The sequence below is a fragment of the Azospirillum oryzae genome, from assembly GCF_900177515.1.
Taxonomy (GTDB): domain Bacteria; phylum Pseudomonadota; class Alphaproteobacteria; order Azospirillales; family Azospirillaceae; genus Azospirillum; species Azospirillum oryzae_A.
Window position 1 is genome coordinate 1 of sequence record NZ_FXAK01000006.1, and the last position, 57,671, is coordinate 57,671.

The window sequence follows — 57,671 nt, forward strand, 5'->3', positions numbered from 1 at the left end:
TCTCCTCACACTCAGCAAACTTTCATTGTTCAATATCTTGCATAAATTCTAGGAGCCGAGGCATTAAAGCTTTTAGAGCAATACGGTCTCCAGCTGCTTGGTGGAGGGCGGCCCCCATCCTCATGCCCGCATACCGCATTAGAGCCCCGCTTATCTTCCTGGAAAGATTCCGCTCCGCGCCCCCAACGAATAGGTGAAACTTCCTTTTGTCTACCCCTATTTCGCGTTGCATAAGAGTAAAGGCCCTGCTTCTAGAGCGCAAGCTGGATGCTGGTTGCTCCCAAAGTATGCACTCAATCACCCCTCGGTTTACGCCAGGAGATTGGCGTGCAGTGGTTTTCGGATCGGTGTACAGCGCGCTAAACGACCGATCCGGCTCCTGCTCAGCGGAACGTGTCAACGCGAATGAGACAGCCAGGATTTGAGTTCAAGCTTGGGTCACTTGCGTGATCGGAGGCGCCAGCAAACTGGTCGCCGCGTCCGTCTGCTTGCAGGGATGCCGGCGAGCTCAGGTCGCACAAGGCCCTTCCGTCCCGCCCTGTGGGGCGGGTCCCTAAAAGAGCCTTGCCCGCCCCCTCGCACGCCGGCGTGTTGGATGGCAGGCCGGGACGGCGGGATGGCCGATCTCCAGCCGAACACCGGGATGACAGGATTGAGCATCAGCTCGCCTTCGGCTCGGCCGGCGGGTTGATCCACACGGCGGCTGGCGGTGCCGGCGCTTCAGGCGGCTTGCGGACGAAACGCTCGGGATGGCGGCGATGCCCCTCATCGAGCACCGCCTGCCGCGCGGCGCAGATTGCAGCGGTGTCGCCGTAGTGCACCTGGTGCGGAGTCATCAGCGCCAGCCCGGAATGCCGATGCTCGGTGTTGTACCAGCCGAAGAAGGCGCGGCAGAACGCCCGGGCATCCTGGATCGAGCGAAAGCGGTCCGGGAAGGTGTGATGGTACTTGAGCGTCTTGAACTGCGCCTCGGAGAACGGGTTGTCATTGGATTGTTGCGGTCGGCTGTGGCTGCGTGTCACGCCGAGATCAGCCAGAAGCTCAATCACCGCCTTGGCCTTCATCGCCGCCCCGCGGTCGGCGTGCAGCGTCAGCCGGTCGCGGGGGATGCCCTGCTTGCGCACCGTCTGGCGGATCAGCCGCTCGGCCAGTGCCGCGCTTTCGCGGTAGGCCACCGTCCAGCCCACCACGGCGCGGCTGTAGATGTCGAGGATGACGTAGAGGCACAACCAAGTGCCCTTGACCGGATCCTTCAGCTTGGTGATGTCCCAGCTCCACACCTAGTTGGGGCCGGTGGCGAGCAGTTCGGGCTTGCTGTAGGTCGGGTGCCGGCATTGTTGGCGGCGCTCACGCACTTCATCGTTGGCGGCGAGCAGGCGGTACATGGTGCGCACCGAGCACAGGTACTGCCCTTCATCGAGCAGGGTGGCGTAGACCTGGGCCGGGACGGCATCGACGAAGCGGTCGCCATGCAGCAGATCAAGCACGCGATCGCACTCACCGCCACTCAGCGCGCGTGGTGGAGGGGGCCGACGACTGGGAGGGCGTGGTGGACCGACCCAGCGCTGCCGATCGCGATGGCGATAGAAGCTGGCGCGCGGCATGCCAAGCGCCTGGCAGGCGGTGGAGACGTCCACCGCCGGAGCCGCCGTCTCAATGGCAGCCATCACCTGCGCTCGCCGCGATCCGTCGAGGCGGGCAAGGTCTCCAGCAATTGCGCCACTTTTTTTGGAGTTCGATGACCGCCTCGGCACGGGAGAGCTGATCACGCAGACGCGCGTTGTCCCGCTCCAGGCGCTCCATGTCGCTTTTCAGGGGATTGGCCGGCGGGGTCTTCGGCCCCGGCTTGGCCGGGGCGAGGCCGCGCAACTGTCCGGCATCGCGTTGGCGGCGCCAACGGGTGATATTCGAGGAATACAGCCCCTCACGGCGCAGGATGGCGCCAATCTCCTTGGGGCCGGCGCGGTCGATCTCCTCCAGCACGCGCAGCTTGTCGGCGACGCTGAAGGTGCGGCGCTGCGGGCGCTCGCTCACCTCCGGGTCGGGAGTGGACACGGTGGTGGAAACAGGGGGGAGTGTCAGTGTGCTCATCAGGTCCTCAACAGCGCCCTCTACCGATCATTTCAGCAGGCGGCTGTCTCACTTGACGTTGGCACAGAGGGGAGGATGCCAGCACCACGACAAGCGGTCCTGCGTTTACTCTTCCCTTCCGTCCTATGCCGGTTCGGTATGAGGCATCCACGCCGGCTTCTACCTCCGTCAAACCAATAACCGCCGATAATCGTCTCTTGTCGGCGATCGTCGGCTTGACGCCGCCAGCCCCCTCGGCGACCCTGTCGCCCCCGCTCCCCCCTGCTCGAGACGCCGCCCGTGCCGCTTCCCGCTCCGCTGCCCCCGGACACCGCCCCGGCACCGGCGATCGCCCTCGACGCCGATGCCGCTGAGCGGCTGCGCCGGCTGCGTGCCCAGGCGACCGCCGCCAACACCGCGCGGGCCCAGCGCAGCGACACCCGCTACCTCACCGCCTGGGCCGAGCGGCGGCTCGGCCTCGACCTGACCGACCCGGCGGCTCTGCCGCTGCCGCCGGAGGCAGTGGTGACCTTCGTCCTCGACCATGTCGACCTGACCGGCGACGGCATCAGCCTGCCGGTCACCGTCGACGCTGCCCTGGTCGCCGCCGGCGTGAAGCGCCGGCCCGGCCCGCTCGGCCTGGCCACCACCGAACGGCGGCTCGCCACCCTGGCGGCGCTCCACCGCGCCCGCGGCCTGCCCAGCCCGACCCTGCACCCCGGCGTGCGCGACCTGCTGCGCCAAGCCCGCCGCGCCCTGGCCGCGCGCGGCATCACCCCCCGGGCCAAGCGCGCCGCCACCCGCGACGAGGTGCTCGGGCCGATGCTCGACGCGCTGCCGGACGACGCCCGCGGCCTGCGCGACCGTGCGCTCCTCGCCGTCGCCTTCGCCAGCGGCGGCCGCCGGCGCTCCGAGCTGGTGGCGCTGCGCCTCGCCGACGTCACCGCGGCCGGGCGTGACTTCACCCTGCGGATCCGCCGCTCGAAGACCGACCAGCAGGGCGCGGGCACCGACGTGCCGGTGAAGCGCGCCGCCGCCGACGCGCTGCGCCGCTGGCTGCGGCTGCTCGCCGACCAGGGCATCACCGACGGGCCGCTGTTCCGCGAGCTGTCGCGGCGCGGCCGGGTGGTGCGGCGCCGGGGCGGGGAGGGCGGGGCCAAGCCGCTGGATGGGCGGGTGGTGGCCGAAGTGGTGAAGCGCGCCGCCCGGGCCGCCGGCCTGGATCCGGCCGCCTACGCCGCCCACTCGCTCCGCTCCGGCTTCCTCACCACCGGCGGGCGCGACGGCATCCCGCTCGACCTGCTGATGCAGCTCTCCGGCCACAAGAGCCACCGCATCGCCGCCCGCTACTTCCAGGCCGGCGCCGTGCACCAGAACCCGGCCGCCGACCTGCTGTAGAGGACAGCGCGATAGGTGTTCGCTGAACAACGCCAAGGATGAACTGAAGCGGAACGGTGGCTTGCCTCCTGGTCCCCAAGCCGACTTCCTACGAAACCGACGTTTGACCACTGGCTCGAAAACTGTCCGGAAATAACCATCCTCAATAGATTTCTGGACGTTTTGAATGCCGAACGGGATGACGGACATTAGGTTCCGCGTTGATATTCTCCGTCTGTTTTACCTTAGCGTTGTTTGGTGAACAACCATCGCGCTCTCCTCCAGGAGGCCCCTCAGCTCGCCGATGTGTGAACTTTACGCAGCTTTGGTTACCGCTCCCCATCAAGGGTATATGTTGATAAACATTCCCTCTATGGGTTATAAATCATTGCCATGGCACGGCGAAAGTTGAGCGTATATTCAGAATTTCAATGTTCCTTTTCACGCTCATCCGTCTCGCGCCCGATGAGAGGACTTTGGAAGGAGAGCAGAATGCCCGATGGATCCAGCAGCAAATTCGCGTTGTATTCCAACTCAACGGTCGAGACATGTAGCTGCAGCGGAATCAGAGAGACGATGGGTTACAAGTGCACCGCTAAATTCTGTTCATGCGAGAGCTTTGTCGTCAAAGACAAGAACAACGCTCAATGGTGCGAGAACTGCGGACACGCACGCTCTTTGCACAATGGATGATCCACTGATCTTCGGCCGCTCGCCGTAGCGGCCGGAGGCGCCTCACGGAAGCGGACCAGGGGGACCGGGCTCATTCCATTCATGGTCGCCCCGATGCAGCGCGCTGCCATGACTGATCGCAGTGGCGCAGGATCCACAGCGCAGGATCCAGAACGTTGCGAGGCTCGAACGCTCTGGTCATACGGTCGGGCGAACGTCCCAGAGCCGAAACCGAGAAATAGGCCACCGTGGTAAAGCGGCCTTCCACGCGTTGCACGAAGTTTGCTTGGCCCCATTTGATCAAACTTGCACGGATGACGCGGTTGCGCCGCTGTTCCACGGACTCGTCCGGCTGAGCCGCGGCTTTCTGCACGGCCGCTTCCCCGATCTGTGTGTCCAAATCGAAAGCGTCCACCTTGTTGATGACGACGGCGATGGGCGCCTTGACCCGGTCGCGCGCCCCAAGTCCGAACTGGGCCTCCAGAACATTGATCAGGCGGGTTAGGGTGTCCTCGATCGAAGCGGTGCTTGGGCGCAGGCCGGGGGTGCCCGCCAGTTGCGTGCGATACTGTTCCCGGACCGCCTGCAGCGAGAAGGGATCTATGATGAAGACGATCCCGGAAGGGTAGCCAAGGAACTTGTGGGCCGTCAGGTTGGCGGCGTCGAGGAAGGCCTCCCCTGCGGGATCATAGAGATACAGCGCCTGACGCTGCCCTGCCCCCTCCAGCAACAGATCGAAGGCCCGCGGCAGGACAGCCGACGTCTTGTCGGGAGGCTGTCCCGAATCCATGCGGCTGATTACCTGATTGTAGAGCCGCTCCGTGTTGGCGTCGAGGAAACGCCACGTCATGCTCGGCCCCAGGGAAACCGTCTCGCGCATCTTGCGGCACAGTTCGAACATGTAGACCGATTTGCCCACCGAGGGGCCCCCGACGATCGGGATGAAATGCTTCTTCGCTTCCATATGCTCGCGGGCCAGCAGCGCCCCGCATTCGGGGCACTTGGACTTCAGCCGCCCGCGGTTGAGGAGGACCGTCGCCGGCAAAGGCCGGCCGCATCGGCACCGATGTCTCATGATGCCGAATTCCGACGGAATGAGGCGAGGATGGGCCGCGCCGCAGCCGTCGCAAAGATATACCGGCAGGGGAAGCCGCGCGTGGCAGCTCGGACACACGAAGATGAAGCGGCGGACCAGCAGAACAGCCTGCTCCATCCCTCTGACTACCATGAACGCCAGATAGATCACCAGGAAGACCACGCCCAAGATCAGAATGTGGATCAAGGACAGCACGGCCGTGACGGCAAGCCCGAAAACGAAGATCGACAGCCCCGACGCCAGCCAGAACGCCAGGAGGAGCTTCTGCGGCCACTCATCCTCGGCGGCTTCCCCGCACCGTCGGAAGGAATCACGCGACGACAGGAGGGTGCGTTGCCACGCCTCCGCGATGGTGTCGCGAAGATCCTTATAGCCCTTGCCGAAGAAATAGCTTTTGACCGCAGGAGACGGCATCAGGAAAGCGCCTCAGGCCGCACGTTGTTGCGGAACGCCGTCCCGTAATTCACCGCCGCCTGACCGGCACCCCACAGGCTGCCGACTGACATCGCGACGGCGATCGCCGCCAGAACCGCCATGACGACGATGGTTCCGATGAAGAGAATGGCAATGATTTCGCCGCCGCTGTCGCTGTTGCCTGACATACCAGCCTCCGTACCGTATTGGATGAATCCCAAGCCGCCTTGCGCCTGTGTCGCCGCACCCTTCGATGCCGGCTATTTGGGCGGTATTATTCCAAGAGCGCGCCTCGCCGCCATCTTCAGAGAGTTCATTTTCCCACGCACGAGCCCACCCAGGCTGTTGTTGATGTCCTCAACGGCCTGACGCAGATCCGCCCTGCGCTGCTCGACCGCCCTGGACCGCCGGTGCCCCGCGGGACCGTCCAGCTGCCGCACTGCCATGTCGTGCCCAGCGGTGTCGAGCCGGACTAGGGCTGCGGCAAGCTCCCGGCACACCTTCGGCCACAGAAGGCACGTATCGGATCCGGCGATTCGGCCATCCTCGATCCACGCTGCCGCAATGTCGCCCAGCCGCCCCGGTGCGCGCCGCAGCCCGCCAATCCACTGGCCATAGGCCTGCATCAGGGCTGGGGCGCGGTCGGGAACGAACAGGATCCGCGCCACGGCCACATGGTCATGAGCCTCGTGGAACGCCGCGGAACCGAGCAGGACGGTGACGATGCGCTGGTAGTCACCGTCCACCGTCGCGGCGATGTCGCACATGGCGTCAGACACCGCGGCGGCAAGTGCGCCGGGGGTGCTGGCCGGGGCGGCCCGCGCCGCGTCCAGCAGCCGATGCAGCCGCAGCCAGTCGGGGCGTAGGGTGTGGCCGCACAGGGCGGCCTCTTCCACCAGCCACGACAGCTCTCGACCGTTCGAGGTATCAAGACGCAACTCGGCATTGAAGGCGTCCAGCGCCTGTGAACGCCACACCTCCGGCAGGTGGCGGAATTCCCGCCGTTTGAGCAGATCGATGGCCAGGGAGCGCAAGGCCGCCTTGTCCAGGCGCGGCGCCAGCCAAGCAAGAAGGTCGCGATGCAGATCTTCGTCGAACGGAGACCGCCGGGCCGACGCCAGCCGGTCGATGACCGCGTGGCGGTGGCTGAGATAGGCGTCGGCGGGTGCGCGGGCGCGTCCGATGAGTGCGCGCCACTCCGCCGAGATCAGTTGGTCCGGCAACCGGCTGCGGATGTCGTCGTCGTTCGCCGTCCTGGCCAGCCGGTCGACCAGCGCTTCCCCGACCGTCGGCAACAGCGTGTCGTCCAGATCCTGAGCGATCCGGCACACCGCCGAAACGGCGGCGGCGTCGTGAGCGTCGCGCAACAGCGCAGACAGCACGGCCGGCGCGGATCCCGGTTTGCCGACCACGGCGCTGACGAGTTGGACGTATTCCGGCTCGTCATGGGCCGGCGCCCGGCCCGTGGCGCCCAAGGACTGCGCGATCATGGCGATCGCCAGCATGGCCCCTTCCAGCCGGGTGTGCGGGATACGCTCGACCAGCGTGTCGATGAAGGCCGGCTGAAGGACGGCTTCGGCTTTCCGGCGCCCGGCGCCGTGCAGCTCGGCATCAAGGGTCCGTTCGGCGGTTTCCAACGCCGCCGCCCCTCCCTCACGCTCCATCGCGGCCAGGACCAGGGTGCGCCAGGCGTTGGCGAACGCATCCCCGCCGCCGGATGCACAGGCTGCCGCGAACTGCACCGCCAAAAGTTTGTCGTCGAACGATCCGCCGGCCGCCCAGGCGTTCAAGGAGGGGCCGAGATACCCGGCCATCCAATCCCAGTTTTCCGACTGCCGGTGCTGCAGGGCGAATCGAGCGAGCTCCGGAAGCCGCGGGTGCAGCGCCGCCGCGGCCTGGCCGAGGCTGAAGGAAAAGAGCGCTCCAATCGTACACAGCGCCGGCCCCGCCTCGGTCACGCCGAACGACGTGGCGAAAGCGTAAAAATCATCCAGCCGGTGGGCGTCGTCCAGCAGCAGCCCGACGACAAGATCGGCGTAGGCAGCGGCATTGCGCTCCTTTTCCCCGATCGGGTTCTCGCTGTGGAGGCCCCGAATCTCGTCGATCATGACATGCTCATAGCTCCGTTCGGTTTCGTCGAACGAGAAGTCGGTCCTTTCCACTGTGCCGGTGATGAGCGGGCTGCCCATTGCCTCGAACTCATAGCTGGAGAACGGCAGGGTCCAGGCAATGGTGTGGGGAAAGCACCGGTGAAGGCAGGCGATCCACTGCATCCTCTCCGTATCGCCGTCACGCAGGACCAGCGTTCTCCCGGTGTCCGCAGCAAGCAGGATCGCACGCACCATATGGCGCAGCCGTTCCGGCCGCCCCTTTCGGCTCTTGAGGAAGCGCCCGAGCTGCGCCGCGGTGAAGCCGCCTCTGGACCTTATCAGCACCGGCAGCAGGGGCTCCGGCGCCCTTGCGTCCTCGCCCGGATCGAGCGACCGCCTCCAGTGGGAATGATCGAAGAGATCCGCTGGCCATACCTCGTCGCCGGGCGCCGCCTCCACCACCAGGGTGTGGGCGAAGAGATTGCCGGACCGGCCCGAGTAATCCTCCCCCGCGTAGGACACTCGCGTCAGCCCAAACCGCCCGGAAGGCAGGGGATAGAAGCGGAACGCGACGGGGAAGACGGTATCGTAATCCATCACACCTTGTGGTTCGTTGTCGGTGAACGGGCGCCGGTACGCACTGCGTTCGACGATCACCCGCGCGTCGGCGGGATCGATGCCGGGGGAACTGGCGCGGATCTGGAACCCGGCCCCGCCGCCCAGCCCCAGCCGGGACGATGTGTAGTAGAGTTGAAGAGCCTCTCGCATACCGGTTTCACTCGCTTTTTTCGGCGGCTTTGACCAAGCCATGCCGATGGAGAAGCCAAAGAAATGGATCCTCGACCCGCCGGGGAACGACGTTCGCCACCGTGCCAGCCGTGCTTGGCGGGCTGCCCAGGGCGGAGATGCCAAAGAAATGGTGTGTGCTGAATTCGGTCCGCACCTGATGAAGCAGGTGTTCCGAGCTCCATTCCGCGATGAGGCTTTGAATCTCTCCGTTCATCGCCTCACAGTCCTTCACGTCGAACCCCGCACGCGGACGGGCGGACGCGCCGAACTGGCTGTGAGGGTCGAGCAGCGGCGCCACCGCGTCCATTTTCGACAGCACGATCGCCAGCGGAATTGCGATCTTGCGGTCCTGCCGCAGGCTGAGACCGAGCCGGATCAGCTTGGTGGTGCGTGACACGATGTCCGACGTCTCGGTATCGGCCGGCGGCATTGGTCCCGGCAGCCGGTCGCGCACATAGTTCAGCTGCAGCGGATCGAGCAGCAGGATGATCCCGTCCGACCGGTAGATGTAGCGGTTGACCGTGCTCATGGTGTCTTCCGCCTTCAGATCCTCGCCCGCGGTGTCGAAGAAGGCCAGCGTCAGCGCCTTCTTGATCACGTCCCGCCCCAACAGGGAGCGCCCGGTGAAGGCCGCGCTGAAGACGAGAGGGATGCGGTTCTTGGTGTTAGACACGGCCGATTGCGTCACGTCGAGCGTGCGGTGCTCATCGTAGAGCGGCTTGCGGAAGTCATCATTGTATCGTGATATCGTGTAATCATTGATCGGCTGAATCAATATATTCAGTCGCGGGCCGACGTGTTGCTTTAGGTGCTCAAGCAAAGATGTGATATAATGACTCTTTCCCGCGCCTTTCGCGCCGATAACGGCGAAGATATAGTTGCGATATTGACCAAAGGTGTGAGGCAGTTCCTGGTGGCAGTGTGGGCACAGGCGCTTCTGGCTGGCGGTGCCACAGGTGGGGCAGCTGCCGCGTTCTGCAAAATGGCGGGCGGGCGGGATCACCCGGCCCACCGGGCGTGTGTCCCTCCAGATCCGTTGCAAGGCCGGATCCGGCACCGGCGCGCAGGAGCTGGGAGGGCTGATGCACCGGAAGGGCGTTTCCTTCAGACGGAAGGTTTCGAAGCAGAACGGACAGATTTCATCCACAAAGGTGGAGCGCAGTTCCCCTTTCGCCGTGTGATGCCATGCCATTGCGTCGATGTTCCTTCCTAGTCGAACCGCATCTTGTGTTTGTCGCCATGGATGAGCCGAATCCGTTCGGCATGCGCCGTGTTCTCGAAGAACAGCCTGAGGTGCAAGCCTTGGCCCGCCGGCACCGGCACGGGGAGGAGAGCGGAACCGCTCTCCAGTTCCACATGGGGGATCGTGGCGATCACGACGCCGTCCCTGGCCGACAAGGGAAGGTTGTTGGGCTTGCCCATCAGGATCAGGCCGTCCAGCCGGCGACAGTCCGTGCTGGTCAGCTCAATCATCGGTTCGCGCCGCCAGGGGGTCAGGATGGAACGGCGGGAAACCACCTGATAGTGAACCTCCGCCTGATGCCCCATCATCTCCAGGCATTGGGCCGGGGGCGACCGGCTGGCCGATCCGGCGCCGACTACCCAGACCGCGATGTACAGCGGCTTCGGTTCCGGGATGCGCCGCTCCCAGCAGCCGTTGCGCTCGTATTCGGCGCGAGGGGAGACGACCATGGTGGCTCCGGTCTCATCCGGAGCCGCCGGGTAGCGGTCGTGGCGGTAGGCGATGGTCACGCGCTCCCCCCCGGTCGGCCAGTTCCACGTCAGAACAACTTTCTGGCCGAGACAGCGGCTCACCAGATTGGAGACGGGATCCAACATGCTGAGGAGTAGGCCGCTGCCGATGACCCCGGCGCTGCCGGCGACCGTGACCGGGACCACCATCGCCTCGGTCGTGGTCATGGTGACCTGGGCCTTGCCGGGAGCCAGGGCGGCGATCGGCCGGCCGAGCTTGCCGACGTGGACTGGATCCATGAATTGGCCGGGCGTCGCAGTGGTCTGCGGCGAGCAGAGGAAGAGCTGCACGGCCCCCTGGTCGGGCGGAGTCCAAGTCAGGGTGAAATGGCTTCCATCCCGCGACGCCCGCAGGTCGCGCACGGGCGGCGGCGGGGCGGTGGGCGTCACCGTGCGCACCAATCCGGGCGTGATGATTCTCGCCCCGTTCCGCGCGGGGTCGGGGAAGACTGCCTTGACATGGTAGGTCCAGGCCGTGCCGCTGGCCGCCCCGGTGTCGATGCAGCTGTTGCCGGATACCGGGAGCGGTGTTCCGGGGGCCCCGGCTCCCTTGGCCGCCCGCCGGACCTCGACCGCGACGGCGCCGGGCGGCGGTCTCCAGGACAAGGTGACCTGACCGTCGCCGGACTGCACCTGCAGCCCCTCGACCTCGGCGGTGACGAGATGCGGCCCCGAGATCGCCGGGGCCGGCGACCCCACCGGGCCGCGCAGGGTGACGACACCGTAGAACACGGGGATACCCACCGGGGGGGCGGTGTCGTCGAACACTGTCGTCCGGGTGGTGGCGAGTTCCCGACCGCTTTCCAGTCCGGTCGGCCGCGCCCCTTCCGTGCGCAGGACCCGGTAGGCGAGATCCGGTCGGGCCGCCGTCCAGGACAGCGTGACCCGCCCGTTCACGACGGTCGCCGTCAGGTCGCGGGGAGCCGGCGGCGGGCAGCGTTCCAGCCCGGCCGCAGCGTCGGCGTTGTCCGCTTGAACAGCGAGCGCGCGGGTGTAGGCCGCCAGCGCCTCCTCCGTCTTGCCGGCCGCCTGCAGGTCGTGTCCACGGCGGACCAGCTGCGCCGCGGTGGCCAGGCCCTCGCTGATCCGCTGCCCCAGTGAGTAGACCGCCAGGGCGTCGCGACCGAAATCCCGCGCGATCCCCTCCATCCGGCAGCGGGCTTCCAGAAGCTTGCCGGCGCCGACCAGAGCATCTAGGGCGCCGATCTGCTCGGTCAGCGCCCGTTCGAGCGCCTTCATTTGCTCCAGGGCGTCCGTGGCGTCCTTCCACCCGGGCCAGATGGCCAGGACCCGGGCGAAGACCCGCCGCGCCCCCTCGGCATCGCCCCCGGCGGCCAGCGCCCGGCCGTCACGCATGAGCGCGCGCACCAACGGCACGTCGCCCATGTGGCAGCCGCAGGATGGGCAGGCCGCGTCGCTGGACGCCACGGTCTTGCCACAACGCGGGCAATTCGATGCCAGCGGCTCGCCGCATCCCCGGCAGGTCGTGTCCGCCTTGGCGGAGACCTCGGTGCCGCAATAGCCGCAATGGCGGCGCGCCTCCCTCGTGCCCGTCAGCGCGCGCTGGACGCCCCAGCGCCGGTTGGCCGCGTAATCCCGGATGAACCGTTCGGCGTCCTCCGGGCGGACGCGCCGCTGCATCGCCTGACGCATCAGCACGTCCTGGCTGTGCTGGCTGAGGAAGCCGTCCCGGCCGGCCAGCTCCAGCGCCGGCTTCAGCTCCGCCATCACCTGGATGGCTAGGGTGGCGTCGTACTTCGCCTTTTCCTTCGCTCCGGCGAAGACGCGCTTGCACAGCCCGGTCAGTTCACTGCGCGCCGACGCGGTCGGGTCGGTCTTGCCCGTCCGCATCAGTTCGCCGTAGATCTCGTCGGTCCGCCGACAGAGCTCGTCCGGCGAACTGTGCGACGGCCGGTCGAGAAAAGCGTAAAGGTCGGCCAGCCCCAGATGATCGAGATTGATGCGGATGCTCTTCTCGACGGTCGGCTCCAGAAGCTCGGGCCTGGGGGCAGGACCGGCCGTTCCCGCCGGATCGCGCCGGCGCAACCCGGCGGCGTCGAAACGTTTGACGATCTCGTCCCGTGTCAGGGACCCGCCCAGCTGGCGTGTCACGAGATCGGCATCGGCATCGGTGTAGGTGCCGTCAGCCCGCAGGATTTCGATCTGTTCGTCGAGCCGCTTCATGTCGGCCCGGCGACGCTCCGTCAGGCGGCGCTTGCCTTCACGCGCTTCCTCGCGGCGGCTGTCGGGCTCCTTCAGGATGCGCTGGATGTCACCGATTTCGCTGAGGAGCTGGGCGGCCCGCCGTTTCTTCGACGGATCGCCGCTCAGCTTCAGCTTGGCCCATTTGCGCTTCTTCTCGGTGATCCTGGCCTCGATGGTCGCCCAATCGTCGATGGACGGGTCAAGCTCCAGGGCCAGATAGTAATTCTCGCGCTCCACCATCCGTCACGACCCCGTCATCGGCCGGCCCTCGGCTTTCCGAACAGGCCGAGCAGACCGCGCCCCGGCGACGCCGCGGCCGGTGCGGTGCCGCCGGCGGTCTCGGTGAGCGTTTGGGCGATGGTCGAATAGGTCTCGGCAAGGCCGTTCAGCGAGGTGAAGACGCTTCCCTCCTCGGAGGAGGCGATCGCTTCCAGGAACGCCTTGTCTGCCGCGCCGAAGCCGATGGCGATGATGTTGATGCCCTGATCGTGGCAAAGTCTGGCGGCGGAGATCGCCCGAGTCTGGTCCGACCATACGCCGTCGGCCAGGACCAGGGCGAAACGCGGACCCTTCTTGCTTGCGAGTTGGCTGCGCAGGTCGTCGAAGGGATGGGCGGAGTTGCCGTACCCCACCAAGCCGATGGAAAGGCTGTCGATGGCGACACGGATCCTGCGCGCGTTGCGGTCGGCGTCAAGAATCGTTTTGACGGAATTCGCGACGACCATCACGCCGATGGAGCAGTTCGTCAGATCGCAATTGTCTACGAAACCATGGGCGGCCTTCTTCGCAGTCTCCAGCGGCTGACCGCTCATGGATCCGGACAGGTCGAATACGAGGAAAACTGTGACCGGCTCCGGCTTGGGCGGTTTCGGAGGCGGACGCAGGAAACGGGCCGGAACATCCTCAGGCAGCGGTTCCACCCGCACCGGCAGCGCACCGCCGTTGCGCACGCCGGCCGACACCTCCACCGTCCCGCTGGTGTCGTAGGCGTAGGTGATGTCGATAGTCGCCATACCGCCGAGCTGATGGGGAACGGCGTCGATGACATACTGGCCGAGATAGGCAGAATCGGCCGGCGTCTCGGTCTCGCCCTGGGTCAGGAAGATCTCCAGCCGGTTGTCGGTGCCGCCCCTGGTGCGGAACTGGTAGGGGCGCGTCTGCACGCAGGGGGTCGCTTCGTTCTTCGGCAGGATGATCGTGTTGACGTAGGCCGACTGGTCCGGGTTAATAGCGATCATACCCAGGCTGTGGTTGGTCACATCGACCGTGCGGCGGGTACCGCCAAGCAGGAAGCGGCTCGGGCCCGTGGCCGTATGCTCGCCGGCCAGGACGGCCGCTCCTTGGGCCACTACCTCGTCAACGTTCACCCCGCTCATCGGCGGTTTGCCGAAGGTTCGGGTGATGAACTCGTGCACCATCGGCATCCGGGTCGAACCGCCAACGAGCAGGATTCCGTCCAGCGCCTCCGGCTTGACCGCCGCCGAATCGCACACCTTGCGCGTCAGGGATACGGTTCTTTCCATCAGGTCGGCCGTGATGCCGTCGAACGTCGCGCGCGTCAGTTCATAGATCGCCCGGTGCCCGTCGTGGGTGATGGCGAAGCGCGTGGAAAGGGATGCCGACAGCCGCTTCTTCGCCTCTTCGGCGCGGGCCAGAAGGTCCGTCAGGCTGACGGCGTCCTCGATCGGGTTGACCCCATGTTCCCGTTCGAACTGGTCGGCGACGTACTGGACGATCCGGTCGTCCCAGTCCTTGCCTCCCAACTCATGGTCGCCTTCGGAAGTCAGGATGCGAATCTCTTCGCGGTCGATCCGCATCAGCGTCAGGTCGAAGGTGCCGCCGCCCAGGTCATACACCAGGATCAGGCGGCCCGTATCCTCGTCCCCATGCCGCAGGCCATACGCAATGGCCGCGGCCGTCGGCTCGTTGACGAGCTGCAGAACCGAGAGACCGGCCTTTTCCGCCGCCTGGATGGTCGCCTCGCGCGCCGGGTTGCGGAAATAGGCGGGAACGGTGATCACGGCCTGGCGGACCGGCTCCCCCACGGCCAATTCGGCGTCCTGACGCACGCGGTCCAGGATCAGCGCGGACAGGTCGGTGGCCGTGTGATCGCGCCCGTTAGCGTGAAAGACGAAGTGCGGCTCGCCCATCTGGCGCTTGAAGAAGGCAGCAACGTTTTCCGCCCCGGCGGCCTGCAGTTCCTTGGCCTCGTCTCCGACCACGACCCGGTCGGGCTGGAAACATATGACCGACGGGGTGATCGACGCCCCGTCGGCATTCGCCAGGATGACGGGCCGCCCGCGCCCGTCCAGCCGCGCGATGGCGGAGTTGGTCGTTCCAAGATCAATGCCGACGGCGACGCTCATACTGGGCCCTTCCTTCAAGTCCACTCAGGAATGCCGACTCGACACAGGATGCGGTGAACAGGTGCCGGCCCATGCGCCTTCACACGGCAGGAGCAGGCACGGGCCGACGGTCATGACACCAGGACAGCCAGATTCCGGCTCTTGGATGCTTCGATCTCGTGGACGGTCATGATGCTGTCGGTCTTGAACTCCGCCTGGATCTCCTTTCCGGTGGTGCAATCCCGTCCATGCATCTTCAGCAGGCCGTCAGGGGCTAGTTCGAAGGTGACCTCGATCGGGGCGTTGCGGGGTAAGGGGTGGGCAAAGGTCAATTCGGCTATGCCGATCTCCGTGCAGTCGCCAATTTCCAGCAGCGGACCGCCAGGGCGCCGGTCGAGGTTTTCAAAGACCGCCAGCGACACCCCCTCCTGTTGATCGTCGGCGGTGCCGAACCGCTGGGAGATCGTGCGCGGAACCCTTTCATCGACGAAGACCAGGTTGCTGACCCCCTCCCGCATGGTGTCCGGATCAATCACCTTGATCCCGAAGCTCTTCGACGAGACATTGTGGACGACCGTGTTGACCAGCCGTTCGAGGTTGGGAAGCTTCAGCCCGTGGGCCTGTGCCACGCTGCGCTCCGCGGCAGCCAGGACCGGCGCTGCCACCATCTCCTTGTTCACCGCCTCCGGCGCCGGCAGCCCGGTCATCTCGGCGATGCGGATCAGGATTTCCTGATTGAGCTGGTGGCGATAGCCGTAAATGGCCGCCCCCTTCGCGACGATCTGGTTGGGATCCATCTGCTGGACGGCGCAGGAAAACTCCTGTGCCACGCGGTCGCGCACCTGCGGCATGTAGGTGGAGCCACCGACGAGGAGCACCAGATCGATGGCTCCCCGCCCTTTCTCCCGCGCCCGCTCCAGCACGTCGCGGGTCAACGCTACCGTGCGCTCCAGAAGATGTTCGGTGATGGACGCGAACGTCGCGCGGTTCAGCTCCACCAGGGCCGAATCGACACCGAACCGGATGCGCTTGTCCACCTTCTCGCGCTTGCTCAAGCTGATCTTGACGGCTTCGGCATCGAGCAGGAGTTCCTGGTAGGTCTGCTGATCGTTGAAGAGTTCGGAAGCGGCCGTCCCCGTCTGCTCCTCGAACTTTTGGGCGAAATAGGAGACGATGGCGTCATCCCAGTCCTTGCCGCCCAACTCCTTCTCGCCCCCGGTCGCCACCACTTCGATGGCGCCTTCGCGCACGACGATGACCGTGACGTCGAAGGTGCCACCGCCAAGATCGTAAACCAGAACGACCTGTTCCTTGTCGGTCGCCATGCCGTAGGCGATGGCTGCCGCCGTCGGCTCGGGAATGACGTAGTGCACGTTCAAGCCTGCGAGGATGCCAGCCTGGCGGGTCGCTTCCTTCTCCGTCGTGCCGAAATAGGCGGGACAAGTAATGATCACGTCGCACACCGGCTCGCCTGTCGCGATTTCAGCATCGGCGGCGAGCTTGCGCAGGATGAAGGACGAGATCTCCTGCGGGCGGTAGGTCTTGTTGTCGCAACTGAACTCCCAATGGGCGTCGCCCATGGAGCGCTTGATGGTTTGCACCACCCGGCTTTCGTGAACCTTGGCCACCTCCTTGGCGGCCTTGCCGACAACGACATTGTCGGCCGTTTCGAAATACACGACGGAAGGGGTCGTCGAATCGCCTTCCGAATTCTGAAGCACCGTCGGTTTGCCATGCTCATCTACCCATGCAATGCACGAATATGTAGTGCCAAGATCAATGCCATACACACGGGTCATGGCGCAGCTCCGGTTCAGGTGTTGGAAGGCGCAAGGGTGGGTTTAGCCGGCTCATACTTGAAGACGCGCACGAGTTCCTTCTGGAGGACCGTCTCACCATAGACGAAGCCGGGCCGCACGCGTTCGGCCACGACGGCATGCTGCCCTTCGTCCGGGGTGCTCACAAAGCCGACGGCCTGCTGCCTGCGGCCGTTGAAGTGGTCGGCCTGCTCCTGATCGGTGTAAGGCTCGACCCCGTTGTCGCGCAGGATCCTTTCCAGATCCTCGCGGAAATCCTCGAACATGCGGATCAGCCGATCCGGGGACAGCCTGTCGGGCGGCTCACCGCGCAGCGACTGGGCCAACCGCCCGGAATCGCCATGCAGACGGATGATGGCGCTGAAGATCGGGCGCAAGGCCTTCGCCACGATATCCGACCGGTATTCTTGCAGTTCATCATGCAGACGATCAATCTGGCTTTCGCGAAAATTGTCGCTCGTGAGCTTTTCTTCGACCAAACGCAATAGATGCGCCATTTCATCCTGAACAGTCTCGCAAACCGCGCGCGCGATCACCGATGCAGTGTCCTCCGCCTGTCCATTGCCGCCGATTTCGGTTGGATCGCCCGCCGAACTCGTGTTCTCCGCCGCGGCTTCCGCGTGTGGCGGCTGCGGGTCTACCGGATTATCCACCGCGCCGCCGCCTAGGATAGAGGCGTCCTTGACGAAATCACTCTTTTGTTCAGAGTCGGGAGGCGAAGAGTCCGCTTGTGTCTCGTTCATGGAAAACTCCAGGACGAATGCGAAAGATCTGGCAGAAAAATTTGACTGACACGGGAACATGTATGTCCTTTATGCCATCATAGATATGCAGGATCAAAATGTGCAACCGTTTTCTCAGCGAGCGCCTGCCCTTGCTATGTGGAATGCTGGGCTTGGCAGCAAAGGTGCCCCTCACGCCGATAGGCTTTGTTGGCGGTGACCTGGCGGAGTCTTGGACGCTGTTGCACCGATCTGTAAATCGGCAGGGGGGTCCACGCCGATCGGCACAGTAACCTGCTGAGGGCATGAGAACTCTTGGGGTCCCACCTGCGTGCTGTTTCACACTCCGGCTTCCTCACCACCGGCGGGCGCGACGGCATCCCGCTCGACCTGCTGATGCAGCTCTCCGGCCACAAGAGCCACCGCATCGCCGCCCGCTACTTCCAGACCGGCGCCGTGCACCAGAACTCCGCCGCCGACCTGCTGTAGGTCGAAGGGAACTCAACGACTGCGGCGCAGATTGCCAAAGATCACGGTCAAGAAAAAGGCCGCCACCAATTAGGTGCGGCCTTTCCGGTTTCGGTTCAGGGAGGATGAGAACCTGAGATGACCATAGGGCTCTCCGCGTTAAGGACCTGTGAACAGCACCACAGATCTGTCCTTCTACTCCCTTATCGCAAAACCTTGATCAGAACAGGGGGAGCTGGATGCGTCCACCATCGTCCGTATGAGCTTTGGCGGCGCGCACTGCGGCGTCCTGAGCGCCGCTCATCGTCCGGGCACTTCCGGAGCGGACCTGCTCCCCAGCAACGGTGACGGTCCAGCTCCACAGATCCGGCCCGCGCCAGACCACCGCCAGATCGCAGCCGAACATCCGCGTCACCGCGTGCCGCGTCGTCCAGGTCGTCGTTGTTGGCATGCCGGCACCTCCACAAGCTGCGGCTCGCTGTACCACAAGACGATGGCCATCAGCGAGTGGCAGACCGCGAGGCTCTCGACAGAGCAACGCGCTGTCAGGGAGATCCGGTCAGCGTCGAGACATTGACGACCAGAGCGACGATGGCGCCGACCGCAGCAACGGTGACGATCAGGGCGCCGCCGATCCACAGCTTCATCTCACGGAGGAAGTCGCGCATGGCGTTGTCCAGGTCCGCCTTGGTGGCGAGGTCGCCGGTCAGTTTGCTCAGCATCTTGATCATGCCTTTCCCCTTGGGGGCTTGCTGCAACCATCCAGTTTCAGTGTGTTGGCGACGGCGAGGGTGTTAATCATCCGTCTGGTCCTCCCTGCAGTCGTTGTCGTCCGTCATCGTTGATGGCTCTTTGCCCAGGAGAACCCGGTGGCGGCGAGCCGCGCCACCGGGTTGGTCCGGGAGGCGGCCGGCAAGGGTGAAGGCCACGATCACGACGGCACCGCACATTCAGGAAAGGACAGTTGATCGGTCATGTTCATGATCTCCGAGACGGAAACCGCCGCCGTTTTGGCGGCCTACCAGAGAGGTGGTGAGTGGGCAGCCGTTGCCGAATTGCGCCGGCTGTTTGCCGGCCTTCAGGACAACACAACGGCCCTTAAGGCGGTGCGGATGATCCTCTCCAGGTCGAGCGCGCAAGAGCGCTGATCCGCCTTTTCATGCGCCCTGGAGCGAGGGCATGAAAAGGCGGAGGTATGAACAACGACCAAGCTTGAGGCCGTCCCGCCCCTGGCCGTGAAGCGGCTTTTGGTGTCAGGTTCGCTCTAGCAAGGGCTCTGCTGGCGGTGTCAGAGAATGGCCCCAGCATGGGAATGCCGCTCCACAGCCCTAGGCTTAGTCCTTAGGAGGCGGGAGGAGCGGTTCAAATGGCGTATCCGGATGAGACGACAGTATTGACAAGAGCACTGGATCATTAGGATCAAGCTTGCGGCCGATCTTCTTTTCAAGCGCCTCAACTCTCTCGTTTGCCCGCCGCGCCAATTCACGATCCTCTTCGGTTAATCCCCATAATTTTGTCATGGCATCTATCTCCTTCTCTTGTAGATTTCTTCAGATGGGCAGACGTCTCTTGGCATCAGCGGCGCCAAGCACGTGATGCGAACACCGCGCTGTGTGTCACGGCCACCGTTCCCGCCCATCGCGTGATTCCACCAAACCGGTCCGGCCGGTCGGCCGCGATGGTCTGGTCCTGTTCAAGAGGACCGCTGCCGGGGTGAGCCAAGCTTCCGTCCGGAGCCGGGGCCGAACGGCAAGGGCTTCGCTGGACCGTAGACTGCGGCGGAGGCCGAGGGTCTGTGTGTCATGGCCTGCGGCCCAGATGGCGGCCAGGTGACCAGCAGGTGGCGCGCCGCATCGTCCGGGTCGTACGGGGTCGATGCCGTACCGGCCGGAAGCGCCGGAAACTGAGCGCCGCCACAACCGGCGCCGGTGCTGTTGCTGGACGGCACCCGGTGTTGTGCGCCGTGGTGCTGGTCCGGCATTGCAGCCGGCGTGAAAACCCCGTCGGCCGTCGCACTGCCAATCAGGTAGGTTCCGCTCTCCGTGTGATGGCGAAGCTGAACCGCAGTGGCATAGTCAAATGCGGCCTCCACGGCGGCTTGGATCGCATCGGCGTCGGTGCGGGCATCGGGCAAGTTGCGGGACGAGGGTGGCGGGTCGGCATACAGCAGGAAATAGCCGTAGGTGGGATCGTCGGGATCGACTGTCATCGGTGGCCTCGCGCACTGTGAAAGCGAGGCGAGTGTTGCACGTCATCGAGGGCCGTGAAGGAGCGTAAACCGGAGCCGCATGCGTTTTACGCATACCTCGCGTTTTCACCTCGTTGATGTCAGCCCCGCACTCCGCCGTGCCGCCTCTGCGGTCAGGACACCGCTTGCAGGCTGGCCCTTTGGGAAACGCGTGGCGCGCGGAAGGACGCAGATACCGCCCCGGTCATTCTCACATGCTCGGACCCTCCCAATCCTCTGCCTCGTGGTCGGGCATCGGCGACGACCCGAGGACCCCGACGATCTCTTCAATTTCGGCCAAGCGGCCGGCAATGCGAGCGGCCTCGCGGGCAGCCGGAACATGGAGGACCTGCTGAGCGGCGGCGCCGCAGAGCTCGGCCAGGGTCTGCATGAGCCGTTCAGAGTGGTTCGCCTCTTCTATGGCCCCGCTCAGGACTTCGACACGGCAAGCGGCATCGTTGTCGTAGTACTGGGTGTGGGCATCCAGGTAAATCGCAAGCGGGTTGCGCCATGCCTCGGGCGCTTTCGTACGCTGGACGAGATCGTTGGCACGGGCATTACGGGCCTCAAGCGAGAGGTTGCGGATCGGCGGGGTCGGCGCCGCGGCGGCAGGGGCCGGAGCGGCCTGACCGGACCGGCTGGGACCATGTGTCTGCAACGGCACCGCAAACCGCCCGGCCGTGGCAGCGGACTCACGAGCCATGCGGCGAGACTGGCTCTGGCGTTCCATCTCCTCCAGCTCACGCCTCCAGGCCTCCGCCGCCGCCTGCTCCTCAGCCGCTGCGGCCGCGGGATCAAGAGCGGCAAGCCGCGCCATGGCCTGCGGCAGCATCACGAACTCGATCTCGCCGGCACGCCCCCAATGGCCCTCCCGTTTCATCTCAATGAGCTCACGCGTCAGAGCCTGCACCGCCTCCAACGCCGTCTGCCGCTCGACGATGATCCGGGCCTGGTCTGCCGCGATCCTATCGAACTCGTTTGCCACCCGTTCGGTCCAGCCCCGCCGCAAGGTCGCAACATCGGCATCGCTCAGACCGTCGATGGTCCGCCGCTGATCAGCACTGATGTGGAAGGCCGCCCCTGCCTGCACCCGCTGGGTCAGCACCGTCAGCGCCTCCGCCTCCGCGCTTTGCTCAGCCCTGAGCCGCTGTCCCTGCGCCTCCAGCCGCGCCCCAAGCGGCACCAGCCGTGACGCCATGCTCCACACCCGCTCTCCGAGATGATTGGCAAGCGCCTGCCCCTGCCCAGCCAGCCGCGCGCCGGCCGCTGCCAGCCGATGCCGGTTCTCTGCCTGCTGCCGTTCGGCCCGGAGACGGGCGAGGTCCACCATTTCGGCCACCGGCTGGCCGGACGGCGACAACGCCGTTGCCGGCAGGGCTCCCGTCCATCCCGCCACCCAGCCCTCGACGGTGGCGCTGTCCAGATAATCGAGCGCGCTCACCTTCTCGACGTCGCGCGACCACGCCCGCGCCAGATGCGCATCGATGTCCCCGGCCGTCACCGGAGTCCGCCCCGCTTCGTCCACGCGGCCGGCGCGGATTTCCTCCTCCAGTGCTGTCCGGTCAACGACGACCGTTGTCCAACCGGTGCCACGCGACAGGGCCACCGTCGCCGCCTGCTTGGTCAGCCGGTCGGTGCCCAGCAGGATCGGCGCCTCGACCGTCACCCCTTGGGCCGCGGCGAGGGTGCTGGCATAGGCGTGGGTCAGCGGACAGAGCCCGTCCTTGTCGAGGTACTGCGTCACATTCACCGCGATGCGGCGGCCGGCTGTTTCCACGGTGACGACCGTCCCGGCGATCGCCAGCACCCGCCCCGTATCTCCATTCACCACCCCCAGCCGGTCGTCCCGGTGGCGGAACCGCAGCTCGTCCCCAACGGCAAAGGACAGCGTGACCCGCTGCCCAGGCCGACTTCCGCTGGCCGTGATGGTCAGCGCATCTTGTCCCAGCGCGCCTTGCGTGCGCAGCTGCGCCCGAACGGCGGCGCTGATCGCGCGGACATCATGCCAGGTTTCGGCGATGGCGATGGTTGACCGCCGCTCTGCCCTCGCCTGCATCAGACGGTCGGCCACAGCGGCGACGGTGGCATCCGGACCGCTGGCTTCGACGATGTGGCCACGCTGCCGGTGCGCCGCAACGGCTGCCGCCGCATCCCCTTCCAGCACCGCGCGGACCGCAGCGCGCGCCGCGGCATCACTCTGCCGGACGATTTTGTCGACGATGACCGGCTCCACCTCCCGGGTCAGCAGCCGCATGCCCGGTCCGGCCCCGATCGGCTGCAGCTGCCGGCGGTCGCCAACCCCGACCACCCGGCAGCCGGTGGCGCGCTGCAACTCCATCAGCGTCCGGGCTTGCCGGGCTGACCATTGCCCCAGTTCGTCCACCGCCAGCACGGTGCGTGCGTCAATGGCCAAGGCCCCCGTCCGCCACCGCGAGAGCAGCGCGGCGGCCGCCAAACTCTCATCCGCACCGATGTCCGCGCCAAGGCTTCGGGCCTGCCGCCAAGCAACCGCGCAGGCGAGGATCTGGGTGGCGCCGGACATCCGGTAGCCAGTCACCACTGGCTTGAGCAGCGTCGATTTGCCGACGCCCGGCGCCCCCTCGACCAGCACCAGCCCGCCCGTGGCGCTCATGGCATGATGCGCCGCCCCGGCCTGTTCATTGGACAACGGAATATCGGAGTGTTGGATCAGCCACCGCGCCATGCCGTCGATCACCGCCAGCCCCGAACCCTGGGCCGCCTGCCGGGCAAGAGCGCGCACCGCCACCTCGTCTTCGACTGCCTCCCGAGTGCTGTAAACGACCCGTCCGCGCTCATCCTCGCCGGGAAGACGGACCACCACGCCTTCCGCCTGCAGGCGGGTCACAAGGCCGCCGATGTCGCGCGCGGGGAACGCGCCGGCCGCTGCCTCGGCGGCCACCTGCCAGAGCTTTTGTTCGGTGAAGACGCTGTCTTGCTCGACCGTCTCCCGCACCCTGGCTTTCAGCCTCTCCCAGGTTTGGTTTCGACGGTCCGCGGGGTTCCCGGAGGCGCGACCGGTCAGGGCTTGCGCCTGTTCGCCTCCCCATCCCTGCGCTGCCGCCTCGGCCAGCCACCGGGCTTCCCGCCCCTCGGCGTATCCCTTCTTGCCCCGGGTTGCCACAGCCAACCCCGCCGCTCTGGCGGCATCGCTGCCGGTGCTGAAGCCCAGCGCCGCAGCCTCAGCCGTGATGGCACGGCGGCGCTTCGACCAAGCCTGACACAACGCGTCCGGAACACCCTGGATGCGGATGAATTCCAGGCGGGTGCCATGGTGCTCGATCCCCACCCCGAGCCTCTTCTGAAGTTGTTCGGCCAAGGCTGCGCGATACAGCGCCCCCGCCGCCATCTTCCACTGGTACAGCTTCTCGTTGGCGACACTGCCCCAGCTGCCATCCTGGCGCTGGGCGACATTCAGGATGACCGCGTGCGTGTGCAAGTCGGGGTCGCCAGCCCGCGTGTCGCCATGCTGAAACAGCGCACCGAACAGGGCCACCGGCTCGCGGGTGGTGCCGTTCCTGCCCCGCCGGGTTTCGGCAGCACGCTCCTGCATCAGCACCAGGGCCGCACGCACCGCCTCCTCCTGGGCCGCCTCGATCTCCGCCCGCATCGCCGCTGGGGCTACCGCCCACAGCGCACTGACGCTCTTGTCGGCGCTGAAGGTGAGGTCGTATCCGCCGCGCCGATTGTCGGCGCCCGCGTTCCGCACCAGAGCCCGGTCATCGCGTGGGCTGAAGCCTGCGTGCAACGTCTTGAAAGCGAAGGGATCGACGGCAGCGCCGTTCCGGTAGCCGAAGTGGCCGGGGAGGTTCCACCAGACACCGGTCGGCTCGGTGCCGCCGAGATAATACTCGGCCTGCGCCTCCATATAGTAGCCCGCTCCGGCACTCATCCCGACCGACAACATTGTCTGGCTCCTGTGCATTAAAAATGCGTCAGGTGTGGACCCTTCTCTGCCGATCCGTTTCGGCCCCACATTTCTACCATGCGACATGCCCCTCGTACAGTCTCGCTTAGGCTTGTTCCGTGGCTTGCTGCGCCAAGCAGAGCGCCTTACACTGCCTCCCGTCAAGTTTCCGCTGGAGAGATGCAGAATGGCGAAGAACGGCACCTATTCTCCTGACATCATTGCGACGCTGCGCGCTGCGCTCGATGCCGCTGCGCCGCCACTGCTGACGAAGCAGGAGGTGGTACGCGAGTTGCGCAATACCGTTCGTGCGGCGCGGGGCCGTGGCTGTTCTGATCAGCAGATCCTCGACATCTTTGCCGCCCAAGGCATCACGATGACGCCGTCAACCCTGCGCTCCTATCTGGCGGACAAACCCGCGAGGGTGAAGCCTCCCCGCAAGGCCTCCGCCTTGGCTGCCGCTCAGGAGCTCAAGGCTGCGGTACCGTCAGAGGATGCGATCCGGTCAGCGGTTCCGGCGGACACCGTATCGCTCGAAGCGGTGGAGTGAAGCAGCAGACTGCTGCAGACGCTGGGGTGGAGCCGCTGATCCAACGGCTTCCCCCGCTGCGACGGACAGGATGGATGAGGAGGGATCGATGAGCGTGACGTTGCGGTTCCGCGAGGACGGCGCGGCCTTCGAGCGCGCCAAGTGCGTCGCGGATGCCCTCGGGCTATCGATGGAAGAGTACCTGTTCGCCTGTGTCGCCGAGGGGCACAAGGTTCTGCGCGCACGCTGCGCGGCGGCACGGCCTGAGCTGGAAGAGCCGGCCTTCATCCGCCGCGGTTATCCAGCCGCCCCGCCGTGGGCGGGAATGGAGTAGACGGACGGTTGGATATAGGAGGCAGCTCCGGTCCATTGAGGGACAAGCCAAGCGAACGATACGAGGCTCGCGTGCCGGAATGGAGGCGATAAAATTTCCTGTACCTCGATGCCTCCCGCTGACTCGCGCGGACAGGGTCGGCCACTCAGACGCTGAGCTAGATGCGACATCCGTGGCCGCTCTCGGCGGCACGCTGGGTGGAAACCAGTGTCCGCCGGATGGAGGATGAACGCGCACTCCTCATCCTCTTCGCGGGGGATGCCAGCAGCAGCCGGACTGACGATCGCCGCCAAATGGTGAGGAGCACGTCGAGCCACTGTGAGCGGAACAGTGCCGGTGACCGGGGGGATGATCTTCGAGTCATGATCCGGTCTCGGCGTTGAGCTCCATCATGGGCTGTGCTCTGGATAGATCGGCTGATAGCGCTCGCCGGGCGTCTTCCAGGAGAGGAAGATATCCAACGGGTCTTGTGTGCCAAGAAACGCCCGGGCAAGCGCAAGCCGCTCCATCAGCGGTGCGCGCACCTCTGCCGGCAAGCCGGAGAGACGGGCCTCGACTCCGGTGAGAAACCGCTCGACCTCCGTGACATGCGACCATTGCCCGATGATCTGCACGAGGTGCTCCTGGCTCTCGCGCATGGACTGCTCCACGCAGCGCCGGTCCTCCTGCTTCCGCCGCCTCTCTTCGGCGGCACGCCATTCCTGACGGGCGATCTCCGCCTGCTGGTCGGCTTCCTCCAGCTTGCCCACCAGGTCAGTGGCAGCGTCTTCGATGGCCCGCACGATCGACGGCACCAGGGAGCGGAGAGACTGCTGCGCCGTCTCCTGCCAGTCGGTCGCCCAGCTGACGCGGCCGTATGGACAATAGGCAATGAGACGAAGGCGGCCACAGGCCAGCTCCCGGGTCGTCGTCCAGCTATGATCAGCGGCAAAGCGGGAGGATTTGGGCGGCGTGTGGTCGGCCTCCCGGATGTAGGTGCCGCCGACATAGCGCAGCAGGGTGTCCTCGGACATCTCGACGATCGACAACCCGATCGCCACGCTGCCGATATAGACGACCGTCGGCCGATGGGGAGACCACAGCGTGCCATAATAATAACGAGCCTGCTGTTTGGTGCGCACCTCACGCACATCGATGTCACCGCGCCGCAGATGCTCGTCCGCGGGCGCCAGCACCACGCGATGGCCGACCGACTCCAGCGCGGTGAAAAGGTCGTTGGCAAAACCCAGTGCTCTGTCGAGGCCGGCCTTCGATGCCGTGATATCGACCAGCAGCCGTTTGGAGGGTTTGAGATAGCTGCGGTCATCCACATGCCGGCTGGCGTTGAAATGCTCTCTGGCCCCCAGCAGCAGAGCGTGGCTGCGGGTCTTGGAGACACGGACTGGGACCTCCGATCGGCGGGCCGGCGGCTGCCGCGGCTTGGGCGGAGCCTGCGCTGTTCCATCCTTGGACCAGGACAGCTGATTGCCGGGCCGGGCCTCTGGCAACGGCTCCGGAGCCGGCGCCTTCCCGACCGCCAGCTTGGCCCAATATCCGCGCTCGGGCCGTGGCACGTTCAGGAGAGCACAAACCCTGGCCATGTAGGTCCCGGAAACGGCGAACTGCTCGGCCACCTGGGTCATCGGCTTCGACCACACCAAGCGATACAGCTCATCCCTCGAGATCATGACGCCCTCCCCTCATCGTGCCGGCGATGCTCTCAGGCAGGATGGACGACCGACATCCATCCTCACGCCGACCGGCGGATCCTTGAGATGCGGATGCACGCCGCCGCGTCCAAGCGGACACGACCCGTGTGGCGATCGGAGATCTGGATGATACGCGTCGACCCGTGGTTGGCCACGGCAGTGATCTCCAGCGTGTCGCCATGGCCGGGCAGGAGGTGATGCGGAGGCCCTGGCAGCCGAGCGGGATGATGCCGGCGGCGGCACGTTGGCACACCCTGGCGTCGGCGCTCGCCGGCTGCCTCCCTGAGAAAGAATTTCAGCACGCCGCCACCCGCCTGACCGGGTCACGCTAGAGGCGCTGACGGTCAGCAAGCGTGCCGACATCCTCGCAGGGCAGTTCGAGGAAGGGTCAGGATGGCGGGAACTGTCCGATCCGGCACCTCCGGTCTGCATCCCACCAGCCCCGGCCATCGTCCCGGCGGAAATGCCTGTGTGTCCCCCTCTGGTCAGGGCTTCCTGCCGGTCCGCCGCGGCGCGATCACGGCACCGATCCGGCTACGTGAGGTCCGCCCCACCCCGCTGTCTTCGGCAAAGTCGCGCCAGCGGTCCACCGCGCCGCGCACCTGATCGATGATGCCGGTGACGTCGGCCGGCGGAATGGAGAACTCTGCCGCCATCGCCCGCAGCTGCCGCTCGCCGGGATCCCGCCCTTCGCCCAGGATGGCGGTGGAATGCTCGCCTCCGGGGCCGTCCGCATAGGTCAGGTCGTAGGCCGGCGCCAAGGACCAGCTGCCCGTCCGGTCCATCAGATAGGCGAACTGGCGGCCGTGATCATCCCGATTGTGGGCGAACACGTTGAAGGTGGCGCGCCGGAACATCTCGACCACCTGCCGGTGATCCTTGGTGAGCTGGAAGGTGAGGATCATCAGCGTCTTGTAGTCCAGGCTCGGCTGCCGGAAGTCGGCGTGGAGGTGGCCGCAGGCGGAGTGAAGGTGCAGCCGGCCAGCCGGACCGACACGGTCGAACCGCTGCGCTGCGAAGTAGGCGGGCGTCTTCGGACTTCCGCTCGGCAGCAGGCGGGTGGACGGCAGGGTCAAACCGGCGGCGCGCGCCATCCCGGCATAGGCCTGCTCGATCGGACCGATGTCCGCCGGATCGTCCCTGCCGCGGAACTTCACCAGCCAGTGCGACCAGCCCTCCGGCGCCACCAGGGCGCCATGGATCAGATCGCCGCTCTGATCGTCGCGGCAAACCACCGCCTTCGGCCGGGCGCCGCCGGGCGAGCCGCCCACCCGCAGCAAGGTGGGGAAGAGCGCCTCGGGCGCCCCTTTGAGCACCTGGCGGCTCTGTGCGGCGATCTGGTCGAGATCGATGGCGCCGGTGTCCACGGGCTCCTCAGTCTCCGGCCGGTAGACCAGGGCCCCCATCGCCCATTCTCCCATGCAGGCCAGCATGTCGAGGGGCGTCAGCGACAGGGGATTGATCTTGCTGGCGGCGGCCCGGCGATGAATCAGCAACCGCCCCCACCCGTCGGGCAGGCTGTCGTCGAACACGCCGTGGAGGCCGGAGAACGGCGCGTCCGGTCCTTGCAGAACGCCTGGGCGTGGGCTCCGCAGAAACCAGGACAGCATCCGGCCAGAGGCGAGGAAGGCGCCGTCAAACTCGACATAGGTTTTCCCGTCGCGGCTGGCGAGGCGGCCGACGAGCTCCTCGTCCCCCTCTCCCCAACGCAGCGACACCGCCAGAACGCCGACATGCTTCATCGGACCACCGTCCGGCGCTTGCCCCGCTGGCGCTTTGGACGGTCGATCACCTCATCAAGGCTGCGGAATTCCGGTTCCGGAAACAGCGCGCCGAACGCCTCGATCGCGTCGAGCACGACGGCGACACGGATCAGCGCATCGAACGCCAGTTTGCCGCTGGCTTCGAACCGCCGCAGCGTCCAGATGTTCACCCCGCTGCGGTCAGCGACCTCCTGCTGGGTGAGCCCAAGGGCGACCCGCCGGGCGCGGGCGCGGGCGGCCACACTCCGCGCCACATCCCCAGGGGCCATGAGGCTGAGTGGGATCATCAGGCAACTTATTCCAAAGATTTTGCTTTAAGTTGGATTATGATCCAATCTATGGTCGGACACAAGGCAACGTCCGCTCAAACGTACCTGCGGCGACGCGTGCCAACGTTCCTCCTGGAGGGGCCGCTGTGCTGGCCTCGGACCAGTCCGGCCAGCATCCCCAGGATCTGCTCTTCAGATCCGGATGCGCTCGACCTCATCCAGGCTGACCCGATCGCCGCAGCGGTCGTAGAGCTGAGTGGTGCGGGTAGAGGCGTGGTTGGCCATCGCTGCGGCAGTTTCCAGCGTGCCGCCGTTGGCCAGGTAGGCGGTGATGCCTGTGGCAGCCGAGCGGGATGGCAAAGCCGGCAGTCGCGGCCCGTCGCTGCACCATGGCGTGGGCGCTTGCTTGCGGCAACGGCCAAGTGGACAGCCAGCCGGTGCCGCGGCCGATCGTGCGAAACAGCGATCCCTTGGGGTCGTCGCGCAAACCGCTGCCGTCCAGGTATGCCTTCAGAGACGGGGATCTGAGTAGCAACGGAACAGAAAGTCCGATTGGACCGGGATGGCTGTATGGAAACCTCGCTGTTGAGGTTTCCATACAGCCAATCATCAATCATCCTAGCGTTCGTCGTCTAACACTATATCGACTGTGAAACTCTGGACTACATCTAAGCCGCCGCTATCTAGATCTTCATAATTCAAGCAACCCTCCGGGTATTCGGATACTTCAATCCTTACGGTGCGGATTTCACCCCAGATTTCTACTTCTACTTCCGCCACATGGAAAATTTCTGCACCCATTTCCCTGTCTTCGTCGATGACATCGCTTTGGAAGTCCAGCTCGCTTGCTTTGATAGTTAATTGCTCTCCCGTTTCCCGGTCTTGCAAGATCAGTTCCCCTTTAACAACAACACTCATGTCCCGCGCCTTTCCTGTAGATTACAAGCGCCAATGCACACGCCACCGTAGTTGGCCGGCGCGAGGCTGCTGGCCGTATGTGGTACCCCGATTAGATTTTCCTAGCTGGACACTGCGTCCTGGGGGCGTAACCGGAAAGCCCTGTCGGATTGGTCGGCTGCACGGAAACCATGGAAGAAAGGTTTTCCGTGCAGTCCTTCCACTCGAATGGGAATTTCTGTTCCGCTGCTACTCATCCCTCTAGATCCGGATACGCTCGACCTCGTCCTGGCTGACTCGGTCCCCGCGGCGGTCGTAGAGCTGGGTGGTGCGGGTGGAGGCGTGGTTGGCCATCGCTGCGGCGGTTTCCAGCGTGCCGCCGTTGGCCAGGTAGGCGGTGATGCCGGTAGCGCGGAAGCTGTGGCAGCCGAGTGGGGTGGCGATGCCGGCGGCAGCGGCCCGCCGGCGCACCATGGCGTGGGCGCTCGCCTGCGGCAGCGGCCGGTCGGACAGCCGGCCGGTACCGCGGCCGATCGTGCGGAACAGCAGCCCTTTGGGGTCGTCCCGCAAGCCGGTGCCGTCCAGGTAGGCCACCAGATAGTCTTCGAGCGTGTGGTGGCAGGGCAGCGCATGGGCCTTGCCCCCCTTCTCGCGCAGCCGCACCCACAGCCGGCGGTTCTGGGGATAGACGTCCTCCACCCGCATCGCCAGAGCGGCGCCGACGCGGGCGAAGCTGTAGACCATCAGCCCGATCAGCGCGCGGTCGCGCAGGCCGATCACGGTCCTCCCATCGATGCTGTCGAGCAGCGCCCGCGCCTCGGCCGGATCCAGCACCGGGGTTTTGCCGACCCGCACGACATGCCGGGGCCCCCGCACCGAGGCGGCTGGGTTTATCGCCACCACCTGCCCGATCACCAGCCAGTCAAACAGATGCCGTACCGCCGCCAAGCGCTGCTTGGCCGTCGGGGCCGTGTGGCTGCGCATCAGCCCCTCGATCCAGGTCGCGACGTGCAACGGCTGCACCGCGGTAAGCGACGGCACCCCGGCGGCCTCGCACCAGGCCAGGAACTCGCCGGCGGCCCACACGTAAGCCCGCCGGGTGTGGGGATTGCGGATCTCGGCCGCGAAGAACTCCAGAAACCGGACACTCGCCCGCTCACCGGCGGCGGCGACCAAGGAAGGCAAAACCAGCGAGGAGACAGGAACGAGTGTCGTCATGGGGCAATCAGTCCGGCAGGGAGCGTCACAGGTGACGGTCGCGCTTCGAAGGCACAGAACGCGCAATGCTGTCGGCAGCACTGATTTCGTGCGAAGGTGCGAACGTATTGTACATCCTTCACCACCGGGGGGACCCTGGTCCATGGATCAGCGCTCCAGACCGTCCACACCGCTTGCCACGCTCACGAAAGCGCTTGCGCAGATCTCACGGGCCCGGAGCACAGACGACGTCGTCGCGACCATCCGTGCCTGCGCCCGGTCTCTGATCGGCTGCGAAGGCATCTCCGTCGTCCTGAAAGAGGGCAGCCTCTGCCATTATGTGGAGGAGGACGCGATTGGGCCGCTCTGGAAGGGGCAGAAATTTCCCGCCTCCGCCTGCATCAGCGGATGGACGATGATCCATCGGAAAACGGCTATCATCCCTGATGTCACGGTGGATGATCGCATCCCGCGCGAGATCTACAGCAATACCTTCGTGCGCGCGGTCGCAATGGCGCCGGTCCGTATCGACAATCCCATCGCGGCGATTGGGGCTTACTGGTCACAGCCCTACACGCCGGACGCTTGGGAAGTGGAGACGCTCGAAGCGCTCGCGGACGCTGCCGCGACGGCCTTGGAGACCTCCGAGGTGATCGCGGCGCTGAAGACCGAACAGGTCCGTCTGCCTGGATCGGAAGGAACAAGCACTGCAGAAGACCTCTCCGAGGCAATCGGAGCAGTCGCCGGCATTGCAGCCGTACCGACCATTCTCGATGTCGTGCTGCGCATGACGGGCATGGGCTTCGCGGCCGTCGCCCGTGTGACGGAAACGCGGTGGGTCGCCTGCCAAGTGCTCGATCCGGTGGGTTTTGGCCTGAAGCCAGGCGATGAGTTGCCGATCGAGAGCACGCTCTGCAACGAGATCAGAAGCCATCGCCAGACCATCGTCTTCGACGACGCCGTGGAGGACGCGCAATATTGTGACCACCATACCCCGCGAATCTACGGGTTGAGGAGCTACATTTCCGAGCCAATCATCCTGGCGGACGGCGCGTTCTGGGGCACGCTCTGCGCCATCGATCCGACCCCTGCCAAGGTCAACAACCCGGAGGTGCTGGGTGCCTTCAGGCTGTTCGCCGAACTGATCGCCCATCATCTCGACGCAGGGGTTCGCCTCAGAGCGACGACCGCTTCGCTCGAGCGGGAGCGGGAACTTGCAGAATTGCGCGAGCAGTTCATTGCGGTGCTGGGGCACGACCTGCGCAATCCCATTGCAGCGCTGGAGGCCGGAACCACCCGCCTGCTGAAGGAGGGCTGGACCAGCCGAAGCCCGCTGGTGCTCAAGCTGATGAAGGCGAGCCTCTCGCGGATGACCGGCCTGGTCGAAAACGTTATGGATTTGGCGCGGGCGCGGATGGGTGGCGGAATCACCCTTGTGGTGACGGCGGATGATCTCACGACGACGCTCCAGCATGCCGTCGATGAAATGCGGATCGCGCATCCGGGCCGCGAGATCGCGGCGGCCTTCGACCTGCCTGCGATCATCCCTGTCGATCATCTTCGCCTCGCCCAGATGCTGTCCAACCTGCTGTCGAACGCCATCACCCATGGCTCCGAAAGGATGCCGGTCAGCATCACGGCGACCGTCATCGAGGACGAGCTGAACATTTGCGTGGTCAATGGAGGGCGCCCCATTCCGCCCCAGCAGTTCGATAAGCTCTTCCTGCCGTTCAAGCGGGGCGAAGGGAGGGCCGGGAGCCAGGGGTTGGGCTTGGGGCTCTACATCGCGTCGCAGATTGCCCAAGCCCACGACGGCAGGATTGACGTGCGCTCCGACACCAATGAGACGAGCTTCACGTTCAGGATGCCGTTGAAAAGCTAGAGGGGGGATGTCCGACGGGCGGTGTTTACCGTAAGGCAGTCCGCCGGTTCAGCCCGACGTCAGCCGACGGAATCAACATGCCGGCGTCGACGGGGGCACGACACGAAAGTGCGCGGATTGCTCGGGATGTGTGATCGACCTAACCGCAAAACCTGGATGCCATCCCTGTGGCCTACAGCAAAGGTCAGCCTCTGTTCCTGCTGCAAGGTCGTCTATGGTCACGGACCAAAAACCACACTCCGGAGCCATCGTGTTTCGCGCCAAGATGCTCGGCACCTCCGTGCGTGCGCGCATTGTGCTTCTGGTGTTGGCCTGTCTCGTGCCCATGATCGTCTTCTGCACGGGCTTGAGCCTGCATTTCGTCCGCGTCCAGAACGACCACCTCGAAGAGCAGGTGACCGAAAATGTTTTCGCGCTGTCCCAGAACGTCGACCGCTACATCAGCGAGGCCCAGGTTGCGTTGGAGCTCCTGGCGACCTCGCCGGCGCTGCGCGCGGGCGACCTCGAAACTTTTCACGCACAGACCGTCGAGGCCGCCAAGATTAGGGGCACGGGCATCGTGCTGCTCGACACCACAGGGCAGCAGCTCACCAGCACCAACCGCCCTTTTGGCGCCCCCCTGCCGCGTAGGACCGAACTGGAGACCCTAAACCGGGTGATCGCCACCGCCCGTCCGCAGATTTCCGATCTCATCACCGCCGCTATCCTGAAGCGCCCCATCCTGTCGGTCGAGGTGCCGGTCCTGGTCGACGGCCAAGTGCGTTATATCCTTGCCATGGGCATCACGCCGGATGCCATCAGCGGCATCGTCCGGTCTCAACGCCGGCCCGACGAGTGGATCGCCGCCGTTTTCGACCGCAAGGCGATCACCGTCGGGCGATCCCACGATCCCGAGGCGTTGGTCGGTCAGCCGGCGATTCCGAGCTTCCTCAAGGTTCTGGAGCAGGCCAGCAACGGGGCTGGCTACCAGATGATCAGCCGGCAAGGGCGCCCGATCAGTGTGTCGTACATGCGCTCACCGGTCACCGGGTGGGTCTCCGTGATCGCCGTGCCGCAGGAGGTGCTGGAAGCCCCGGTTCTCCAGCAGACCGCCCTACTCACCGGGTTGGCGATCGTCACCATCGCGCTTGGGGTGGCGTTGGCCGGAAGCGTTGCCCGCAGCATCACACGGCCTCTGCTGAGATTGGCCGAGCAGGCGTCCCATTCGGCGCCGACCTTCAACTGGATGCCCTACGGCATCGCCGAATTCAACACGCTTGCCGATGCCCTGGCGACCCGCGAGGAGCAGCGCGACGCCGCCATGGCCGATCTGCGCGCGAGCGAGGCCCGGTTCCGCCAACTGGCCGACAACGCCCCGGTGATGGTGTGGGTCACCGGACCGGACGGACGGTGCAGCTATCTGTCCCGCTCCTGGTGCGAGTTCACCGGTCAGAGCGAGGAAAACGGGCTCGGCTTCGGCTGGCTCGATGCGCTGCATCCGGAGGACCGCGCCCACAGCGAAGAAATCTTCAGGCTTGCCAACGCACAACAGTCGATGTTTCGGGTCGAATACCGCCTGCGGCGTGTCGACGGCGGATACAGCTGGGTGATCGATGCCTCGACCCCTTGGTTCAGCGACGACGGCCGGTTTCTCGGCTTCATTGGTTCCGTGCTCGACATCACCGAGATGCGCGAGATCCGGTCAACGCTCGAGGCACGGGTCGCGGAGGAGGTCTCCGTGCGTCTGAAAGCCGAGGAGCATCTGCGTCAGGCGTAGAAGATGGATGCCCTGGGCAAGCTTACCGGCGGCGTGGCCCACGACTTCAACAACCTTCTCCAGGCGCTATCGGGTTGCCTGCACATGGTGGAGCGGCGGGCACAGGACCCGGCCATCAACGAGTTGCTCGCTGCCGGTTGGCAGACCATCGGCCGTGGGGCCAAGCTCGTGCAACAGCTGATGGCCTTCGCGCGTCGCGAGGCGGTGCAGTCGCGCACTTTGAACCTGGCCGATCAATTCATCCTGATGAACGACATGATGTCCCAGGCGTTGCGGGGACGAGCGCATTTAAACCTGGAACTCTCCCAAGGGCTGTGGTCCGTGGAGGTCGAGCCCACACAGTTCGAGATGGCTGTGGTTAATCTTCTGATCAACGCGCGCGACGCGATGCCGTCGGACGGCTGCGTCACCGTACGGGCGGAAAATGTCAGGCTATCCTCCGATGCCGCAAATGGGTTGAGTGGAGACTTCGTGCGGTTGTCCGTCACCGACACGGGCAACGGGATGCCGCCCGATGTGCTAGCGCACGCATTCGACCCCTTTTTCACGACCAAGGAGGTCGGCAAGGGCACGGGGTTGGGGCTGGCGCAGGTCTACGGCTTTACCCGGCAGGCTGGTGGCAGTGCCTGGATCGACAGCAAGGAGGGCAAGGGGACCACGGTGCATATCCTCCTTCCTGCCTCCTCCGCCACCGCTCAGCCAACCATCGAACGGTTCGGCGGGGACGCGTCCTGTAGACAGCCCGGCGCACGAATTCTGGTGGTCGAGGATGATCCGATCATCGCGATCACGGTGGCCGCGGCCCTGGAAGACGCAGGATTCGTTGTGCAGCACGTATCCACGGCGGACGAGGCGCTACCAATTGTGCAAGCCGGAGATCTCGACCTGCTGTTCAGCGACATCGTTATGCCGGGCACCATGAACGGGTTGGATCTGGTGAAGGAAGTGCAGCGGCTGTGGCCGACCCTGCCGATCCTTCTCGCCACCGGCTACAGTGACGACATCGCGAGCGTCTCCGGACTCCAGGTCCTGAGTAAGCCCTACCGCATCGACCTGCTGGTCGGCCGGGTCAACGCCCTTCTGGCTGGAAGCCAGACGGTTGAGCAAGCGTCGCTCACCGCGTAGTGTCCCACCTCCCCCTTCTCCTTATCTGTGATAAAGGACATTATCACAGATAAGGAGAAGGGGGGTGGAGCAGGAGCTTGGCTGCAGCTGGAGGAACGATAACTCACTAAATATGATAAGAACGCAGTAGGATCGCATTTTCCGCTTGCGGCACCCGCCGTTGGAGATTATGTTGACCATGCAGCACGATCGCATGGTGAGACGCAATGGCCTCCACTTCTCAGCCTCCCTTTCCCGCCACCGAACTCCTGGATGAACTCCGAACCATCCTGCTGTTCACCGCCGATTTCCTGGCCATGACGCGCAGCGCCGAAGCGGCAGCCACCTTCATCGGCTTCGACTCTGAGCAATACCATTCCGAACCCCTTAGCCGTGTGGCTCTGGACTCCTTCCGCATCGCGCCCACGATGACGGTCATCTACGATTATGCCTTCCAGGTCGGTGAAGCTCGCCACTTCAACGAAGACCTGCTGCAGGATGCCAATATTTTCATAGAGGGTGTTCCCCGTGTTGGTGGACAGGATCATCAAGGAGGGGAAACCCACCCCTACATGACCGAGGACGGAACGTGCCGGCGCGCCATCACCACCGCCAACGCCCGTTGGAAGCTGGAAAGCCCGACTCCCTCTGAGCTCTCAGTGCGTGAGTTGGCCTTGCTCGCCAACATGACCGAAGGCGCAGTCCGCAATGCGCTCGCTGCCGCCGGCATCAAGGCCAAGGGCAGCCGGACCTTTGTCGATGTCGCCTTTGCCCGAGAATGGTTGGCCGGTCGCCGGAGCTTCGTTCCGACCACGTGTTGGGAATACACCCCCGACGCCGCCCAGCTGGACATCCGCACCGCCCGGACTGTCTCTGATCTCAGCCTCGCCCTCACCCGGCGTGCCGAACAGAAGGGCCTGTCGGTCGCCGCTCTGGCCACCGCCTCCACCGTGGTTCCGGAACGGACCGCCGCTTGGCTCACTGGCACCCCCGATTTGGATATTGCGACTGCCGTGGCTCTGGCCACGGCCCTCGACCTGGATCCGGCATTGGTCGCCGGCCGCACGGTCGAACTGCTTCTGCGCCAATCCTCCTGATCTCCCAAGAGGCCCGTATCATGCTTGAGGTCCACGACTTCACCCGCCATGCGCGGGAGCGCGCCACTGCACGCGCGTTTCCGCCGCTGGTGGCCGAACTCATCCTCGACTATGGCGAGTCCCGCGACGCCGGTGATGGCGCCCGCACCTACGCCCTGACCCGCGCCAGCATGCGCACCTTGCGCCACCGCGCCGGCCCGACCCTCGTCAAGGCGCTGGAGCCCTATCGCAGCCGCAACGCCTACGTCATCGCCGCCGCCGGCCGGGTCATCACCTGCGCTTACGCCCCCAAGCCTCTGTTCCGCTAGGAGCCGTCATGGATACCCCCCTGTTTGCTCGCTTCGCCCCCCTCCTCCGCGACCTCAGCGACGACGCGCTCGAGGCGGAGATCCGACAGCCGCAGCGTCTGCTCCTCGACAGCCGCCTCCAGGGCGGCAAGCGCATTGACGTCGCCTACGCCCCGTTCGAGCACGTCACCCCGGGCGCCCGGATCGTTCTGGTTGGGTTGACGCCAGGGCGTCAGCAGATGGGCAATGCCCTGCGCGAAGCCCGTCGCGCCCTCCGCCAGGGCCTGAGTGCCCCCGAGGCTCTCGCCGCCGCCAAGGTCTTCGCCAGCTTCTCCGGCCCAATGCGCAGCAACCTGGTTGCCCTGCTCGATGGCATCGGGGTTCATCGCCTGCTCGGGCTCGCCTCCACCACCTCCTTGTGGGGCGCGGACGCTGGTTTGGTCCACTTCACCTCGGCGCTGCGCAATCCGGTGTTCGTCGACGGCGCCAACTACAGCGGCGCGCCGTCGATGCTGACCACGCCCCTCCTGCGCGAGCAGCTGCAGGCTGGCTTGGCCGCTGAGCTGGCGGCGCTGCCCAAAGCCCTGGTGGTGCCGCTCGGGCCCAAGGTGGCCGAGGCGGTGGAGGCCCTCGCCCGCCAGGGCGTGCTCGATCCTGCCCGCGTCCTCGCCGGCCTGCCCCACCCGAGCGGCGCCAACGCCGAGCGCATCGCCTTCTTCCTCGGCCGCAAGCCGCAGGCGGCATTGTCGGTCAAGGTCGATGCCGACAAGATCCTTCAGGCCCGCACGATCCTCACCGCCAAGGTGGCCGCGCTTGGCTGAACCACTCCAGGGCGAACTGGATGCTTGATGCGGAGCGCCGGACCAGCATCATGCTGCTGGTCCTTCGGCTTCAAAGTTACGACGTCATAGATCATCGTGTACGAGGAGGGCAGCTGATCAGGCGGGATGGGCAGCGCGCACGAGCTTCACCAAGTCCAATTCGCCCTCGGCACCCCAGCCGGCCGTGCCAGCCTTCACCTCCGGCCGGAATGCCTCGTACAGCCGGAACGCCTGCCGGGCGAGGTCCGCTGCTGGCAAGGACTGGGCCAGCCCTGTCAGGGCTTGGCGCACCTCCTCCAGATCCGCTCCGAACTTGCTGTCCAGGTACCGCTCCACGCTCGCCGGCGTGATCGGTTTGCCCTGGCGCACCGCGCGCAGGCCGTCCTGGGTGTGCACGGCGGGGATCGATCGCCCCATGAGATTGATATGGATCTCCTCGCCCGGCTGGAGCGCCTTGCGCTGATCGCTCACCGTCTCTGGTGTCGGCTCATAGATCCCCAGCCGGACGCCTTTGGCCTGCGCTGTGAGACCCGATAAAGCCTTGCCCAGGGTGAGGGCCTCATCGCGGTCCAGGCCCAACCGTTCCGCCACCACGGCGGCCCACAGCGTCAGCACCGGCGCCCGGTTGATCATGATCTTGCGGTGCGAGGACGGCATCGTCTCACCTTGGCGTTGATCCCCTCCCCTGAACGGGGCCTCAGACCAGTAGTTCCTCTGAGGAGGGGGTCAGACCGGACCGAGGCGGCCAGCAAGAGGTAGGGAAACCTGTGTGGACTGCTGCATGGTAGATCCGGCAGGATTCGAACCGCGATCCTCTGCTTCCAAAGCATATGCGCTGCTAGACTGCGCTACGCTCCATCACAGGGTCCCGGATGAACTATCGCAGGGCGAACTGGATACTCAATGCGGAACGCCGGAACGGCATCGGCTCCGCTGATAAATCAGTCTTCCAAATTGGACAGCATATGTTCGATCTCAGTGCGTCGCTCCCGGATGCGGCGCTCCTCCACCTTTAGCTTTGCTAGTTCCTTCTCCAGCGCCTTTCGGCTGGGTGAGCTGGTCGGCCGCGACGCTTGCACGCGCAGTTGCCGGCGGAACGCGACGACGTCTTCGCGCCGCACGGTAGGATTGACCAACCCGGCGGCCACAGCCTGCTGCTGTTCCTCCGGTTTCAAGGTCACGACCTCGTAGACCGTCGCGTATGAAGGGGGCAGCTGATCGGCGGGGAAGGGCAGCGCGCCAGTGTCGACCGCCTCCGCCACCTTCATCAGCATGTTGGCCGTGCGGTGGCTGAACGGCATGTCCCGCTCCACCATCTCGCCGAACTCGCCATGCTCCAGGCGCGCTTTCGCTTCAATCAAGTGGCGGCCGACGTCGAGGAAGGCGTCGTTCGCCCGTTTCCACAGGCGCCCGATTTCCTCTATAAATTCGCGACGCGTTTCTAATTTGATCCGGGCAGACAACAGAAGATCGCCGCGGGTGTCCCGGTGGCGCTCTGCCGGCACCAAGCCATCGTCGCCGAATGCTGAGCCCAGCTTCTTGCGGGCCGGCTTTGCCGTCGGAGTCACAGGCCGATCCTCCGCCGGACTTCCTGCCACAGCGCGGCGACCTCATCCGCCCCGCGTCCGCCGACCTCCGTCACGCCATAGCCATTAGCCATCGCGCGCACCACGTCGACGCTGTCGGGGATCGCCGCCGCCGCCACATCGCCGGAGCGGATCAGCCGGAGGCGAGCTCCGTCGGTCTCTTTTACCCGCGGCTTCACCCGGTTGAGGCAGTAGATCGCCGGCCGATCAAGAGCCTGGACGGCGCGCATGATCGTTTCGACCGAGCGTACATCGTCAGGCAGCGCCTGGGTGGGGATCACCACCAATTCCGACGCCAGCACCAAGGCCTTGAAGCCCTCCGGGTCCTTCTCGATTGCAGTGGGGGTGTCGACCAGGACGAGCTGTGCGCCGGCCGCATCAGCCCGTCGCGCCGCGGCGGAGGTTTCGGCGGTGAACCCTGGAACTGGCACAGCGTCGGCATCAGCCCGCACACGGGCCCATTCGGCGGAAGTCCCCTGCGCATCAGTGTCGATGACCGCCACCGGTACCCCGTCACCAGCAGCAGCAGCAGCGAGGTTGCGTGTCAGCGTGCTCTTTCCGCTGCCGCCCTTTGGCGAGACAACAGCGATGATCTTCATGACACGGCCCCAGCCAGCCGCTTCGTGACCGGCGGCCGGCTGGGGTGCAGCATGATGCAACCAGATTCCACTCCGACCCGGGCGTCCGGATAAGCGGCTAGAGCCATGCGCAGCGCCTCGGTGAACGGCTGCTTGAAAGTGCGCAGAGAAGCGCAGCCGGCGCCGAACTGCGCGTACAGTGCCTGCCAGGAGACGGGTGTTGGCTTGCTGAGGCTATGCAGGCGGTAGGCGAGCCACACATAGATGTCGATCGACAGGGATTTGTTGCCGATGGTCCGCAGCGCGGCTTCCGAGACCGGCACCGGGTGTTCAATCAGGGAGTGATAGAACGCCTCGTTGAGCTTGACCGTCTCACGCCACAGCATTGGTTGAGCGTCGTCGTTCAGGGCACCGGTCAGTTCAATCGCGCTGTCAACGAATGCGCCATTATCACGTTGGCGAGCGCCGCCCTGATCGCTGAAGAAGGTCAGGCGGCAGGCAGAGATTCGCTTGGCCTGTTCGGTCACGGCCTTGTAGGTCGCGCCACCTATGGCACCGATCCCCATGGCGGTCATCCATGCCTTCATGGATCGCCCGAGTTCCACCTCCCGCGATCCTGTCCGGAGGGCTTGGGTCTGGAGGTAGATTAGGATCATGCGCGCTTTGGAGCCGTAGGGCACGCCGATCAGCTCGCCTTTCTCCGTGCAACCAGATTCCACCAGCAGCGTGACGCGGTGCCCCTCCCTGCGCCACAGCCGTTCTGGTGTGTTCTTGTGAGGCAGGGAGGTCAGGGCAAAGCCCGCATGGCAAATGCCCAGGCTTTCACCTTCATCAGCGAGGACGGCGGCAGCGATCTCCAGTTCTTGCCGTTCCAGTTTGGTGTCGGCAAGGTTGCGTGCACGTTCCAGCCCATGGGCTGTGATGAGATGGTGGATGTTCCCCATAGCACGCATTCGGCAGATGCCAATGGCTCCGGTCAAGGGTGGAATCTGGTTGCGGGGCTATTCGAAAGCTATTTGAATTATATCTATTTGCTTAGCAACCAGATTCCACTGAATAAGCTGATTCGCGCCAACCAGACTCCACTCTCTCGCAACCAGATTCCTGTGAATAAGTTGGTTTGGTTGGAGACGTTTAGCTCTATAGGCAGGGGCATGAAGTGCGAATCGGACAGACTGCTGCAGCTTGGTGGGGGCTTACCTAGGTTTCCCATTACATTGCTACTCACCCCCTTAGCCCAGCGGTGCCGCAGTGGGGCGGCAGCGGGCCGGCGACCGGCAGTTCCCGGGCCAACGCCTTGTAGCGGGCGAGCTTGGGGTCGCCGGCGATGTAGACCGGAATGCAGCCGCCAAAGCCGAAGTCGGCGCGGATGAGGGTGAGCAGGCGGTCGAGGTCGCGGTAAGTGCGGTCGCCGCGGTCGTTCCAGGTGCGCAGGGGCAGGAAATCGCGCCGCCAGCTCGCCCGCAGATAGGCCAGGTGCTCGACGGCGGCGCCGACGCATTTGGAGACGATGAGAACGTTACGGATGCGGCCGCCCTCCAGGAGGGCTTGCCTGATCTCGCCTTCCTGCAGCCCGCTTGCCAAGCCCCGCCCCCGCCGTTCCGCTCAATCGCCGATATGCAGGGCGGTCCAGTCCGGCCAACAGCCACCGGCCGGCGCCGGGGTCCGTCCCGCCTGCCGCCGCTTTTTTAACAGCCCAAGCGCAGCCGGAGCGAGTAGGCATTGCGGATAGGCGCCCGGTCATTCCGTAGGCTTCCCTGAGGGCAGCGCGATAGGTGTCAGCTAAACAACGTCGCCATTATCAACTAAAGACAGCTACGGCGGAGCGGATGCTGATCCCGACGTCCTTGGTCCGCCGGAGTTGGCGCCCGACAGCATAACGGAAGACGGCCGGAAGCTGGAGAGCTGGAGGAACACGGGACCAGAGAGGTTCGATCTCCACCCGCCTCTCGCGGGTCCAGTGTTCCGAGCAACCTGCCTCCCCCGCGCGACCACCAGCCATCCGCCCCCGTCAAGCCCTGGGCAACCTTGTCGCGCCCGCCCAACCCGTGCCGAGAAATCGTTTCCGTCATCGCTGATAGGGATGACAACGCGCCGCCCCCCTGCTCGGGGAAGCAAGCTATTCCGGAGCGGACGTGCTCCCCCTGTGGAAGAGGACAACGGTCCCGCACCGGTCAGGCTGCTTTTGCCAACAGCCACTCCTTCAGCTTTGACCACCGGCGCCCTTCCTGGTGTGATCGTACGGCCATTCCAAGCGCCTTCCGCTGTCCCACAATGACGACCAGCCTCTTCCCGCGGGTGACGCCGGTGTAGACGAGATTGCGCCTGAGCATCGTCCAATGTTGCATCGCCAGCGGGATGACAACGGCCGGGTATTCCGAGCCCTGGCTCTTGTGGATCGTCGTCGCATAGGCCAGCGACACCCGGTCAAGTTCACCGAAGTCGTAAGCGACCTCACGGCCGTCGAAGTCGATCAACAGTTCGCTGTTCTCGGGATCGATTGCGGTGATGACGCCCAGGTCGCCGTTGTAGACCTCCTTCTCGTAGTCGTTCTCGGTCTGCATCACCTTGTCGCCGAAGCAGTAGGTCCAGCCGAAGCGCTCCACCCGGACATCGCCAGGCGGATTCAGCACCGCCTGGAGTTCCACGTTCAACGATCGGGCGCCGAGGCCCCCACGGTTCATTGGACAAAGTACCTGGACATCGCGCACGGGGTCTAAGCCGAAGCGCTTCGGGATCCGATTCCTGACGACCTCAATGAGCTTGCGGACACCATCCTCGGGCTCCGCCGCCTCGACGAAGTAGAAGTCCGAGCCCTCTATGGGTGTCAGATCCGGCATCTGGCCCTGGTTGATGCGGTGGGCATTGACGATGATGCGGCTGGCCGCCGCCTGTCGGAAGACCTCGGTCAGGCGCACCACGGGCACGGCGCCGGATGCGATCACGTCGGCCAGCACCTGCCCCGGCCCCACCGACGGCAACTGGTCGACATCGCCGACCAGGATCAGGGCCGACCTGTCGGGGGTCGCCTTCAATAACGCGTTCATCAGCGGCACATCGACCATGGACGTCTCGTCGACGACGAGCAGGTCGCACTCCAGTCGGTTCTCCTCGCTGTGCTTGAAGCCTACGGCGGCTGGGTCGAAGGCAAGCATTCGGTGGATGGTCCTGGCCTCCATTCCGGTGCTCTCCGAGAGCCGCTTGGCCGCCCGGCCGGTCGGGGCGCACAGCAGGATGCGGATGTGCTTGGCGGCCAGGATCTTCAGGATGGAGTTGACCAGGGTCGTCTTGCCGACGCCTGGGCCGCCGGTGATGACCATGACCTTGGATGCCAAGGCAAGCCGGACAGCCTCCCGCTGGCTCGGCGCCAGCGTCAGTCCTGTCTTCCCTGCCACCCATTCCAGCGCCTTGTCCATGTCGATGGCGGGCCAGGGCAGCGTCCCGCCCGCAAGGCCCCGCAGCCGGGCAGCGATGGCTTGCTCGGCCCGGTACAGCCCAGCCAGGAAGACGCAGTCCCTGCCCTCCAGTTGGTCGGCGATGACGGCGCCGTCGCGAAGCTCGTCCGTCAGCGCCTCGGCCACCAAGTCGGTGCCGACCTCCAGGAGGTCGCTGGCCAGCTTCTCCAGGTCCTCCATAGGCAGGCCGCAGTGCCCCTCGTCCATCGCCTCGGCCAGGGCATAGCCGATGCCCGCCCGGACGCGGACCATGGCCGTCTTCTCGATGCCCAGCTTGGCCGCGATGGCATCAGCGGTCTTGAAGCCGATGCCACGGATGTCCCGGGCCAGCCGGTATGGGTTCTCGGTGATGAGTTGGATGGCCTCCTGCCCGTAGGTCTTGTAGATGCGGACCGCCCTGGAGGTGCCGACGCCGTTGGCGTGCAGGAACAGCATGATCTCCCTGATCGCCCGCTGGTCGGCCCATCCCTTGATGATGCGGTCGGCCCGCCTGGGCCCAATGCCGGTGACCTCGCGCAGGCGACCGGGTTCGGCCTCGATGATGTCGAACACCGCCTCACCGAACGCCTTCACCAGTTTCCTGGCGTAGACCGGGCCGATGCCCTTGATCATGCCGGAGCCCAGGTACTTCTCGATGCCCTCCAGCGTCGTCGGCTGGGACGCCTTCAGGAAGGTGGCCTTGAACTGGAGGCCGTGGGTGCGATCGTTGACCCAGCTGCCGCTTGCCTGGATCCACTCACCGGATGAGATCATGGCGGCGTGAGCGACGACGACAACCAAGTCGCGGTGCCCGCGGACCTTTACCCGAAGCACGCAGAAGCCGGTCTCGGCGCTGTGGAAAGTCACGCGCTCCACCAGCCCGGCCAGGGACTCCGTCGATGACACGATGGCTTGCCCGCTCATGCCGGGATTGTGCAGGATTCCCGAACGCCGGGCCAGCCGCATTCGCGGTCGACGGCCAACTGCAGCCATACAGATCAACGAGCTATATCATTGATCAGCTGATAGAATTTCCTGTGTAGGGTGGCCCTGCGTCGACGCTGATGGAGAACCATCCACCAAGCTTCTTCCTTCGATGAACCAACAAGATGTCGGAGTACAGATGCTGGTTGATATTGGGCGCCGATCCACCGTCCCGAGTGCCATTCGGGCTTTCAGGGGGTCGCCCACCTCAGCCCGGATTTTGGTGATGTCAACGGTCCAGCCACCGCTGCCCTTGACCACTGGGGCGCCGCTGAAATGTAGAGAGCTGTCGGATTGGCGGTCGGGAGCATTGACCAGAGCAGCCCCCTTCAGCATAACCAACCCGTAAAGAGCATTATGAGACTGTAATGAGTGAAGCAGAGACAGTCCTGGCTGAAGTCGTCAGGGTCCGGAAGGCTCCTGTTGGTAGGAAGCTTCTGGCGTTGGTTGACGTCGTCATTGTCATCCACGGCGTCGAGTTCAAGGTTCGAGGCCTCCGCGTATCGAGAGAGATCATGGATGGCAATCATGCCACCTCTGTCACCTCGCCCCTTCATCGGGACATTGATGGACAGTGGAGCCCGACGGTTACCTTTCCCGAGGAGCTTCATCAGCCGCTCACCGACATTGTCTTGGCGGCTTGCATTGACGCGGGTGTTTGTCGGGAAGCCTGACCTGCGAGCAGTCGAGATCATAGAGCACCGCCACGACCATCGACGGTGTGATAGACTCTGGCGATGCCAAGTCAGGAAAGCGCAAATGCCTAATGGCTGAGGAACGGCACTGGGTCATCCAAGCCGTCCCTTTGTTTTCTCCAAGACACCCGATAGGTTGAATGTCAGCACTCATCCCCCGCAGTGGCCAAGCGTCTCAACCCAGGGTCAGCACGGCACGGTCTGCCGGTGCCGGTGGAGTCCGTCCTGCGCCGGTCCGGGTCACTGGATCGGCAGTCCAGAAGCAGGCCCAGTGGCTTGGCCGGGCCGCCGATGCCGAACGCATCGGAGATGGCGTGGAGGCGGAACTGTGCCGGCAGTATGCCGAGCATTGGTTCCGCGTCTCACGCGGACAGGACTGAGGGAGAGGATCCGGTGAGCGACACCACCCTGACGTCGCGGGAACGGACTTTGATCCGCAACGAATTCATGGTGCGCTTTGCCCAGGCCCCTCGGCTGGAAAACGGCATCCTGGTGAAGCGGTGGGCGACCGGGCTGAACAAGGGACAGCCCAAGCCCGGAGCGGTCATCCAGGGGATGCTGGACCGTGGACTGCTGGAGTTGCGGGATGACGGTGCCCACTGGCTGCGGGCCCGTTTCACCGAGGCCGGCCTCGCTGCCTTACGGCACATGGCCGAGGATCCACGCGCACTGCCACCGGGCGAATACCAGCATGTCCTTGAGGACCTCGGAGGCGCTCAGCTAGCGGATCACAACAGCCCGCCGCCGGCCCTCTCTGGCTCGAGACCTGTCGCATGAGGCAGAGAAGAAAGCACGACAGAGCTCACGCTTTTTGCACTTTCGGCCTAGGTTCCACTCAGTCGAACAGGCCGCCAGAGACGCTGGCCCACAGTTCCACGTCGGCGACGTAGGACAGCGCCATGTCCGCCGACTTGTGGCGGGTTTGCTTCATGGTAGCCGCCAGAGGGTGCTGTTTCTGGGCGTCAGCGGTGGCCAAGCCGTGGCGCAGGCTGTGGCCGGTATAGCCGGTGGCGTCACGCCCAGGGCGCTCTGCACGATACGGGCGACGGTGCGGTCGGAAAGCCGGTGCAGGCCGGCGCGCAGGTCTTCGTTTCGCGTTGCCTGCATATAGAGCGGACCGGGATCGTCGCCAGCGACCGCGAGCCAACGGAGCACGGCGGCGCATGAGCACATCGCCGCGTGGCGGGCGGCCACCAGCGGCACCACAGCGCCGCGGTCAGCCTGATTGGTCGTCGAGCGCCGCAGTCCCGCGCGGCTCATGTCGACGTCGGCGATCACGGAGCGGCGCGCCGTGCAGGCGGATACGCCAACTTTCATCGCGAGAGAAAAGGTTCCGATACTCTCCTGCACCTCCCCTTCTGAGGCGAGACACCACATCTGGCTTGTCTGGATATCACTTAAAGTGAGCGAATTGGCAAGGTCGCTCAATCAGTGATTATCCCGAGGGGGCTTTGCTCGGACGGGCTCCTTCATTGCAACTTCAAGTCACTTTATCTTGAAATTGTCACAAGAGGTAGTGGACATGGCAAATGTCCTGGGAGGAAGCGGGGCCGATACCCTCACTGGTACGGCTGATCGTGACTACATTGCTGGCGGCGCCGGCAACGACCTCATCGACGTCGGCATTGGCAATGATTATGCGGTCGGCGGTACCGGGTCTGACACCTTCGTTTTCCGAGCGAACGAAGGCTGGGACGTCATTGCGGATTTTTCCGCAGGCGCTGGGGGCGACGTTCTGGACCTCCGTGCCATCACCTCCTTCACCAGCTTCCAGTCCTTTTTGGCGGCGTCTACGCAACAGGGGGCCGACACCGTCGTTACCCTCAGCCCAACCAGCGCGGTGAAACTCGCCGGCGTGCAGCGCAGTGCGTTGACCCAGGCCAACATTCTGCTGAACGGCTCCAGTACCGGCGGCACAGGAGGGGAATCCGGCGGCGGCACGGTGAGCATCAGCCCGCCGACGGTGACGCTCGCGGAAGGCAACGGTGGCGGCAGCACCGCCTACCAGTTCACCGTCACGCGTAGCGGCGACCTCTCGGCTTCCTCAACGGTGACGTGGGCGGTGGCCGGCAGCGGCACGGCGGCGGCGGACGCGGCGGACTTCGCCGGCAATGCGCTGCCGCAGGGCACGCTGAGCTTTGCCGCCGGCCAAGCCACCGCCACCATTTCCCTGCCTGTCTTGGCCGATGCGCTCCAGGAAAGCGATGAAGGCTTTACGGTGACGCTGTCCAATCCGAGCTCCGGCTGGACGGTGGCGACGTCCAGTGCCATTGGCGTGATCACCAATGATGACAGCGCCAGCGGCGGTACGGGCGGCACCCCCGGCGGCATGTCCGGTCAGCTGTTCACCGGCACTGACGCCCGCGACGCCATCATCGGCACGGCGAACAACGACACGATCGATGCGCGCGGTGGCAACGACTACATGAGCGGCGGCGCCGGCTCGGACACCTTCGTGTTCCGCTCCAACGAAGGCTGGGACTACATCAGCGGCTTCGCTGTGGGTGCCGGAGGCGACGTTCTGGACCTGCGCGCCATCGCCTCCTTCACCAGCTTTCAGTCCTTCCTGGCGGCAACCACCCAGGAGGGCGCCGACACCGTTGTCACCCTCAGCTCAACGAGTGCGGTGAAGCTCGCCGGCGTGCAGCGCAGTGCGCTGACCCAGGCCAACGTCCTGCTGACCGGCTCCAGCACCGGCGGCGGTACAGGGGGTGAAACCGGCGGCACGGTGAGCATCAGTCCGCCGACGGTGAGCCTTGCTGAAGGCACCGGTGGCGGCAGCACCCCGTATCAGTTCACCGTCACGCGCAGCGGCGATCTGTCAGCCGCCTCATCGGTCACTTGGGCCGTCGTCGGCAGCGGCACAACTGCAGCAGATGCGGCCGATTTTGTCGGCACTGTGTTGCCGCAGGGCACTCTGACCTTTGCCGCCGGCCAAGCGACCGCCATCATCTCCGTGCCCGTATTGGCGGATTCCCTCGAGGAGGCGGACGAGAGCTTCTCGGTCACGCTGACGAGCCCGAGTGCCGGCTGGAGCATCGCGACGGCCAGTGCCACTGGTGTGATCCCCAACGACGACACCGTCCGTCCACCCACGGGCGGCACGGTGAGCATTAGCCCGCCGACGGTGAGCCTTGCTGAAGGCAACGGCGGGGGCAGCACCGCCTACCAGTTCACCGTCACGCGTAGCGGCGACCTCTCGGCTTCCTCAACGGTGACGTGGGCGGTGGCCGGCAGCGGCACGGCTGCGGCGGACGCGGCGGACTTCGCCGGCAATGCGCTGCCGCAGGGCACGCTGAGCTTTGCCGCCGGCCAAGCCACCGCCACCATTTCCCTGCCTGTCTTGGCCGATGCGCTCCAGGAAAGCGATGAAGGCTTTACGGTGACGCTGTCCAATCCGAGCTCCGGCTGGACGGTGGCGACGTCCAGTGCCATTGGCGTGATCACCAATGATGACAGCGCCAGCGGCGGTACGGGCGGCACCCCCGGCGGCACGCCCGGTCAGCTGTTCACCGGCACCGACGCCCGCGACGCCATCGTCGGCACGGCGGGCAACGACACGATCGATGCGGGTGGCGGCAACGATTACATGAGCGGCGGCGCCGGCTCGGACACCTTCGTGTTCCGCTCCAACGAAGGCTGGGACTACATCAACGGCTTCGCCGCGGGGGCCGGGGGTGATGTTCTGGACCTCCGTGCCATCGCCTCCTTCACCAGCTTCCAGTCCTTCCTGGCGGCGACCACCCAGGAGGGCGCCGACACCGTCGTCACCCTCGGCCCAACCAGCGCGGTGAAGCTCGCCGGCGTGCAGCGCAGCGCGCTGACCCAGGCCAACGTCCTGCTGACCGGCGCCAGCACCGGCGGCGGTACAGGAGGGGATACCGGCGGCGACCCCGCCACCAGGACCTACACCGGCACCCCCGGCGCCGACATCATCTGGGCCGCAGCCGGCACCAACATCATCTCCGGCCTGGATGGTGACGACATCCTCGGCGGCAACACCGCATCCGACACGATCGTCGGCGGGGCGGGCAACGACACCCTTTATGCCGGCGACGACACCGCCGCCGACACGCTGCTCGGCGGCAGCGGAGACGACGTGTACTGGGTCAACGGCCCGGAGGATGTCATCACCGAAGCCGCCGGGGAGGGCGTGGACGAGGTGGTGGCCAAGGTCTCCTGGACGCTTGGTGCGAACCTGGAAAACCTCACCTTGCAGGAGGTGGGGGCGGTCTCCAACGGCTTTGCCACCGGCAATGACCTCGCCAACATCATTGAGGGAAATGCCGGGAACAACGAGATCCATGGCAATGGCGGAAACGACCAGCTCGACGGCGGGGCGGGTGCCGATCAGATTTATGGTGAGGCGGGCGACGACACGCTCATAGGCGGCATGGATGCGGCAGCCGATACCCTCTACGGCGGAGCGGGGAACGACACCTACTATGTCAGCGGCCCCAATGATGTGGTTGTGGAAAACGCCAATGAGGGCACAGACACGATCATCGTTTCTGGCGGGTGGAACGCCGACACGATCATGAACATCGAACGGGTCGTGCTGAATGAGGCTGAGGCGGCACAGAACAGCTCCTTGAGCGGCGGCATGCTCCCCATGGAGCTGATCGGCAATTCAGGGAACAACCTCATCAGCGGCGGCTGGGGCAATGAAACTATCCGCGGTGGGGCCGGCAATGACACGTTGAGCGGCGGCCGGGGGGCCGACACCATCTATGGTGATGCTGGCGACGACACCATCACCTTGTCGAACGACGGCGCTTGCCTGGCCTATGGCGGTGAGGGAGCAGATGTGTTCCGTGCCGCCTGGGGAGGCAACCATCTGGGTGGCGCGTTCAGCGCAACCATCGGCGACTTCGTTCTTGGACAGGACACGCTCTCGATTCCCTGGATGTTCACAGGGATCGAAGAGGTCAATGGCAATGCCGTTCTGGGCTTCGTGGAGAACCCGAACGTTCCGATGACCGGAACGGCGCGGTTGACCTTGAGCGGCGTGACGGCCGAGGCGGTGACGGCATGGGTGCGCCAGAACGGCAATGACTGGGCGGCTTTCACCGGCAACACCTCGGGCGGTCGCGTGATCTACGGCACCGATGGGGGCGAGACCCTGACCGGCGGGGCCGGCAACGATGTCCTCGACGGCAAGGGCGGAGCCGACGTCCTGTATGGCGGGGACGGCAACGACACCTTGACTGCCGGTGCCGACAGCGCGGCCGACACGCTTTACGGCGGTACCGGCGACGACACCTACATCGTCGGCACCGGCGATCAGGTCATCGAAGAGCCGGATGACGCCGGCGGCACGGACACCGTCATCGTTTCCGGCTCCTGGACCAACCCCTATGGGGTGGAGCATGTGATCCTCAGCGAGGACACTGCCTCGCAGAATGGCTCGATCACCGGCAACTATGCGAAAGAGACGCTCATCGGCAACGCCGGAGACAATGTCATCGACGGAAGCCAAGGCGATGATGTCATCGACGGCAAGGGAGGCAATGACACGCTGTATGGTGGCATGGGCTATGGCGGGTCGGGCGTGGACACCATCTCCGGCGGAGACGGTGACGACGACATCCATCTCTCCCGCGGTCTTGCCACCGGCGGCAGCGGTGCCGACGCCTTCACGATCTACACCTCCGGCCAGCAGATGGGCAGCTTCGCGGTCACCATCACCGACTTCGAACTCGGCGTCGACCGGCTGAACGTATTGCACTCGCTCAAGCGCGTTGACGATCGGGATGGCAGCGCCGTCTTGACCTTTGGGTATGGCATCGGCGCGGAACTGGTGGGGGCAAGCACCCTCACCCTTGCAGGCGTGCCACTAACGGCCGTGGCGCAATGGGTGCGCAACCACGGCAATGACTGGGCCGCCTTCACCGGTGATACCTCCGGCGGCCGGGTGGTCTTCGGCACGTCCGCCGATGAGACCCTGACGGGCGGGGCCGGCAATGACCTGCTGGACGGTGCGGAGGGCGCCGACCTGCTCGAAGGCGGGGCCGGCAACGACACCTTGTTCGCCGGCATCGACAGCGCGGCCGACACGCTGTCCGGCGGCGCGGGGAGCGACATCTATTATGTCAGAGACGGCGATCTGGTCGTCGAGGACGCCACCATGGGCACCGACACCGACACGGTCGTCGTCTCCGGCTCCTGGGGCAATCCCTACGGGGTGGAGCAGGTGATCCTGAGCGAGGACAGCGCCTCTCTGAACGGCTCGATCACCGGCAACCAGTCGAGCGAGTCCTTTACCGGCAATTCCGGCAACAACCGCCTCGACGGCGGCTGGGGAGATGACACGCTTTACGGCATGGGCGGCGATGACACGCTGATCGGGGGCTGGGGCGATGACTCGCTCGATGGCGGATTCGGCAATGATCTGCTCTCCGCCTCCAACGGCACAATGAACGGCGGAGCCGGACAAGACACCATGTCAGCCGTCTTCGAGGGCATGCATATCGCGCAGAGCTTCAACCTTCTTGTCCAGGATTTCACTCTTGGTGAGGATACCCTGCGTGCTCCCGCCCATCTCATCGCCATTGACGAGGTGAACGGCAGCACCGTTCTGCAATATGCGGACGGGCCGAGCGTCGATCACATGCCCTCCCACGGCACGATCACACTGCAGGGCGTCGGTCTGGCCCAGGTTGCCGGCTGGGTGCAGGCAAACGGCAATGATTGGAAGGCCTTTGGCGGCGACACCCTTGGCTCCGGGCGTTATGGAACCTTGGGGGCCGATATGGTTCAGGGAGATGCGGGCGACGACTTCATCGTCGGGCTTGGCGGGTCCGACACGCTGGCAGGCGGTGATGGCAATGATACTTTGCAGGCGGATGACGCCTCCGAGGTCTTGTTCGGCGAAGCCGGGAACGACGCCCTTTATGGCGGAGATGGCAATGACACGCTCTCAGGAGGGAGCGGAAACGATACCATGTGGGGCGGTGGCGGTGCCGATATCTTCGACATCACTGGTGGCACCGACAGCGTTGACTACATCTACGACTTCCGCGCGTCTGATGGGGATCGCATCTATACCGGTGGCGTTCCCCTCACCATCAACGACAATGGCACCAATGCCTGCATCATTGAGACCGGATATCGGGGGATGGTGTACAGCACCGTGCACGTGATGGGCATCAGTGCAAGCGAGGTCTCCAATCATCTGATGTACACCGGCTTGTGAGTACAGGGGCTTCGCTCTTGCGACCAGAAGCGAAGGCTCTGCCAGCCCCACTACGGTTTCCTCCATCGGATAGAACGACCTTGCGGGAAGACAACTACCTCTTCCCGCAAGGAGGAGCATATTAATCAGTGTAGAAGGAGAATTACCATCAGGGGGTCACGCCATAGGACGGACGAAATTATACGCCGCCATTATCAACCAAACACAGTAAAGCGTAGCTCTTCCAGCGTTTACGTGCGACTCTCAGCCATCGAGCACGGAGGGGACGATGGGATCGGTGCTGGAAGAGCTGACGGCCATCCGGACCGTGGCGGAGATGACCGAAGCGTTCGGAGACGAGGCGCAGTGCCGCCGGCTGGTTGAGGCGATGGTGTGGCCGAACGGACGGCTCTGTCCGGCTTGCGGCTCGCGGCGCTCGATCACGCTGGCGGGGCGCGACATGGGACGACGGTCCAGGCCCGGGCTCTATCAGTGCTGCAATCCGGACTGCCGCTTCCAGTTCACTGTGACAACGCGAACCCCATTGCATGGAACGAAGCTGCCGTTGCGGACTTGGCTCATGGGGCTTTGGTTCATCCTGCAATCGGACAAGGGCATCTCGTCCATCCGTCTGGCCGAAGCACTCGGCGTCAGCCAGCCGACGGCATGGCGGATGGGTCACGTCCTGCGGCTTCTGGTGTTGCGCGACCATCCGCTGGGCGGGACGGTGGAGATCGACGAATTCCACTTCGGCGCCAAGCCGCGGCGGGATCCCAACCCTCCCAAGCTGGGGCGAGGACGCAAGGGCCAGCCCCGCACGACGAAGACTCCCGCACTTGCGGTCGTCCAGCGGCCAAGCGGTCGGGAGCCGGGGACACCGGCGGGCGAGGCCCGTGCCGCCGTGGTCGCCGATCTGTCGCTCGACGAGGCCGAGCGGGTGTTGGAAGCCGCTGTCGATCCCGATGCGCACTTGATGAGCGACGAATGGAAGGCGTTCGTCGCCGTCGGCAGCGCATTCGCAGCGCACGATACGGTCCGCCATTCCCAGCGCGAGTATGTTCGCGGCAGCGTGCATGCCAACTCGGCCGAGGGCTTCAACGATCGTGTCCGGCGCACGATCGCCGGCGTCTTCCATCACATCAGCCCCGACCATGCTGACCTGTATTTCGGCGAGATCGGCTTCCGCTGGTCCCAGCGCACGGTGGCAGGTCAGGCCCAACGCCGGACCCGCAAGGGGCGGACGGTGATCCAAACCCTTTGGTCCCGCGTTCCTCCAGCTCTCCAGCTTCCGGCCGTCTTTCGTTACGCTGTCGGGCGCCAACTCCGGCGGACCAAGGATGGCGGGATCAGCATTCGCTCCGCAGTAGCTGTCTTTGGTTGATAATGGCGACGTATATTGTCGCCCGTCCTATGGCGTGACCCCTATCTGGAAAATTCTGATTAGATTTCACAGCAAGGTAGTAACCCAGATAGTATACACCTATAAGTGTCAAAACTAATCCATCAAGCACCACGAATATTCCGATCCGGGCGTCATGGCAACACTTTTGCGATCAAAAGATATATAGAATTTCGGTGATTGCTGGCAAATGCTGATCTCACGAGATCAACGGCCGCCCTTTTATGGACGGATCCCATGGTCTTTGGGAGGGGCGCCATGATGGAGTACCTAGCTGACACACAGGTGGAAGATTTCCTCAGAACCGGTACGCGCGAAGCAGAACTCCGGCAACTCTTTGGCGACCTGCTCTACGAAGATTTAAGGCAGACCGCCAGAACGATGAGCAAGAGCCCCATGCTGCGCGAGACCACCGCTCAGACGGTGTTCATCTTGCCCGGCATCGTAGGGTCAAAATTGTCGCTGCAACGGTTTCCGTTCAACGATCTCATTTGGGTCGATCCCGACGATCTCATTCTGGGCGGTGTTTCGAAGCTCAAATGGTCGGAAAACGATGATCGGGTTGTCGCGACTGGTGTGTTGTTGACCGCCTATCTCCGCATGAAACTGCGCCTGATCGGGGCAGGTTTTCTGGTGGAGTTCCTGCCTTACGACTGGAGACGCACGCCAATGGACTGTGCGCACCGGTTGATGGAAAGGTTTAAGGCAGGCGAGGTCGTCGGCGCGACGTTGGTCGGTCACAGCATGGGCGGATTGGTGGCCCGCGGCATGGCGTCACTTGATCCGGAGCGCAGGACCATCGCGCGGGTGATCACCATCGGCACCCCGAACCACGGGTCCTATTCCCCCGTTCAGGTGTTTCGGCTCGAGCACAGCCTGGTGCATTTCCTGGCGCGCCTTGACCAGACGAGGACCGCTGAGGAAATCACAAGCGACTTTCTCCGTGACTTCCCCGGCCTACTGCAGATGCTGCCATCGCCGGAACTCCGGCCGGATGAGGATTTTTTCGATCACAAGTTCTGGCCTTCCACCGGCATCCGGCCGATCAAGGAGGCACTCGAGCGTGCCCGCAAAGCAAGGGCGAGCCTTCCCGCACCTGACGGGCGATTCTTCCAGATCATAGGAACGGGACAGGAAACGATCCAGCACGCGTCCGTCAAAGACGGCGTGATCGTTTACGACCGCAGCAGGGATGGCGACGGCACGGTGCCACGCGAATTGGCCGAATTCGCCAATGTGCCCCGCTTCTATTTTGAGGGAGCCCACGGTTGGCTCTGCAATCAGCTTCCGGTTATCGGCGCGGTTGCCGACTTGATCAAGCATGGTGCGACCGATCGGCTGCCAACGCGGACAACCGAAAGCATCATGCCGCAACAAACCGTTGACGAGGCCATGGTCCGTCGGGAGGCGGAAGCGCATGCCCAAGAATTGCTCGGCCGGCCCACGGAGATGGCGGTGCTGGACAGCTTCGGTGCCGGCATGTTCGATCCCGACCCATCACCGGTTTCCCGGAGATTGGTTCCACCGCCTCTTGTGGCGTCTGAGGCGGTCCGGCCACGGTCGAAGGGCATTGGCGTCCCCGAGGTTTTTCCGGCCTTTGACCGGGACCGGGCCATGGCCGCCGCGAAGCACTGGCGTGACGCCGCGGCCAAGCGCAAACGCGCCGCAACGCGGGCGGCGGGCAACATGTACGCACCCGCTGAGGAGGAGGGGCGGATCAGTGACTATGTCAGGCGAGTCCGCCAGGGCCTTGAGGCGCTGCCGACCTTCGCACAGCGGGAGTTGCCGCCCCTGGTGCGCGACATGCTGCATGGGACCGAAGGGCCGGAAGGCGGATCGGTCCGCCAGGTGCTCAACGAACGCATCATCGGAGCAGCGAAAGAGTTCCTGTCGGTTTTGTTCCTGAAGCGCGCCGACCGGGTCGCGCGGAGCGTTGGCCGCATCGTCACCTGGCCGCAGGCGGCGGGCTTCGGCAGCGGCTTCCTGGTGGCGCCAGGGGTGCTGATCACCAACGAGCATGTGCTAGGCAATCCCCGCGATGCTGAGATGTCAGCGGTTCAGTTCGACTATGAACTCGACATGGGGTTCCGCGAACAACGGGGCGAGGTGTTCCGTCTGGAGCCGGAGCGGCTCTTCATCACCAGCAAGCAGCTCGATTATGCCTTGGTGGCGGTGGCGCCGCGGGGAGAGGACGGCGGCGCCATAGAAAGCCATGGGTGGCTGCCGCTGGTCGGTCAAGTCGGTAAGATCATGGCGGGACAGCCGGTCAACATCATCCAGCATCCCCAGGGGCGGCGTAAGGAGGTGGTGTTCCGCGAGAGCACCCTGCTGCCGCTGCCGGACGATCCCGACCATATCCTCCACTATACCGGCGACACCGAACCGGGATCATCCGGCTCACCTGTCTTCAACGATTTTTGGGAAGTGATCGCACTCCACCATTCGGCTGTTCCAGAACTGGACAAGGACGGTTTGTGGGTGCACCAGTCCGGCCCGGCCCGTTCGGCGGCCGAAGCCGATCTCGAAGATGTACGCTGGCTCGCGAACGAGGGCATCCGCGTGTCGCGCCTCGTGCGTGACCTGCAAAGGGTGGCCACAGAGGCGGACCCCGGCAGTTCGTGGGCACGCCTGATCGAAAGCGTATTGGAGGAAGGCCGCAAGGCAGCTGAACGGCCGTTCAGCGGCGGCACCGTTGCCGCGCATGGATCGGTGGAAATCGAAGCGGGCGCCGCCGTCGCCCCCCGATCGTCGGCGCAGCCGAAACCGGTCCGCTCCTCATTCCCTTCGACGACGGGTTTTCCCGACCGCAGCGGGTCAAAGACGGGGTCGATGGCCGCCGCCATGCCGGGAGAGGGCCGCTGGATCACCGGCGAAGTCGCGGGGCAGGGTCGCCTATCGATGGTAGAGTCAATTGCGGGTGGAACGGACGAGCGTGAGGAACTGCGGGAGCAGGATCCGCGTCACGGCGCCGTCTTCGCTCTCACCACCGCCTCCGGAATTCCCGGAACCGCGTTCGTGGTCGGCCCCAACCTGCTGCTCTCAGTCGCCCATAACCTGGATGGTACGGCAATCCGCCTGATGCGGCATTTCCGCGGAAAGCCGTCGGAAGACGTACTGGAGGCCTTGAACGCCGACCGTTACACCGTACTCCGCACGGCCATCGACGATGGCGGCGCCGAACTGATCGGGCTGAGGCTCGAAGCGGCCCGCCGCTTCAGGCTCATGCTCCGCCCGCTGGCCCTGGGGGCGGCGGATCTGCTGCAGCGGGAGATCGAGGTCATCGGCTACAGCGAGCATTTCGGAACTGCGGCCCGCCATACAGCGATCCTGCGCCACCGCGGTACCGTCACTGACATCCATGACGGCCGCATCTTCTACCGTGGGATCGACACCGACGACGGGCAGAGCGGCGGCCCGATCGTGCTTGCCGGTACCCAGGAGATGGTGGGCATCCATGCCTTCGGTTTCACCGGGGCGGAGCACCCGGCGCTGCGTAGCGTCAATGCCGGAATTCACCTGACACCCAGACGCTTACAGGAGATCAACTCATGGTGAAGCCGGCTGGGTTTCCCGCGCTGCGCGCCGCTATGGTGGTGAGCGTCGTGGTGACGCTCAATGGATGTGGCCTCCTCGGTGACACATCATCAACGGGGACGCTTAGCGTTGATGGGCGTAGTATCTCTTACGACAGCCCTCAGGCGCTTGGTGGGCCGGTGACGGGAGAGACCGCCCGCATGTTCACCGGACGGTGTATCTATAACCCCAAGGAGGCCGGCGCGGCGATTGCCGCTCTGGCACCGATCTTCCTAGATTTCGCCATCGACTCCTTGGGAAAGATACTGACCCGTGCCGGTGCCGAGCGGGCCGTGGCGGTCTATGCCGCGCACGCCTACACCGCAGGCGGCGTCGGTACAGCCGCCGCCGGTGCCGTCGGTCGGTCCATCACCGAAGCGGAACCCGCCCCGCCGGCGGCGATGGGGCGGGCGGGCCTGCCCGAATGCGTCCAGCTTGTGCTGGCCCGCTTCGCATCCGGTCGCGATACCGCATCGGCTGGCGCCGCATCACCGACGCTCGCCGAGACGTTGGGCCTGAACGCCGAGGATCTCTCCCGTGAGTTCGGCAGCCGCGGCATCTTCCTGGCTGAGCGTCCGGTGCTGTTCCTCGAAGCAAAACTCGTTACCAGCCCGGACGGCAGAGTTTACCGCCTGCGCCCGACGATCCTCCAGTA

The 57,671-nt window shown here is 65.0% G+C and carries 42 protein-coding genes and 2 pseudogenes (1 of these 44 running past the window's edge); 18 read left to right on the forward strand and 26 right to left on the reverse strand.

The genetic code is table 11. The features are described 5' to 3' along the window. Positions 1 to 659: 659 nt before the first annotated feature. Positions 660 to 2,091 (reverse strand): annotated as a pseudogene (locus B9N97_RS12240) (IS3 family transposase). Between the two features lie 279 nt (positions 2,092 to 2,370). Here B9N97_RS12240 and B9N97_RS12245 point away from each other — a divergent pair. After that, a complete protein-coding gene (locus tag B9N97_RS12245) occupies positions 2,371 to 3,468 on the forward strand; it encodes a tyrosine-type recombinase/integrase (RefSeq protein WP_085086791.1) in 1,098 nt (365 codons plus the stop codon). Positions 3,469 to 4,219: 751 nt separating this feature from the next. Here the strand turns inward: B9N97_RS12245 and B9N97_RS12250 are convergent. From B9N97_RS12250 to B9N97_RS34935, 8 genes are all read right to left on the reverse strand, one after another. After that, entirely contained in the window at positions 4,220 to 5,629 is a 1,410-nt protein-coding gene (locus tag B9N97_RS12250; protein ID WP_085086793.1) for a TRAFAC clade GTPase domain-containing protein, read from the reverse strand. Next, positions 5,629 to 5,817: a hypothetical protein gene (locus B9N97_RS12255; protein ID WP_085086795.1), complete on the reverse strand. Its 189-nt coding sequence runs from the start codon at positions 5,815 to 5,817 to the stop codon at positions 5,629 to 5,631. Before B9N97_RS12255 ends, B9N97_RS12250 begins: the two co-directional genes overlap by 1 nt. Before the next feature lie 72 nt (positions 5,818 to 5,889). Then, positions 5,890 to 8,487: a GAP1-N2 domain-containing protein gene (locus tag B9N97_RS12260; protein ID WP_085086797.1), complete on the reverse strand. Its 2,598-nt coding sequence runs from the start codon at positions 8,485 to 8,487 to the stop codon at positions 5,890 to 5,892. Positions 8,488 to 8,494: 7 nt separating this feature from the next. Continuing rightward, complete coding sequence (locus tag B9N97_RS12265; RefSeq protein ID WP_143266660.1) at positions 8,495 to 9,700, reverse strand: GTPase domain-containing protein; 1,206 nt, start codon at positions 9,698 to 9,700, stop codon at positions 8,495 to 8,497. A 17-nt stretch (positions 9,701 to 9,717) separates the two neighbouring features. Further along, complete coding sequence (locus B9N97_RS12270; protein ID WP_085086801.1) at positions 9,718 to 12,705, reverse strand: hypothetical protein; 2,988 nt, start codon at positions 12,703 to 12,705, stop codon at positions 9,718 to 9,720. 14 nt (positions 12,706 to 12,719) lie between these two features. Continuing rightward, entirely contained in the window at positions 12,720 to 14,831 is a 2,112-nt protein-coding gene (locus tag B9N97_RS12275; protein ID WP_085086803.1) for an Hsp70 family protein, read from the reverse strand. 110 nt (positions 14,832 to 14,941) lie between these two features. Beyond that, positions 14,942 to 16,609 carry an Hsp70 family protein gene (locus tag B9N97_RS12280; protein ID WP_085086805.1) on the reverse strand — a complete coding sequence of 556 codons (1,668 nt, stop codon included), beginning with the start codon at positions 16,607 to 16,609 and terminating at the stop codon, positions 14,942 to 14,944. A 14-nt stretch (positions 16,610 to 16,623) separates the two neighbouring features. Next, positions 16,624 to 17,370: a hypothetical protein gene (locus tag B9N97_RS34935; protein ID WP_143266661.1), complete on the reverse strand. Its 747-nt coding sequence runs from the start codon at positions 17,368 to 17,370 to the stop codon at positions 16,624 to 16,626. Between the two features lie 294 nt (positions 17,371 to 17,664). On the opposite strand from B9N97_RS34935, the gene B9N97_RS35605 reads away from it, so the two are divergent. Further along, the gene (locus tag B9N97_RS35605) at positions 17,665 to 17,838 is read left to right on the forward strand and encodes a site-specific integrase (RefSeq protein WP_167393286.1); all 174 of its coding nucleotides are present in this window, start codon (positions 17,665 to 17,667) and stop codon (positions 17,836 to 17,838) included. A 199-nt stretch (positions 17,839 to 18,037) separates the two neighbouring features. Here B9N97_RS35605 and B9N97_RS12295 read toward each other — a convergent pair whose 3' ends face one another. Next, positions 18,038 to 18,268 (reverse strand): hypothetical protein, encoded by a 231-nt coding sequence (locus B9N97_RS12295; protein WP_085086812.1) that lies wholly within the window; start codon positions 18,266 to 18,268, stop codon positions 18,038 to 18,040. Positions 18,269 to 18,362: 94 nt separating this feature from the next. Beyond that, positions 18,363 to 18,548, reverse strand: coding sequence for a hypothetical protein (locus B9N97_RS12300; RefSeq protein WP_085086814.1), 186 nt, complete (start codon positions 18,546 to 18,548; stop codon positions 18,363 to 18,365). Positions 18,549 to 18,791: 243 nt separating this feature from the next. On the opposite strand from B9N97_RS12300, the gene B9N97_RS35610 reads away from it, so the two are divergent. Beyond that, positions 18,792 to 18,965 (forward strand): hypothetical protein, encoded by a 174-nt coding sequence (locus tag B9N97_RS35610; protein WP_167393287.1) that lies wholly within the window; start codon positions 18,792 to 18,794, stop codon positions 18,963 to 18,965. A 545-nt stretch (positions 18,966 to 19,510) separates the two neighbouring features. Here B9N97_RS35610 and B9N97_RS34940 read toward each other — a convergent pair. Then, complete coding sequence (locus B9N97_RS34940; RefSeq protein WP_143266663.1) at positions 19,511 to 20,026, reverse strand: hypothetical protein; 516 nt, start codon at positions 20,024 to 20,026, stop codon at positions 19,511 to 19,513. A gap of 229 nt (positions 20,027 to 20,255) precedes the next feature. Further along, entirely contained in the window at positions 20,256 to 23,969 is a 3,714-nt protein-coding gene (gene mobF / locus B9N97_RS12305; protein WP_167393288.1) for a MobF family relaxase, read from the reverse strand. A gap of 187 nt (positions 23,970 to 24,156) precedes the next feature. On the opposite strand from mobF, the gene B9N97_RS12310 reads away from it, so the two are divergent. Both B9N97_RS12310 and B9N97_RS12315 read left to right on the forward strand, forming a co-directional pair. After that, on the forward strand, positions 24,157 to 24,519 hold the full coding sequence (locus B9N97_RS12310; protein WP_085086819.1) for a hypothetical protein: 363 nt from the start codon (positions 24,157 to 24,159) through the stop codon (positions 24,517 to 24,519). A gap of 88 nt (positions 24,520 to 24,607) precedes the next feature. Beyond that, a complete protein-coding gene (locus B9N97_RS12315; RefSeq protein WP_143266665.1) occupies positions 24,608 to 24,832 on the forward strand; it encodes a hypothetical protein in 225 nt (74 codons plus the stop codon). A 389-nt stretch (positions 24,833 to 25,221) separates the two neighbouring features. Here the strand turns inward: B9N97_RS12315 and B9N97_RS12320 are convergent, their stop codons facing one another. The 5 genes from B9N97_RS12320 to B9N97_RS12350 all read right to left on the reverse strand — a co-directional run bounded on the left by B9N97_RS12320 (position 25,222) and on the right by B9N97_RS12350 (position 30,667). After that, positions 25,222 to 26,499 (reverse strand): hypothetical protein, encoded by a 1,278-nt coding sequence (locus B9N97_RS12320; RefSeq protein WP_085086823.1) that lies wholly within the window; start codon positions 26,497 to 26,499, stop codon positions 25,222 to 25,224. 506 nt (positions 26,500 to 27,005) lie between these two features. Continuing rightward, a complete protein-coding gene (locus B9N97_RS12330; RefSeq protein WP_085086827.1) occupies positions 27,006 to 28,262 on the reverse strand; it encodes a type II toxin-antitoxin system HipA family toxin in 1,257 nt (418 codons plus the stop codon). Further along, on the reverse strand, positions 28,259 to 28,525 hold the full coding sequence (locus B9N97_RS12335) for a helix-turn-helix domain-containing protein (protein ID WP_167393289.1): 267 nt from the start codon (positions 28,523 to 28,525) through the stop codon (positions 28,259 to 28,261). The genes B9N97_RS12330 and B9N97_RS12335 overlap by 4 nt, the downstream gene beginning before the upstream one ends. Before the next feature lie 645 nt (positions 28,526 to 29,170). Continuing rightward, positions 29,171 to 29,470, reverse strand: a complete 300-nt coding sequence (locus B9N97_RS12345; RefSeq protein ID WP_085086831.1) for a hypothetical protein — start codon at positions 29,468 to 29,470, stop codon at positions 29,171 to 29,173. Between the two features lie 240 nt (positions 29,471 to 29,710). Further along, on the reverse strand, positions 29,711 to 30,667 hold the full coding sequence (locus B9N97_RS12350; RefSeq protein WP_085086833.1) for a tyrosine-type recombinase/integrase: 957 nt from the start codon (positions 30,665 to 30,667) through the stop codon (positions 29,711 to 29,713). Positions 30,668 to 30,809: 142 nt separating this feature from the next. Between B9N97_RS12350 and B9N97_RS12355 the strand changes: the two genes are divergently transcribed. The 6 genes from B9N97_RS12355 to B9N97_RS12380 all read left to right on the forward strand — a co-directional run bounded on the left by B9N97_RS12355 (position 30,810) and on the right by B9N97_RS12380 (position 37,593). Next, on the forward strand, positions 30,810 to 32,528 hold the full coding sequence (locus B9N97_RS12355) for a sensor histidine kinase (protein ID WP_085086835.1): 1,719 nt from the start codon (positions 30,810 to 30,812) through the stop codon (positions 32,526 to 32,528). A 250-nt stretch (positions 32,529 to 32,778) separates the two neighbouring features. Further along, a complete protein-coding gene (locus B9N97_RS12360; protein ID WP_167393290.1) occupies positions 32,779 to 34,284 on the forward strand; it encodes a PAS domain-containing protein in 1,506 nt (501 codons plus the stop codon). A gap of 3 nt (positions 34,285 to 34,287) precedes the next feature. Further along, entirely contained in the window at positions 34,288 to 35,409 is a 1,122-nt protein-coding gene (locus B9N97_RS35615; protein ID WP_085086839.1) for an ATP-binding protein, read from the forward strand. A 206-nt stretch (positions 35,410 to 35,615) separates the two neighbouring features. Continuing rightward, positions 35,616 to 36,485: a hypothetical protein gene (locus B9N97_RS12370; RefSeq protein WP_085086841.1), complete on the forward strand. Its 870-nt coding sequence runs from the start codon at positions 35,616 to 35,618 to the stop codon at positions 36,483 to 36,485. A 20-nt stretch (positions 36,486 to 36,505) separates the two neighbouring features. Beyond that, positions 36,506 to 36,793, forward strand: coding sequence for a hypothetical protein (locus B9N97_RS12375; protein WP_085086843.1), 288 nt, complete (start codon positions 36,506 to 36,508; stop codon positions 36,791 to 36,793). 8 nt (positions 36,794 to 36,801) lie between these two features. Continuing rightward, the gene (locus B9N97_RS12380; protein ID WP_085086845.1) at positions 36,802 to 37,593 is read left to right on the forward strand and encodes a hypothetical protein; all 792 of its coding nucleotides are present in this window, start codon (positions 36,802 to 36,804) and stop codon (positions 37,591 to 37,593) included. Positions 37,594 to 37,710: 117 nt separating this feature from the next. Here the strand turns inward: B9N97_RS12380 and B9N97_RS12385 are convergent, their stop codons facing one another. From B9N97_RS12385 to recD2, 7 genes and pseudogenes are all read right to left on the reverse strand, one after another. After that, the gene (locus tag B9N97_RS12385) at positions 37,711 to 38,250 is read right to left on the reverse strand and encodes a hypothetical protein (RefSeq protein WP_085086847.1); all 540 of its coding nucleotides are present in this window, start codon (positions 38,248 to 38,250) and stop codon (positions 37,711 to 37,713) included. A 284-nt stretch (positions 38,251 to 38,534) separates the two neighbouring features. Next, positions 38,535 to 39,161: a DUF3102 domain-containing protein gene (locus B9N97_RS12390; RefSeq protein ID WP_167393291.1), complete on the reverse strand. Its 627-nt coding sequence runs from the start codon at positions 39,159 to 39,161 to the stop codon at positions 38,535 to 38,537. Continuing rightward, complete coding sequence (locus B9N97_RS12395; protein ID WP_085086852.1) at positions 39,158 to 39,778, reverse strand: ParA family protein; 621 nt, start codon at positions 39,776 to 39,778, stop codon at positions 39,158 to 39,160. Before B9N97_RS12395 ends, B9N97_RS12390 begins: the two co-directional genes overlap by 4 nt. Next, positions 39,775 to 40,701, reverse strand: a complete 927-nt coding sequence (locus tag B9N97_RS12400) for a replication protein RepA (RefSeq protein WP_085086854.1) — start codon at positions 40,699 to 40,701, stop codon at positions 39,775 to 39,777. Before B9N97_RS12400 ends, B9N97_RS12395 begins: the two co-directional genes overlap by 4 nt. A gap of 280 nt (positions 40,702 to 40,981) precedes the next feature. Further along, entirely contained in the window at positions 40,982 to 41,341 is a 360-nt protein-coding gene (locus B9N97_RS12405) for a hypothetical protein (protein ID WP_085086856.1), read from the reverse strand. Positions 41,342 to 41,558: 217 nt separating this feature from the next. Beyond that, positions 41,559 to 41,687 (reverse strand): annotated as a pseudogene (locus B9N97_RS36235) (IS1595 family transposase); the annotation flags it as partial. A gap of 244 nt (positions 41,688 to 41,931) precedes the next feature. Beyond that, positions 41,932 to 44,115 (reverse strand): SF1B family DNA helicase RecD2, encoded by a 2,184-nt coding sequence (gene recD2, locus B9N97_RS12410; protein WP_085086892.1) that lies wholly within the window; start codon positions 44,113 to 44,115, stop codon positions 41,932 to 41,934. Positions 44,116 to 44,618: 503 nt separating this feature from the next. Between recD2 and B9N97_RS34955 the strand changes: the two genes are divergently transcribed. From B9N97_RS34955 to B9N97_RS12425, 3 genes are all read left to right on the forward strand, one after another. Next, entirely contained in the window at positions 44,619 to 44,849 is a 231-nt protein-coding gene (locus B9N97_RS34955) for a hypothetical protein (protein WP_143266667.1), read from the forward strand. 161 nt (positions 44,850 to 45,010) lie between these two features. Then, positions 45,011 to 45,250 carry a DUF4167 domain-containing protein gene (locus tag B9N97_RS12420; RefSeq protein ID WP_085086860.1) on the forward strand — a complete coding sequence of 80 codons (240 nt, stop codon included), beginning with the start codon at positions 45,011 to 45,013 and terminating at the stop codon, positions 45,248 to 45,250. Between the two features lie 13 nt (positions 45,251 to 45,263). Further along, positions 45,264 to 45,647, forward strand: coding sequence for a hypothetical protein (locus tag B9N97_RS12425; RefSeq protein WP_085086862.1), 384 nt, complete (start codon positions 45,264 to 45,266; stop codon positions 45,645 to 45,647). 150 nt (positions 45,648 to 45,797) lie between these two features. Here the strand turns inward: B9N97_RS12425 and B9N97_RS12430 are convergent, their stop codons facing one another. Next, the gene (locus B9N97_RS12430) at positions 45,798 to 46,298 is read right to left on the reverse strand and encodes a site-specific integrase (protein ID WP_085086864.1); all 501 of its coding nucleotides are present in this window, start codon (positions 46,296 to 46,298) and stop codon (positions 45,798 to 45,800) included. Between the two features lie 94 nt (positions 46,299 to 46,392). On the opposite strand from B9N97_RS12430, the gene B9N97_RS12435 reads away from it, so the two are divergent. The 4 genes from B9N97_RS12435 to B9N97_RS12450 all read left to right on the forward strand — a co-directional run. After that, on the forward strand, positions 46,393 to 52,065 hold the full coding sequence (locus tag B9N97_RS12435; protein WP_085086866.1) for a Calx-beta domain-containing protein: 5,673 nt from the start codon (positions 46,393 to 46,395) through the stop codon (positions 52,063 to 52,065). A gap of 268 nt (positions 52,066 to 52,333) precedes the next feature. Then, positions 52,334 to 53,425 (forward strand): IS1595 family transposase, encoded by a 1,092-nt coding sequence (locus B9N97_RS12440; RefSeq protein WP_085086868.1) that lies wholly within the window; start codon positions 52,334 to 52,336, stop codon positions 53,423 to 53,425. Between the two features lie 276 nt (positions 53,426 to 53,701). Next, on the forward strand, positions 53,702 to 56,998 hold the full coding sequence (locus B9N97_RS12445; RefSeq protein WP_167393292.1) for a trypsin-like peptidase domain-containing protein: 3,297 nt from the start codon (positions 53,702 to 53,704) through the stop codon (positions 56,996 to 56,998). Next, positions 56,992 to 57,671 carry the 5' portion of a hypothetical protein gene (locus B9N97_RS12450; RefSeq protein WP_143266671.1) on the forward strand. It continues 610 nt past the right edge of the window, so only the first 680 of its 1,290 coding nucleotides appear in the window; it begins with the start codon at positions 56,992 to 56,994; its stop codon lies off the right edge, out of view. The genes B9N97_RS12445 and B9N97_RS12450 overlap by 7 nt, the downstream gene beginning before the upstream one ends.

Bases quoted from the DNA above. Each gene is read 5' to 3' on its own strand.
- B9N97_RS12260 (WP_085086797.1), bottom strand. From the start codon at position 8,487: ATGCGAGAGGCTCTTCAACTCTACTACACATCGTCCCGGCTGGGGCTG.
- B9N97_RS12300 (WP_085086814.1), bottom strand. From the start codon at position 18,548: ATGATCAAGATGCTGAGCAAACTGACCGGCGACCTCGCCACCAAGGCG.
- B9N97_RS34935 (WP_143266661.1), bottom strand. From the start codon at position 17,370: ATGAACGAGACACAAGCGGACTCTTCGCCTCCCGACTCTGAACAAAAG.
- B9N97_RS12315 (WP_143266665.1), top strand. From the start codon at position 24,608: ATGAGCGTGACGTTGCGGTTCCGCGAGGACGGCGCGGCCTTCGAGCGC.
- B9N97_RS12330 (WP_085086827.1), bottom strand. From the start codon at position 28,262: ATGAAGCATGTCGGCGTTCTGGCGGTGTCGCTGCGTTGGGGAGAGGGG.
- B9N97_RS12435 (WP_085086866.1), top strand. From the start codon at position 46,393: ATGGCAAATGTCCTGGGAGGAAGCGGGGCCGATACCCTCACTGGTACG.
- B9N97_RS12395 (WP_085086852.1), bottom strand. From the start codon at position 39,778: ATGAAGATCATCGCTGTTGTCTCGCCAAAGGGCGGCAGCGGAAAGAGC.
- B9N97_RS12250 (WP_085086793.1), bottom strand. From the start codon at position 5,629: ATGCCGTCTCCTGCGGTCAAAAGCTATTTCTTCGGCAAGGGCTATAAG.
- recD2 (WP_085086892.1), bottom strand. From the start codon at position 44,115: ATGAGCGGGCAAGCCATCGTGTCATCGACGGAGTCCCTGGCCGGGCTG.
- B9N97_RS12350 (WP_085086833.1), bottom strand. From the start codon at position 30,667: ATGACGACACTCGTTCCTGTCTCCTCGCTGGTTTTGCCTTCCTTGGTC.
- B9N97_RS12445 (WP_167393292.1), top strand. From the start codon at position 53,702: ATGATGGAGTACCTAGCTGACACACAGGTGGAAGATTTCCTCAGAACC.
- B9N97_RS12420 (WP_085086860.1), top strand. From the start codon at position 45,011: ATGTCAGCACTCATCCCCCGCAGTGGCCAAGCGTCTCAACCCAGGGTC.
- B9N97_RS12380 (WP_085086845.1), top strand. From the start codon at position 36,802: ATGGATACCCCCCTGTTTGCTCGCTTCGCCCCCCTCCTCCGCGACCTC.
- B9N97_RS12280 (WP_085086805.1), bottom strand. From the start codon at position 16,609: ATGACCCGTGTGTATGGCATTGATCTTGGCACTACATATTCGTGCATT.
- B9N97_RS12345 (WP_085086831.1), bottom strand. From the start codon at position 29,470: ATGAGTGTTGTTGTTAAAGGGGAACTGATCTTGCAAGACCGGGAAACG.
- B9N97_RS34940 (WP_143266663.1), bottom strand. From the start codon at position 20,026: ATGACAGTCGATCCCGACGATCCCACCTACGGCTATTTCCTGCTGTAT.
- B9N97_RS12320 (WP_085086823.1), bottom strand. From the start codon at position 26,499: ATGATCTCGAGGGATGAGCTGTATCGCTTGGTGTGGTCGAAGCCGATG.
- B9N97_RS12370 (WP_085086841.1), top strand. From the start codon at position 35,616: ATGGCCTCCACTTCTCAGCCTCCCTTTCCCGCCACCGAACTCCTGGAT.
- B9N97_RS12255 (WP_085086795.1), bottom strand. From the start codon at position 5,817: ATGTCAGGCAACAGCGACAGCGGCGGCGAAATCATTGCCATTCTCTTC.
- B9N97_RS12375 (WP_085086843.1), top strand. From the start codon at position 36,506: ATGCTTGAGGTCCACGACTTCACCCGCCATGCGCGGGAGCGCGCCACT.
- B9N97_RS12440 (WP_085086868.1), top strand. From the start codon at position 52,334: ATGGGATCGGTGCTGGAAGAGCTGACGGCCATCCGGACCGTGGCGGAG.
- mobF (WP_167393288.1), bottom strand. From the start codon at position 23,969: ATGTTGTCGGTCGGGATGAGTGCCGGAGCGGGCTACTATATGGAGGCG.
- B9N97_RS12275 (WP_085086803.1), bottom strand. From the start codon at position 14,831: ATGAGCGTCGCCGTCGGCATTGATCTTGGAACGACCAACTCCGCCATC.
- B9N97_RS12385 (WP_085086847.1), bottom strand. From the start codon at position 38,250: ATGCCGTCCTCGCACCGCAAGATCATGATCAACCGGGCGCCGGTGCTG.
- B9N97_RS35615 (WP_085086839.1), top strand. From the start codon at position 34,288: ATGGATGCCCTGGGCAAGCTTACCGGCGGCGTGGCCCACGACTTCAAC.
- B9N97_RS12355 (WP_085086835.1), top strand. From the start codon at position 30,810: ATGGATCAGCGCTCCAGACCGTCCACACCGCTTGCCACGCTCACGAAA.
- B9N97_RS12270 (WP_085086801.1), bottom strand. From the start codon at position 12,705: ATGGTGGAGCGCGAGAATTACTATCTGGCCCTGGAGCTTGACCCGTCC.
- B9N97_RS12400 (WP_085086854.1), bottom strand. From the start codon at position 40,701: ATGGGGAACATCCACCATCTCATCACAGCCCATGGGCTGGAACGTGCA.
- B9N97_RS12295 (WP_085086812.1), bottom strand. From the start codon at position 18,268: ATGCCAACAACGACGACCTGGACGACGCGGCACGCGGTGACGCGGATG.
- B9N97_RS35610 (WP_167393287.1), top strand. From the start codon at position 18,792: ATGTTCATGATCTCCGAGACGGAAACCGCCGCCGTTTTGGCGGCCTAC.
- B9N97_RS12310 (WP_085086819.1), top strand. From the start codon at position 24,157: ATGGCGAAGAACGGCACCTATTCTCCTGACATCATTGCGACGCTGCGC.
- B9N97_RS12265 (WP_143266660.1), bottom strand. From the start codon at position 9,700: ATGGCATGGCATCACACGGCGAAAGGGGAACTGCGCTCCACCTTTGTG.